The sequence below is a fragment of the Streptosporangium sp. DT93 genome, from assembly GCF_049844535.1.
Classification (GTDB): Bacteria; Actinomycetota; Actinomycetes; order Streptosporangiales; family Streptosporangiaceae; genus Streptosporangium.
In genome coordinates this window covers 55,343-113,013 of the sequence record NZ_JBNCLF010000002.1, presented here as the reverse complement: position 1 = coordinate 113,013, position 57,671 = coordinate 55,343, and the positions used below count along the sequence as shown (strand labels likewise).

Below are 57,671 nucleotides of genomic sequence, written 5' to 3'. Positions count from 1 at the left end.
CGGTGACGACCAGCGCGCCCTGATCTGGCTGGTCCGCGCGATGCGGTCGTTCCGGCCGCACATCGTGCACACCCGCACGGCCAAGGCGGGCGCCCTGGGCCGGGTGGCCGCCCGGCTGTCGGGCGTCGGCGCGGCCCGGGCGCACGTCTTCCACGGCCACCTGCTGCACGGGTACTTCTCCCCGGTCAGGCGCGGGCTCTACGTGCGCTCGGAGCGGCTGCTGGCCCGGCTGTCGGACCGGCTGGTGACGGTCGGGACCCGGGTCAGGGACGAGTTACTGGAGGCGGGGATCGGCCGGCCCGAGCAGTACGTCGTCATCCCCCCCGGGGTGCGGCTGGGCCCGCTGCCCGGCCGCGAGGAGGCCCGCGCCGCGCTGGGCCTGCCGCAGGACGCGCCCGTGGTGGCGTACGTGGGGCGGCTGACCCGGGTGAAGCGGCCCGACCGCTTCGTCACGGTGGCCCGTACCGTGCTGGGCCGCGTCCCGAACTGTCACTTCGTGGTGTGCGGCGGCGGCGAGCTCGCCGCGCGGCTGAAGCGGGAGACGGAGGCCGCGCGCGGCTCGTTCCACCTGCTGGGCTGGCGCGCGGACACCGGGACGGTCTACGCCGCGGCCGACGTGGTCCTGCTGACCTCCGACAACGAGGGCACGCCGGTGACGCTCGTCGAGGCGGGGATGGCGGGCGTCCCGGTCGTCTCCACCCGGGTGGGAAGTGTCGCCGAGGTCGTCAGGGACGGCCACACCGGTCTGCTGTCGGGTCCGGGCCCGGACGAGCTGGCGGCGCACGTCGTCCGGCTGCTGAACGATCCCGGCCTGGCGCGCAGGATGGGCGAGGCGGCCCGCGACTGGACGGCGTACGCCTTCGCGGTGGACCGCCTGGTCGCCGACACCGAGAACCTCTACCGGTCGCTGTGCCCGGTGCCCGGTCGCGACTCCCTGCCCGAGGGGAGCAGCCGATGAGGGTCCTGGTGACGGGCGGCGCGGGTTTCATCGGCGCGCACCTGTGCCGGACGCTGGCGGCCAGGGGCGACGTGGACCGCGTCACGGTGCTGGACGACCTGAGCAGCGGCGATCCGGCCAACCTCGACGGGGTCGAGGCCGAGGTGGTGACGGGCAGCATCCTGGACCGGGAGCTGCTGGGCGACCTGGCGGCCGATGTCACGCACGTGATCCACCTGGCCGCGCGGCCGTCGGTGCCCCGGTCGCTGGCCGACCCGATGGCCTCGCACGCCGTCAACGCGACCGGCACCCTGAACGTGCTGGAGGCGTGCAGGGCGGGCGGGCCGCACGTGATCGTCGCGTCCTCGTCCTCGGTCTACGGCGACCGTCCCGAGCCGCGCAAGCACGAGGACCTGCCGACCAGGCCGCTCAGCCCGTACGGGGCCGGAAAGCTCGCCGCGGAGGCCTACACGCTGGCCTACGCGGCCAGTTACGGCCTGCCGGTCCTGCCGTTCCGCTTCTTCAACGTCTACGGCCCGCTGCAGAGCGCCGGGCACGCGTACGCGGCGGTGATCCCGGCGTTCGTGTCGGCGGCGCTGCGCGGCGAGCCGGTGCCGCTGCACGGCGACGGCGGGCAGGCCAGGGACTTCACCTACGTGGAGTCGGTGACCGACGTCCTCGCCGACGCCGCCGCCCGCGGGGTGACGAGCTCCAGGCCGGTGAACCTGGCCTTCGGCACCCGCGTCTCGCTGCGGCAGCTCACGGACGTCCTGGGCGAGGTTCTCGGCCGCACGGTCGAGACGGTCTCGCTGCCGCCGCGCCGGGGCGACATCCGCGAGTCCCAGGCCTCCAGCCGCCTGCTGCGCGAGCTGTTCCCCGGCGCGTGCCCGATCTCGCTCGAGGACGGGCTGCGCAGGACGGTGGCCTGGTTCGAGGGGACGCGGGCTCCGGGCGCGGACGCCAGGCTCGGCGCGCCCGCGTGAACGACCGTCTCCCGCCGCCAACCCAGTTCTCTCCAAGCACGCGATGAGGAGCAGCACGTGAGCAAGGCATCAAGAACCCGCTATCTGATAACGGGGGGCAGCGGATTCATCGGATCGCATCTGGCCGACGCGCTGCTCGCCCGCGACGACTCCGTCGTCGTCCTGGACAACCTCTCGACGGGGCGGCTGGAGAACCTGCGACCCCACCCCGACCTGCACTTCGTGCACGGTTCGGTGCTGGACGAGCTCATGGTGGACGAGCTGGTCCACCGGTGCGACGTGGTCGTCCACCTGGCGGCGGCGGTGGGCGTCAAGCTGATCGTCGAGCAGCCGCTGCGGTCCCTGACGACCAACATCCGGGGCTCGGAGATCGTCATCGAGGCCGCGCACCGGTACCGCAAGAAGATCCTGATCACCAGCACCAGCGAGATCTACGGCAAGAACTCCTCGGGCGCGCTGCGCGAGGACTCCGACCGCATCCTGGGCAGTCCCGCCGTGGTGCGGTGGGCCTACAGCACGGCCAAGGCCGTCGACGAGATCCTGGCCAACGCCTACCACAAGGAGCGCGGCCTGCCGACGATCGTCGTCCGGCTCTTCAACACCGTGGGCCCGAGGCAGAGCCCGACGTACGGCATGGTCATCCCGAGCCTGGTCCGCCAGGCCCTGTCGGCGGCGCCGCTGACGGTCTTCGGCGACGGCACCCAGACCCGGTGCTTCGCGCACGTCGCCGACGTGGTGGACGCGCTGCTCGGGCTGCTGGACGAGGACGCGGCGATCGGCGAGACCTTCAACATCGGCTCCTCGCAGGAGGTCAGCATCCTGGAACTGGCGAAGATGATCATCGGGTTCACCGGTTCCACGTCCGGGATCGAGCTGGTGCCCTACTCCGAGGCCTACGAGCGGGGGTTCGAGGACATGACCCGCAGGGTCCCGGACACGGCGAAGCTCCGTGCCCTCACCGGCTGGGTGCCGCGGCGCGCTCTCGACGAGATCCTCATGGAGATCATCGACGCGTCCTCCGGGGCTCCGGCGACGTTCCCGCGGTGAGCGGGACGATCGCCCTCACCGCGGGGACGGCCTGCCTGATCAGCGCGGCGGCCGTGGTGCCGCTGCGGCGCCTGGCGCTGCGCTGGGAGCTCACCGACCAGCCGGGCGGGCACAAGGCGCACACCCGCCCGACCCCCTACCTCGGCGGCGTCGCGATCGCGGTCGGCACCACGGTACCCACCGCGGTCGCCCTCGGCCTGGCCGACCTGCAGATCACCGCGATCCTGCTGGCCGCCGCGGCGGTGTCGCTGCTGGGCCTGATCGACGACTTCTCCCCGCTGCCCGCCCTGACCAGGCTGACCGTGGAGACCGTGGTGGCCGTGGGGGTGGTGCTCTCCGGCGTCCAGGCGACCGTGACCGGGACGTGGCTGGACTCGGTGCTCACGACGGCGTGGATCGTGGTGATGACGAACTCCTTCAACCTGCTGGACAACATGGACGGCGCGCTGGGCGTCGTCACGGCCGTCGCCGCCGTCCTGCTCGCGGTGACGGCGGTGCTGCAGGGCCATGTCGCGCTCGCGGTGCTGCTGACCGCGCTCACCTTCGCGTGCCTGGGCTTCCTGCCCTACAACTGGGCGCCCGCCCGGGTGTTCATGGGCGACTCGGGGTCGTTGTTCATCGGGTTCACGCTGGCCTGCTCGGCGACCGTGCTGGTCGCGGGACGCACCCCGGACGCGACGATCGCCGGGCTGTTCCTGCCGACCTTCGTCGCGACCGTCGACACCTGCGTGGTCTTCCTCTCGCGCCTGCTGACCGGCCGGTCGCCGTTGCAGGGCGGCACCGACCACGTCTCGCACCGGATGCGGCGCGCCGGTCTGGGGACCCGTTCGGTCGCCGTCACGCTGGGCGTGATCACGGCGTTCACCGGTCTCCTGTGCCTGGCGACGGCGCTGGGCCGGATGCTTCCGCTCGTCGCGACGGTCGTGGGCGGGGCGATCGCCGGTGGCCTCGTCGGCCTGCTGCGGGACATGGGCGTCCGCGTGTCCGTCCGAACCCCCCAGCCCCTCCAGAGAATCCGCGAAAGGCGACGTTGACATGGAACTTCTCTACTACCTACGGCTCGCGCGCCGTAACTGGCCGCTCATCCTGCTGTCGCTGGTCGTCGCGGTGGGCGCGGCGGTGGCCGTCACGGCCAACACGCCGCCGAAGTACGTCGCGACGATCTCCATGCTGGTCTCCGGCCACGACAAGGAGGGCAGCCTGTCCACGGCCTACCAGGCGGGGATCCTGTCGGCGCAGCGGGTGCAGTCCTACGCCACCCTGCTGTCCACCCGGCGGGTGCTCAGCCGCGTCACCGACGACGCCGACGTGGAGCGGCTGCAGGGCAACATCACGGCCGAGGCGGTGCCCGGGACCGTGCTGCTGCGCGCCACGGTCGCCGACCCGGTGCCCAAGCGGGCCGCGGAGCTGGCCAACGACCTGGGGGCGAGCTTCGCCGACCTCATCGACCAGATCGAGCGGCCCACCTCCTCCAGCCGTCCCACGGTGAAGGTCACGGTGGTCGACCACGCCGAGGTGCCCCAGGAGCCGGTCAGCCCGAAACCCCTGGTCAACCTGGTGCTGGCGGTGCTGCTGGCCCTGCTGGCGGTGATGGCCGTCATCATCGTCCGCGACCACCTGGACACGACCATCAAGACGCCGGAGGCGCTGCAGGAGGCGTCGGGCAGCTCGACCCTGGGGATCATCGGCTACGAGCGGGACGCGAAGCACCAGCCGCTGATCCTGCGCAAGAACGGCCGCTCGTCCAGGTCGGAGGCGTTCCGCACGCTCCGCACCAACCTGCAGTTCATCGGCGTCGACCGCCAGCCCAGGTCGCTGGTGGTCACGAGCTGCCTGCCGAGCGAGGGCAAGTCCTCGACCTCGGTCAACCTGGCCATCACGCTGGCCCAGGCCGGGTGGCGGATCGTGCTGGTGGACGGCGACCTGCGCCGTCCCACGATCCCCCGCTACCTCGGCATCGAGGGGACCACGGGCCTGACGGACGTGCTGATCGACAGGGCGCGCCTGAAGGAGGTCATCCAGGTCTGGGGCGAGCCGGGCATGTCGGTGCTGCCCAGCGGGCAGATCCCGCCGAACCCGAGCGAGCTGCTCGGCTCGGGCGGGATGCGCGAGGTGCTGGCCCAGCTCACCGAGACCTACGACATGGTCATCATCGACGCGCCGCCGCTGCTGCCGGTGACCGACGCCGCGACGCTCAGCGCCCTGTGCGACGGCACGCTGCTGGTCAGCCGGCACGGCAAGACGCGCCGCGAGCACATGGTCCGCGCCGCCGCGCTGCTGGCGTCGATCAACGCCAGGGTGGTGGGCACGGTCCTGAACTTCGTCCCGCCCCGGCACGAGACCTACTTCGGCTACGGGTACGGCTACGGGTACGGGTACGAGTCCGAGGTCAAGCATCCGGTGGGGGTGTGAGCAACCGGAGCGGGGCGGCCAGGGACCGGGTGATGGTCCGCCCCGCCCTCCGGTAGGCCAGCCAGGACCCGCCGTAGGGATCGGCGATGTCGGGCTCGCCGACCCGCACCAGCCCGCGCAGGGCCCGCGCCTCCTCGACCAGGACGCGGGCCCTTCGCACGGGGTCGGCGTGGCACAGGATCCGCTCGGGTGTCACGGCCCGGGCCAGCGCGCCGAACTCGGCGATGGTGAAGGTCCGGGTGGCCGCGGCCAGGTGCAGGGCCACCGCCTGGGCGCGGTGCCTGCCGGTGGCGGTCAGCACCAGGTCCGCCCCGGCCACCAGGGCGGGGGTGAGCAGGCAGGAGGCGAACCCGGCCGGGTCGCCGCCGAGCCGGGTCAGGGTGCCTCCGGCGCGCCGGTCCATCTCCATCCCGGGCCGGGCGTGCGTGCCCGCGCTGCTCACCCGGACGGCCGGGCAGGGGCCCAGCGCCGAACGGGTCAGCCGCTCGGCCAGCGGGGAGCGGCAGATGTTGGCGGTGCACACGAACAGGACGTGGAAGCGGGCGCCCTCCCGCGACGCCCGCGCGTCCAGGGGGTCCCGCGCGTCCTGGAGGTCCCGCCAGCAGCGCGGCCCGCAGTCCTCGTGCCCGGCCGGGGCCCTCCCGGCGCTCCCGGCGGGCGCGGGCGGGCGCGGGACGGGGGCCGGCGGCGTCAGGGGGCGCATCCCCGCGCGTCCTGGGTGACGCGGGTCCGCTGGGGCCTGACCAGCGGCTGTACCGGGACCAGCGGCGGCTCGTTCGAGACGGGCTCGGTGAGGTCGAACTCCAGCGACCTGGACTGGCCGGGGGCGAACTCCACCATGGTCGAGTAGACCGGGTGGGAGCGCTCGGTCTCCCGGATGATCGGCGCCCGGTCGCCGTCGAGCCGGGCCGCGGTCGCCTCCGCCCCGACGCCCGCGTACAGCGACACCCACAGCAGGTTGGAGCCGGGACGGTGCCGTCCCATGCCGGCGTTGTCGAGCCGGCCGGTCACGTAGGAGGGCAGGGTCTTGCCGGGGACGTCGTTGGTGAGGCGGACGCGCACGGTCGAGACGCGCCTGCCGTCCCGGCAGTGGCCGAGCCGGTAGTGCAGCGAGCGCTCCAGGTAGTAGTCGAGCTTCCCGCCGGCGGAGTTGTTGACGACCAGGGCGGCGAACGGCCCGGGCCGGGACGGCAGCACGCCCCCGAGGGGGGTGCGCGCCAGCAGCCGCTGCTCGGCCCGGTGACGGCTCCAGACCTGCAGCCGCCGGTCCCCCACCATCCCGGTCAGCACGGGCAGCAGCCTGGCGGGGGCGGCGAAGGCGGCGGGCAGGGCCTCGCCGACGGCGCGGGCGATCCCCATGAGGAACACCTTGCGCGCCAGGGGGTCGGTGAAGCGGGCGTAGGCCACCCGCTCGGTGAGGTCGACGACGTTGCCGGCCGTCACGACCTGCCCGCCGGGCGCGGTGACCGGGCCGATGACCCGGAGCAGGTGGGCCAGGCCGACCGGGTCGGTGGCGATGGCGCCGTCGAGCCGGGTGCGGGCCTGCCGCTCCCACAGGCCGGTCCAGATGGCCGCGGCGTACGGGAAGTGCGGGGAGAGGTTGGAGACCGAGAGCATCCTGGTGGCGTTCGGCCCGTAGCGCCCGCGGAACCCCGGGCCGGGGTCGGTGACGGGGACGGGACTGGTGTCGAGGTCGTTGTTGGAGGAGAGCCGCTCGATGACGACCTTGCCCCGGTCGAGCCGCAGGATGCCGAAGGCCCCCACCAGTCCCCCGGTGCCGCGCGCCTCGGCGTTGGTCTGGAAGGCCAGGAAGTAGCGGCGCGGTTCGTCGCCCCCCAGCATCGGGGGGAGCAGCGTGGCCGCGGTCACCGCGTCGCCCAGCATGCCGCGCAATCGGTCGATCTCCCGCAGCGCGGTGCCGCGGGCCTCGTCCAGCGCCTCCACCCCGGTGCGCGCCGGCGTGGACGTCAGCAGCGAGCTCACCCGGGCGAGCCGGGTGACGGCGTCGTCCAGGACCGGTGCCGCCGCCTCGACGGCGGCCAGCAGCCGTCTCGGACCGTTCGGACCGCTCGGGGCGAGGGTGACGCCCGGCAAGGAAGTGCCGCCGGGAGAGAGGGTGCCGCCCGGCGAGGGGGCGGCGCCGCGGGAGAGGGTGCCGCCCGGCGAGGGGGTGGCGCCGGGAGTGGGAGTGCCGCCCGGCGAGGGGGTGCCCGCCGTGATGAACGCCGCGCCGACGTGCTGGAGGTCGTCCAGCACGTCGGTCAGCTCCGCCACCCCCTCGGACAGTCCCCGTACGGTGCTCGCGGCCTCTCCCGTCACCGGGAGACGGGTGAGCAGCGACCAGCCGGCGCCCCCGGTCAGCCGCCGCGCCTCGGCGGCGTGGTGGCGGGCGTCGGCGAGCGGCGCGGCCAGCAGCGACGGCTGTCCCGCGCTCACCGCGGCGCGCAGCCTGAGCAGCGCGCCCCTGGTCTCCTGCAGGTGGTCTCGTACGCTCAGACCGAGGTACGCCGACCAGCCCCCGGCCGGCACGAGGACGGCGACGAGGGCCAGCAGGCAGATGACGGCGGTCCGGCGGTGTCGTCTAGAGGGCACTGGACGATCGACGACGCCGCATGGTGATCAGGGTGCCGACGATCCCGGCGGCCAGCAGGCCACCGCCGACCGTGGCCACGGTCGACACCGGCGTACCGGTGAAGGGCAGCTCCTCGTCCGAGCCCCAGGAGGCGTCGCGGAAGCAGCCGCCACCGCCGCCGCAACCGCCGCCGCAGTGGTCGCCGTCGCACTCGTCACGTGCCTCCAGGGCGACCAGGGCGACGTTCCTGGCCTTCAGCGCCAGGTTCTCCGCCGCGGTGGCCAGGTCGTCCGCCGCGGAGGCGAAGTCCTCGGCCTCGGACGCGACCCGCGCGGCGTTGGTCGCCACCACGGCCGCGGCCGCGTTGGTCGGTCCCGCGAGCGCCGCGATCGCCGTGGCGTCGGCGGCGATGTCCGACGCCCGGTCCGCGATCGCCTTGGCCCTGTTCGCGATGTCCCTCGCCCTGGCGGCGATCCTGCCCGCCTCGGCGGCGATCCACGCCAGGTCACCCGGGCGGGCGACCGTGACGCCGGAGACGATCGGCCGGGAGGCCGAGACGAGCTCCACGGTGGCCGGCGCCAGCCTCGCGGCGGTGGTCTCGGCGTTCTCCGCGTCCCTGAGGGCCTCCCTCGCCTCCTCGACGGCGGACCGTGCGGGGGGAATGTTGCCCGCCCCGGTCTCGCCCGCGTTGTTCTGCGCCGCGGTGGCGATGTCCTCGGCGTCCCTGGAGACCTCCTCGGCCTCCTCGACGATGTCCTCGGCCTCGTCCAGGACGTCCTGGGCTTGGAGGGCGACCCGGTTGGCCGAGGCGGCGTAGTCGATGACGGGTGGATACGGCTGCGCGTGGAAACCGGCGACCGAGGCCGGCGCACCGGTTCCGGCGATCGCGGTTCCGGCGATTCCAACGCCCAGCCCGCTCCCGGCCATCACCGTAAGAAGGATGGACATTGTGTATTTTTTGACCATTTCGAACTCCTCATGGCAAGTATTCAGGCCAGGAACACAGCGCTTGGAACACAAGCGACATGCCTCCGGAACCCGTTATATTTGACTATCGAAAAAGGCGGCTTATCCGGCTCACCGCCCTTACTGAATGATCACTCGCTGTTCTCCGATCTTTGATGTTCCCGGGCGAGGCGGACGCGCCAGGAGAAGACCCCGGTCCTTCGTGCTCCGCCCCGTCCCTAGACTTCGGATATGCCAACCGCATTGATCACTGGGGCGACGGCCGGCATCGGTGCCGCCTTCGCCGACCGCCTGGCCGCCGACGGTTTCTCGCTCGTCCTGGTCGCCCGCGACGGCGAACGCCTGGCCGGCGTCGCCGAGCGGCTCCGCCTGCGTCACGGGGTGAGCAGTGAGGTGCTCGTCGCCGACCTCGTGACCGACGAGGGCCTGCGCGCGGTGGAGCGGCGGCTCGGCGAGGGCGTCGACCTGCTGGTCAACAACGCCGGGTTCGGTCATCAGGGCCACTTCCTCGACGTTCCCGCCGAGCAGGAGGTGCGGATGCTCAGGCTGCACTGCGAGGCCGTGCTGCGGCTGACGCTGGCCGCGCTCCCCGGGATGAGGGACCGCGACCGGGGAGCGGTGATCAACGTCGCCTCGGTGGCGGCCTTCTTCACCCGCGGCTCCTACAGCGCGTCCAAGGCGTGGGTGGTCAACTTCAGCGAGTCCGTGGCCCTGGAGACGGCCGGCGGCCGGGTACGGGTCATGGCCCTGTGCCCGGGGTTCGTGCGCACCGAGTTCCACGACCGCGCCTCGATGGACGTCTCGAACATCCCCGGATTCCTCTGGCTGTCGGCGGACGACGTGGTCCGCGAGGCCATGCGCGACCTGGCCCGCGGCGCGCGGGTGAGCATCCCCGACCTGCGCTACAAGGTGCTCGTCAGGGTCGGCCGGCTGGTCCCCCTCGGCCTGGCCGGCCAGATCACCCGCCGCTTCGGCCGCCCCTAGGACGACGGCCGGGGTGGCGGCCACCACCCCGGCCGGGAACGCCCGTGCGCCGGGATCCCGCGGACCGGGGCATCGGCGGATCGAGCCCCGGTGGACCTGAACGCCGACGGGGCGGGGGTCCGACGGCGCGTGGCGTCAGCCGGTCACGGGGAGGTTCCGGTCCACCGGACGGGGAACGGGCGCCGAGCCGGGCGACCGGTCCTGGTGCCCGCGCGGGCCACGCCAGTGGCCACCGAACCGGTCCGGGCCGAACCCTCGATCGCCGAACTCGTCGTCATCGCCGAACTTCTCGGTATCGCCGGACTCCTCCGTGTCGTCGTCACCGCCGCCTCGCCGCCCGCTTCGGCCCCGCTCGTCGTCATCGTCGTCAGGCGGGAAGATGATCAGCCGCCTCTGCGGGGGGCGCGGCGTTCTGGTCGGGCTCACCGTGGGCGTGGGCGTGACCGTGGGAGTCACCGTCGGGGTCACGGTGGGTGTGACGGTGGGTGTCACCGTGGGCGTGACCGTCGGGGTGACGGTAGGAGTAACCGTGGGCGTGACGGTGGGAGTCACCGTCGGGGTCACGGTCGGTGTGACGGTGGGTGTCACCGTCGGGGTCACCGTGGGCGTGACGGTCGGTGTCACCGTGGGCGTGACCGTCGGCGTGACGGTAGGGGTCACCGTCGGGGTGACGGTGGGCGTCACCGTGGGAGTCACCGTCGGCGTGACCGTGGGTGTCACCGTCGGCGTCACGGTCGGGGTGGGGGTCACGTCGCAGACGGCCCGGGTGATGGTGTTCGTGTCGAGGCTGACCTGTCCGTTGCGGGCCAGCGCCCGGCCGTCGACGGTGGCGCCGGTCGTCACCGTGATCGACGTCAGGGCGAGGATGTTGCCGACGAAGGTGGAGTTGGTCCCCAGCGTCGCCGAGCTTCCCACCTGCCAGAAGACGTTGCACGCCTGGGCGCCGTTGATGAGCCGGACCCGGCTGGCCGAGCCGGTGATGAGCGTGGAGGCGATCTGGAAGATGAAGATGGCGTCGGGGTCGCCCTGCGCGTCGAGGGTGAGGGTGCCGGTCAGCCCGAGCGAGGAGGTGGAGGTGTAGACGCCGGACACCAGCGTCCGCCCTACCAGGTCCCCGGCGACGAGGGCGGTCGAGGCCTGTCCCGCCGCGTTGTTGTAGGCGATGGTCAGGTCGTTCTGCGCCTGGAGCGCGACACCGTTGGCGACGTTCTGGGTGCCGAACAGGGTTCCCGGGGGGAAGCCGGTCACCGCGGTGCCCGGGCTCAGGCCCAGGTCACCGGTGATCACACTGGGGCCGGTGTTGGTGACGGTGGTCCCGGCCAGTACGGCGAAGGCGTTCGCGGTGCCGAGGTTCACCGGCTCCTGCACGACCTTCGCGCCGGACTGGGTGGCGACGAGCACGGCGATGACGGGGAGGGCCAGGATCCCGGCGAGCACCCCGAACACTCCGGGCGACCTCCGGGCAAGGCGGACGATAAAAACTATCATTTGCCGGATTTCTCCTTAAAGGGGCGGTGAACGCGCCTGGACTTATAGGAGCGGTGAAGACATCCGGCCGTCATGAGTCCCCCGCAGATCGAAAGCGCCTTTCGGCACGATCAACGGCCCGGGAGGTCCGAGAGCCCTACCCCGCGATTCCGCACGCTACTCGGGGATATCGGAAAGCACCGGCGTGAACCACTGCAACGAGAAACAAAGATCACCTAATCCTTCATTTAACGATCACGGGACGTCCCGCCGGACGCGTTCTCCGTCGCGCTCCGGAACACCCGTCCGTGAACGCGGGCGAGGGCGGGAGACCACCGGCGCAAGAACACGCGAGGACACGCGAGGACACGGACACGAAAAGGCCCGCGCCACGGGAGGGGGTCGTGGCGCGGGCCCTGTCGGCCTGCTGAAGGTGGTCCGGGACGGGCCGTGCGGCCCGTCGGGTGGGGTCAGACGCGGGCGTTGGCCTCGTGACCGATGGCGAGACCCGAGACCGGGTCGAAGAAGTGCAGGTTGTGGGTGTCGACGACCAGCTCGATGTTCTGGCCGGGACGGACGTGGCTGCGGGAGTTCACGCGGGCGGTCCACAGCGACTTGTCGCCCACCAGCGGCAGCGTGGCGTCCTCCTCGCCGTCGTCGGCGGCGGCGGCCACGGTGTCCTGGTGCTGGACCGGCGGGGCGTCGATCAGGAACAGCACGTTGATCTCGGAGCCGAGCTCCTCGGTGACCTCGGCGCGGACCTGCAGGCGGGTCCAGCCACCCGGGGTGCCGTTGGCGGCCACCGAGTCGTCGAAGTCGGAGGGGCGGATGCCCAGGATGATCTTCTTGCCGATGTAGTCCTCGAGGCCGCGCTTCTCGGCGAAGGTCTCGTTCGGCACCGGCAGGTTGAAGCCCGCGAAGGACACGGCGGCGCCGCCGTCGCCGCGCACCAGCTCGGCGTTGACGAAGTTCATCGAGGGGGAGCCCATGAACCCGGCGACGAAGAGGTTGACCGGCTTGTCGAAGAGGTTCTGCGGGGTGTCGACCTGCTGGAGCAGGCCGTCGCGGAGCACGCAGACCCGGTCTCCGAGGGTCATGGCCTCGACCTGGTCGTGGGTGACGTACACGGTCGTCACGCCCAGGCGCTCGTGCAGGGTGTTCAGGGAGGCGCGCATGGAGACGCGGAGCTTGGCGTCCAGGTTGGACAGCGGCTCGTCCATGAGGAAGGCCTGGGGCTCGCGGACGATGGCGCGGCCCATCGCGACACGCTGGCGCTGGCCACCGGACAGGGCGGCGGGCTTGCGCTTGAGGTACTGGTCGAGGCCGAGCATCTTGGCGGCCTCGCCGACCCGCTTGGAGATCTCCGCCTTGGGCATCTTGCGGAGCTTCAGGCCGAAGGCGAGGTTCTCCTCGACGGTCATGTGCGGGTAGAGCGCGTAGTTCTGGAAGACCATGGCGATGTCACGGTCCTTCGGAGGCAGGTGGTTGACCACCCGGTCGCCGATCGCGATCTCTCCGCCGCTGATGTCCTCAAGCCCCGCGATCATGCGCAGGGCGGTGGACTTGCCACAGCCGGAGGGGCCGACCAGGACCATGAACTCGCCGTCCCTGATCTCAAGGTCGAGGCCGTTCACGGCTTTGACGCCGCCCGCATAGATCTTGTCGACTTTGCTGAGAACGATGGATGCCATGGATGTCCTTACCGCCCCGGGCCAACCCCGTGTTCACCCGATATTGGATACGTTTTCATGCATCTCATCGGAAACGGACATCGGTGTCAAGAGGTTGCCCGGTTCTGGCCTGTCAGCAGGGCGGTCGTTATGCCTCCGTAGTGGATCGTTCGCGGAAAACATGATGGAATCGTTTCCATGAACATGCGTCGCGCGACGATCAGGGATGTCGCCGGGGCGGCCGGGGTCGGGGTCGCCACCGTGTCACGGGTCCTGTCGGGGGGGTCGGCGAGCCCCGAGACCAGGGAGCGGGTGCTGACGGTCGCGGCCCAGCTCGACTACCGGCCCAGCGCGCTCGGCCGCAACCTGCGCCAGCGCCGTTCGGGCGGGATCGGGTTGCTGCTGCCCGACATCACCGACACCTTCTACGGGCGGGTGGCCGACGGGGTGCTCGCCTGCGCGCGCTCGGCGGGCGAGCCGGTGATCGTGGGCACCACCGGCGACGACCCCGAGCGCGAGGCCGAGCTGATCGGCATGCTCATGGAGCAGGGGGTGGACCGGCTGGTCGCCATCCCCTCGGGGGACGGCGAGAGCTGGGCGCCGACCCTGCGGGCCGGGCTGACCATCGTGTTCGCGCACCGGACCTCGGCCGGGTACGACGACGTCCCGGCCGTGCTGGCCGACGACCGCGCCGGGGTCAGGACCGCGGTGGACTACCTGACCGGTCTTGGACACCGGCGCATCGCCTACCTGGGCGGCCCGGGGCAGGCCCAGCGGCTGACGACCTTCCGGCAGGCGCTGGGCCCGCTGGTGGACGAGGAGCTCATCGTGGTGGCCCGGGGCAGCCGCGACTCCGCCTACGCGGCCGCGGCCGGGCTCTTCCAGCACCGGCCCGACCTGACCGCGGTGCTGGCGGGCGGCAACCTGCTGGGCGAGGCGGCCGTGCTGGCCGCGCGGGAGCTGGACCTGCGCCTGCCCAGGGACATGTCCCTGATCATGTTCGACGACGTGCCGTGGGCCGAGCTCTGCTCGCCGTCGCTGACGGTGATCGCCCAGCCGGCCCAGGACATCGGCTACCGCGCCGCGGAGCTGGTGCTCCGCGGCGGCGGTGGCAGGCGCCCGCGCGGCGTGCTGCTGCCGACCGAGCTGATCGTCAGGGGCAGTTGCGCGGCTAGAGGGACTTCTCGATCGCCGCGATGACGGCGGGGTCGGCCGGCTCGACGGCCGGCCTGAACCTGGCCACCACCTCGCCGTCCGCGGAGACGAGGAACTTCTCGAAGTTCCACTGGACGTCCCCGGCGTTGCCCTCGGCGTCGGGGACCTCGGTGAGCTCGGCGTAGAGGGGGTGCCTGCCCTCGCCGTTGACCTCGGTCTTGGCCAGCAGCGGGAAGTCGACGCCGTAGGTGGTGGAGCAGAAGTCCTGGATCTCCTCGGCGCTGCCCGGCTCCTGGCCCATGAACTGGTTGCACGGCACGCCGACCACGGTGAGGCCCCGCTCGCCGTAGGTCCGCTGGAGCTCGACGAGCCCGGCGTACTGCGGCGTCAGCCCGCACTTGGAGGCGACGTTCACGACGAGGGCGGCCCCGTCGCCGGCCAGCTCGGCCAGGGTGGTGGGGGTGCCGGAAAGAGTCTGTACGTCGATATCACGAATTCCCATGCCGAGCACCCTAATCCACCAGTCACATTTAAGAGTTATGTGGTCCATAAAGTGAAATGTGACTGACGCCACAGGCGGGACGCCGCCCGCCTCACCATTGCTCTGATCATTCTCTTACCGATCTCTGACATGGCTCCTGACACGACGATGTCGGCTGGCCCGCCGCCGGATCCCGGGGCATCGTGACGCCGGTCCCCCGACCTCAAGGCACAAGGGAGTCCCATGTCGACGCTTCGCCGTACCGGTGTGCTGGTGATCACTTCGGTGCTCGCCCTCGGCACCACCACGGTCGCCCAGGCGTCCTCGGCGCGTATGGACAACCGGGCGGTCGCCAGGCCGATGGTGTCCGCGCACGGCTGGAACAGCACTCAGTTCGACTGCCTCAGCAGGCTCTGGACCAAGGAGAGCAACTGGAACCACCGCGCCCACAACCGCTCCTCGGGCGCGTACGGCATCCCGCAGGCGCTTCCCGGCGGGAAGATGGCCAGCGCGGGCCGCGACTGGCGCACCAACCCCAGGACACAGATCACATGGGGCCTGGGGTACGTCAAGCAGCGCTACGGCTCGCCGTGCCGGGCGTGGTCGCACTTCCTCACGCGGGGCTGGTACTGACCGGGAACGAGTGCGCCGAAACCCCATGGTGGGCTGATTTTCATATCGCCTTCCGGCATGGGTGATTCGCCCGTCGTAATCGACCAACCCTCGAATCACCCGTAAATCCCGAAGATCGGGCAAACACCTTCCCTTCGCGTGTCCCAACCGCCCTCCGGCGCTCTCCGGCGTACTAGAAAGCCGCCTAGAGAGACCGCCGCGGCGTCTCATGCCGGAAACAGGCCGGCGAGACCGCGCGGGCGTCCCCGTCCGGGCCACGGACGCCGGATCGTCAGGCGGGCGAGCGCATCCGTGCCCTCGCCCGCCCCCGCACGCGGCCCGAGGACAAGGAACCATGTGAACAGCAGCAACCGTGTTCTACGCGGTACCGTCGTGACCGTTCTCGCCGCCTCGGCGATGGTCGGCCCGTCGACGGCGGGAAGAGCGGAGAGCAGCGCCGAGTCGTCCAGGAAAGGGACGGCCCGGATGGTGCACCGCTTCACCTGGGTGACCCAGGTGAAGCCCACGATGAAGGCGGTCGCCAGGACCGCCAAGAGCAGGAACAAGACGATCGCCTACCGCCTGGTCTCCCGGCGAGCCTGGCCGCACAGGCAGTTCCGCTGCCTGGACAGCCTGTGGACCCGGGAGAGCAACTGGAACCACCGCGCGTACAACCGCTCCTCGGGGGCCTACGGCATCCCGCAGGCGCTGCCCGGCTCGAAGATGGGCGGCAGCGGCGGCGACTGGCGGTACAACCCGATCACGCAGATCCACTGGGGTCTGCGCTACATCAAGAGCCGCTACGGGTCACCGTGCGGCGCGTGGGGTCACTTCCGGTCGAGCAACTGGTACTGACCCGCCCGGAGAGTGTCCAGGGGAAGGGAACACTCTCCCGGCGCCCGGGGCCTTCGGGTCCCGGGCGCCACCCCCGCGGCCGGCCGGTTCCGTTGACGCACGTACAACGTACGTGTCACCCTCGGAAAGGTACGTACGGTGTACGTCTCCGGGAGGCCCCCATGTCGACGCACGATCTCTACGCCATCCCCGCCGAGCTCTCCACCTGGGACGTCGAGGCGGCCGGGGCCGCCCGGTTCACCTGGGAGTACGACGAGGGCAGGGACCGCATGCTCGCCCTGTACCAGAAGGGCAAGGACAGGCAGTGGGACTCGGTCAGGCGCATCGACTGGGACCTGGAGGTCGACCCCTACGACGTGCTCGGCGTCCCCGACCAGACCCTGGCGATCCACGGCAGCCCGCTGTGGGAGCGGATGGACGAGCGGCAGCGCGCCGACGTGCGGCTGCACAACGCCTCCTGGCAGTTCTCCCAGTTCCTGCACGGCGAGCAGGGCGCGATGATCTGCTCGGCCAGGATCGTGGAGTCGGTGCCCGACCTGGACTCCAAGTTCTACGCCGCCACCCAGACCATGGACGAGGCCCGGCACGCCGAGACCTACGCCCGCTTCCTGCAGGAGAAGGTGGGCCTGGCCTACCCGATCAACCCCCACCTCAAGGCCCTGCTCGACAGCACGCTCGGCGACTCCCGCTGGGACATGCCCTACCTGGGCATGCAGGTGCTCATCGAGGGCCTCGCGCTGGCCGCCTTCGGCGTCATGCGCGACATCACCACCAAGCCGCTGCCCAAGCAGATCCTCGCCTACGTCATGCAGGACGAGGCCCGGCACGTGGCCTTCGGCCGGATGGCGCTGCGCGACCACTACGCCCAGCTGAGCGCGTCCGAGCTGCGCGAGCGCGAGGACTTCGTCATCGAGGGCTGTTACCTGATGCGCGACCGGCTGCGCGGCCGGGAGATCTGGGAGACCCTGGGCCTGAACAAGGCCGAGGAGGCCGAGGCCATGGAGTGCGTCGACCGGTCGGAGTACCTGAGGATCTTCCGCTCGCTGCTCTTCAGCCGGATCGTGCCCTGCGTCAGGGACATCGGGCTGTGGAGCCCCCGCCTGCAGCAGGCCTACGCCGACATGGGCGTGCTGGAGATGGCGGGCCAGGACCTGGAGCGGCTGATGCGCCAGGACGAGGAGATCGCCGAGCGGATCGACGCCGAACGGTTCGCCGCCGAGGAGGCCGAACGCCACGCCGAGGTCGTCGAGACCGTCACCCTGGGCGGCACCTGACGCCTCCCCCGGCCCGGACGAAAGCGCTCCCCACGCCCGTCCTCGGCCCGTCCCACCCCCGGCCGCGCGATCGCCTCACGGGCGCCGCCTCACGGCAGGTCGAGGGCGCTCAGGCCGAGCAGGAACGCCTGCCGGTCGCGGGTCGTCAGGGTCTCGTACGGCCGCGCGGCGCGGTCGTTGGTCCCGGCCTCGATCCGTTCCCGGACCGGTCCCGGAGGCAGGGAGATCATCTGGGCGGCGGTCAGCCCCGCCCTCCCCCAGGCGCCGGCGTGCGCGTCGGCGCGGTGGTAGCGCAGCACCGCCAGCCGGTTGAACAGCAGCACGCCCGGCGGGGTCCCCGGGGGCTCGTACGGCGGCGCGACCTGGGCGAAGGCGGCCCCGCCGGTCGCCGCGCCCGCCTCCACGAGCCGCCCGGCGACACCCGCCAGCTCGGGCAGCCTGTCGGCCTGGGCGGCCCACAACCGGCCGGTCACCGCCGCGTGCACCTCGTACAGGGAGGCGATGAAGGCGCGGGTGACCGGGGTCGCGCGCAGCGCGCCGGTCCCGGCGGCACCCGGCGCGATGCCGGAGGCGGCGCCGGGGGCGGCGTCAGGGGCCGTGTGGGGGGCGGTGCGAGGGGCGGCCCCGGGGGCCGCTGGAGGGGCCGTGCGGGGGGTGGCCTCGGGGGCGTCGTCCTCGGCAAGGGTGCCCTGGGCGAGGTGGACGTCGATCTCGGCCCGCCGCAGCGGGTTGTAGCGGTACACGGCGGCCAGCCCCGCGGGGGTGAGCGGCCTGACCGGGAGCACGAACCGGAGATCGACCAGCAGGTCGGCCTGCAGACCCGAGCGCTCGGCGAGTTCCCGGCTGAGCGGCCTGCTCGCGATGTGGACCCCGAGGTTGACCGCGTCGATCAGCGGGCCGAGCGACGCCGCGTAGCCGGGGAGATCATCGAAGCGGGACATGCTGCGTTATCTTGCCGCATTTTTTACCGTCCGATCCCGGCGAGCACGACGGCGGCGGCCCCGGCGACGACGGTGAGGGTGCCGATCCAGGCGACGAGGGCGTCGGCCCGGTCGTCGAGGGGCCCGCCCCGGCGGAGGGCCTCCTGGGCGCGCCGGTAGCGGATGCCGGTCTGGGTCAGCAGCAGGACCGCGCAGAACACGGCGGGGACGAACAGCAGGGCGACCCCGGCCGGGGCACCGGCGCGCAGGGCCACCCCGGCGCCGCCCAGGCCCCCGGCCGCCAGCACGGTGGCGGTACGGACCCAGGCGAACCGGGTCCGCTCACCCTGCAGGCCCGAGTCGCCGGCCCCCCGGAAGCCTTCGGCGTCCCCGGCACCCCCGGCACCCCCGGTGCTCTCGGTGCTCTCGGCGTCCCCGGTGCTCTCGGCGTCCCCGGTGCCGCCCGGGGTGTTCATCGGGACAGCAGGATGAGGATCAGGGCGAGCACCGCGACCGCCGCCACGCCGTACCCGAACAGCGGGGCCAGGGCGGGGGGCGGGAGCGGCGCGGAGGCGCGCAGGGCGCGCTGGACGCTGCGCCAGCGCGGGTAGGCCATCGCGGCGGCCAGGGCGGACAGCGAGATCAGGACCACCGCGAGCAGGGTCCGCATCCACGGGATGAAGACGTCGGCCGAGACCGCGGCCATGGCGACGCCGCCCGCGCTGAGCGCGAGCGACGTACTCAACCAGGTCAGATAGGTGCGTTCGTTGGCGAGGGTGAACCGGGGATCCGGTTCGTTGTCCGGGGAGTCCATGGGACCGACGCTATTTCAGCGGTATTCCCCCGGGGAAAAGCGGGTTCGGCGCGGGCCGCCGGCGACCGTGCGGGCCACCGGTGACCGTGGGCGCCGGCGGACCGCCTGGCCCGTCACCCGCCGGGTCCGTCACCCGCAGGCGCTGGTCAGCTCCTGGACCCATCCCACCGAGTCGGTCGCCACCTTCTGCGCGGCGTCGACGGCGCTGTTGGCGTCGGTGACGTTGAAGCCCTGCAGGCTGTTGGAGACGCCGTCGGCCGCCTCCTTCAGGGAGGTGTTTGCGGCCTTGTCGGCGAGGTCACCGAGCTTGGCGCCCCCGTCGTTCAGCGCCTTCTCCATCGCGGCGGGGTCGTTGAGCAGGCCGGAGACCTTGGCGGCGGTCTCGGTGACGATGCCCGCCGCCTGAACGCACTGCTGTGCCTTGTCGATGCCCTGGCTCACCTGCTGGACTTCGGAGCAGCCCGTGAGCAGCAGGGCGGCGGCCACCGCCGAGGCGGCGAGGACGGGGATTCGTCGCGGAAGGGGTCGCATGTCCCGACCCTACCCAACGTGCCGGCGCCACAGGCGCCGCCGTACCGGCTCGTTACCCGCGGGGCGCCGATCCGGAACGGGGGGCGGTGAGCGGGAGCGTCACGGCCGGGGCCGTACGATTCTGGGTAGTTCACACGAGGGGGAAACATGGAACTCTGCCAGCATCTCACCGCGGCACGGACCCAGGACCCGCCGGCGCGCACACCCCAGGGGTGCGAGGAGTGCCTGGCCATGGGCTCCCGCTGGGTCCACCTGCGCAGGTGCATGTCCTGCGGCCACATCGGCTGCTGCGACTCCTCGCCCCACCGGCACGCCACCGCCCACGCCACGCAGGACGACCACCCGGTCGTCGCCTCGTTCGAACCGGGCGAGAACTGGCGCTGGTGCTACGTGGACAACGCCATGGGGTAGGCGCTCAGTCGCGCTCCAGCGTGGCCTCCTCGAAGTCGATCTCGTGGAGGATCCTGCTGAGCACCTCGTCGTCGACGCGCCGCTCGTCGCGGAGGTCGATGAGGACCTCGCGCTCGACCGCCAGCATCTCCCTGCGGAGCCTGCGGTAGACGGTGCTGGGCGTCTCCTCGCCCGCCGGGCCGGTCCCGCCCCCCAGCCGCTCCCAGGCGGCGAGCGCGCGGCGCTCGGTGCGCGACCTGAGCTGGTCGACCACCTCCCGGTGCACCTCGTCGATCCCGTCGGCCACCAGTTCGTCCAGGCGGGCCAGCGACGCCGAGGCCGCGGCCTGCTGGGCGGCGGCCTCGGACAGGTTGTCGGCGTAGATCTCCTGGTCGTTGGAGATCCTCAGCCTGCGGATCAGCGCCGGGAACGTCAGGCCCTGAAGGAGCAGGGTGCCGATCACCACCGCGAAGGTGAGGAAGAGCAGCATGTCGCGGCCCTCGAAGCTCTGCGGGATGGCGAAGGCCGCCGCCAGGGACACCACGCCGCGCATGCCGGCCCAGCTCACGATGGTCGCGTACCGCCAGGACGGGGGGTGGGTCTCGCGCTCGCGGACCTTCCTCGACAGGATCCTGGGCAGGTAGAGGCTGGGCACCACCCAGACCGCCCTGGAGACCACCACCGCCGCGAAGACGGCCAGGGCCATCCCGGCGAGCTCCCACCGGTCGCCCCACTCCAGCCCCCTGACGATCGGCCACAGCTGCAGGCCGATCAGCGCGAAGACGATCGTCTCCAGGAAGAAGCCGAGGACCCGCCAGATCGCGTCGGACAGCAGGCGGGTGCCGAAGCCGGCCCTGGGCATCCGGTGCCCGATGTAGAGGCCGACGATCACGACGACGATCACCCCGGAGACGTGCACGCTCTCGGCCGCCAGGTAGACGGCGAACGGGGCCAGCAGCATCACGGTGTTCTCGACGAGCGCCTCGCGCACCCGCAGCAGCACCCAGGTCAGCATCCAGGCGAGCGCCAGGCCCATGATCACACCGCCTGCCGCGGCCTGGACGAAGTCGACGGTGACGTCCAGCCAGGTGAGGCCCTGCCCCAGCGCGGCGGCGATGGCCACCCGGTAGGCGGTGAGCGCGGTGGCGTCGTTGAAGAGGCTCTCCCCCACCAGGATGGTGACCACCTTGCGGGGCAGCCCGAGCCTGCGGGCCACGGCGACGGCGGCGACCGCGTCGGGCGGGGCCACGATGGCGCCCAGCGCGAACGCGGCGGCCAGCGGCAGGTCGGGCAGGAGCAGGTGGGTGACCCCGCCGACGACCAGCGTGGTGAACAGCACCAGGCCGATCGACAACAGGGCGACCGGCCTGCGGAAGTCCTTGAGCCTCAGGTAGGAGCTGTCGATCGCCGCCGCGTACAGCAGCGGCGGCAGGAAGACCAGCAGGACGAGCTCGGGGTCGAGCTCGTAGGTGGGGAACAGCGGGGACAGCACGAGCCCCGCCAGCACCAGCAGCAGCGGCGCCGGCCATCCCCTGCGCCTGGACACCGCGGCCACGGCGAGCCCGACGACCGACACGGCCAGCATCTGCAGCACCGTCGACTGGTCCACGCCACACCGCCCGATCGGGATTCGATCAACCCGCCCGCCCGGGGCCTCCGGGGAGCCGCCCGCGAGGGCGGGACGCCGACAGGCGCCGGGGGTCCGCATCCGGCGGACGGGTCACCGTATCCCCTCGGGGGCCGGACTGGCGAACGGACGCGACGGGAACCGGCCCGCCCGGTCCGGTCACGCGGTCGCCGGTACGGCACCGGCGACGATCACCAGTCGCGCCGGTCGCCCCGGTCGCCCCGGTCAGCCCGGCGCCTGCCCTCGTGGCGCCCGTCCTCGTAGCGGGGCTCCTCGTAGCGGGGCTCCTCGTACCGGGGCTCCTCGTAGCGCTGGTCGGGGTGCTGCTCGTCGTGGCGCTGTTCGGGACGGAGCCGGTCGCCGGTGGAGTGCGGCGTCTCCGGCACATACGGGCGCGGCAGCCGCTGGTCCGGCGCGGAGCGGCCGAACAGGCCCAGCGGGTCGGACGGGTCGACGTCCTGCTGCGGGTAGGAGGGGGGCGAGCTGTACAGGTCCCGCAGGTCGGCGGGGTGCCCGGCCTGGTGGGGCTGCTGGGCGCCGGGCGCGTAGGGATCGGGCACGTAGGGATCGGGCTGCGCGGAGGAGGGGTAGCCGTAGGGCGCCTGCGCGGCTCCCTGCGCGGCCTGCTGGGCGGCGAACCCGAAGGGGTCGGTCGAGTTCTGGTGCGCCTGCGCGTAGGGGTCGGGCTCCACCGGGCGGGCGGAGCCGGGAAGCCGGTCGGCCGGCGGCGCGAAGGGGTCGACCGGCTGGGCCGCCCCGGCCGGTCCGGCCGGTCCGGCCGGTCCGGCCGGTCCGGCCGGCCTCTGCCGGTCGGCCGGGACCGCGAAGGGGTCCGCCTGGCGCGGCTGCGACGACACGTCGTACTGCTCGGGCCGCGGGGCGCCGTACGGGCCCTGCGGGGCGGGCGCGCCGTAGAAGTCGGCCTGCGGGACCGGACCGGGGTAGGCGTCCGGGCGCGGCGTGCCGTACGGCTCCGGCCGCCGGCCGCCGCCGGGGTAGGCCTCCGGCTGCGGGGCGCCGTACGGGCCGGGTCGCCGGTCGTTCTGGTAGGGGTCGCCGGGCAGCTGGTAGCCGGCCTCGCCGGGCACCGGGTCCGCGCCGGGCGGCTCGACGGGCTGGGGCTGCCCGTAGGGCAGCGCGTCGTTCACGATGAGGTTCTCGCGCGGCACGGCGTCGGCCTGGCCGTACCCGGTGGGCGGCGTGCGGTCGGAGGGCCGGTCGGGGGCGGGCGTGACGCCTCGCGCGACGAGCACGTCGTTCGGCCCGAGCGCCGGGGCCTGGCGGGGCTCGCCCGGGTCGGTGTGACCACCGGCCGGGTCGGCGTACTGCTGCGGCTGGGCGTAGTCCTCGGGCCGCGGCCGGGCGTACTGGCCGGTGCCGGGGTACTCACCGTAGGCCTGCGGCTCGGCGTGGGGGGGCTGCTCGGCCCGGACGGGCTCGTCCACCTCGTCGGGATACTGCCCGCCGGCCTCGACGAAGCCCTCGTCGAGGGTGTCGACCAGGCGCCCCACGTCGTTCATGGGCATGCGGAAACTCGCCGTGCACATCTCACCGCGCCACAGGCTCAGCACCAGGGTGCCCTCGTGCCAGGTGACCCTGAGCACCCGCTCCTGGCCACGCTCGTCAAAGAACACCTCACCGAACGACGGCAACGGCACAACTTCCGACATGGAAGACATGTTCCTTTAACCAGCCCTTATTCGTCCACTCAACCTCAGGAAACCCTACCGAACCGGCCTTTCCCTCCCTATCTTCCGCCCCAGGACACCAGAACGATAGATCTTCCGTGACCTTGCGGGGCTCGACGAGCAGGGTGATCCAGCCAGTTTGCCATGCGAGGTGAACTCCGGGTCCCGGAATACCGCCATGCGTCCGTGCGGCAGGGCGCCCGCGCCCCGGCCGGAACCGGCCGGGGCCCGCCGCGGACGCCGCGACCGTCGGGGTGAACGGGTACGGTTGGCTGTCGTGCCGACCGACTCCATCGCCCCGTCAGAAGACGTCCCCTCGACGGCGGATCTTCCCCCCGTCGAGGACATGCTGAGCACCGCCGTCGAGGCGGTGGGCGGGGTCGAGCGCCCCGGGCAGATCGCGATGGTGAGGGCGGTGCAGCACTCCATCGAGTCGGGCGACCACCTGGCCGTCCAGGCGGGCACCGGCACCGGCAAGTCGCTGGCCTACCTGATCCCCTCGATCAGGCACGCGATGACCTCCAAGGGCGCCGTGGTCGTCTCCACCGCCACCATCGCGCTCCAGCGCCAGCTCGTCGACCGCGACCTGCCCCGCCTCGCCACGGCCCTGGCCCCGCACCTGCCACACGAGCCGGCGTTCGCGATCCTCAAGGGCCGCCGCAACTACCTGTGCCGGTACAAGGCGAGCGCGGGCTGGCCCGACGACGAGCAGGACCAGCTCTTCGACCCGCGCGAGGTGAACGCGACGGGCCGGATGGTCCAGCGCATCCAGGAGTGGGCGAACGAGACCGAGACCGGCGACCGCGACGAGCTCGTCCCCGGCGTCAACGAGCAGGCCTGGCGACAGTTCTCGGTCAGCGCCCGGGAGTGCCTGGGCGCGATGCGCTGCCCGAACGGCGCCGAGTGCTTCGCCGAGCTGGCCCGCGCCCGCGCCGGTGAGTCCGACATCGTGGTGACCAACCACGCGCTGCTCGCGATCGACGCGATGGAGGACTTCCCGCTGCTGCCCGAGCACGAGGTGGTCGTGGTCGACGAGGCCCACGAGCTGGTCGACCGCGTCACCTCGGTGGTCAGCGGCGAGCTGTCGGAGGCCATGGTCGCGGTGGCCGTGCGGCGCGTCGGCAAGCTCATCGAGCAGCATCTCGCCGACCGGCTGATGGAGGCCGGCGAGGACCTCAAGGCGCTGCTGGCCGCCGCGCCCGCAGGGCGCCTCGACGACCTTCCCGAGGTGCTCGGCATGACGCTCGCGCTGATCCGCGACGCGGCGTGGGCGTGCGTCACCGCGCTGGGGCCGCGCGGCGGCGACAAGGACGACCCGGAGGGGGCGGGGCTGCGCAAGGCGGCCTTCACGTCCCTGGACGAGGTGCACGACACCGCCCAGCGCATGCTCGACGCCTTCGGGCACGCCACGGAGGTCGACCGGGCCGAGGTGGTCTGGCTGGAGGAGGGCAACGACCGGCGCCCTCCCCTGCTGCGGGTGGCGCCGCTCACCGTGGCGGGCATGCTCCGCGACAAGCTCTTCGGCGACCGTACGGTGATCCTGACCTCCGCCACGCTCGCCCTGGGCGGCGCCTTCGAGGGCCTGGCCCGCCAGTGGGGCCTGGGAGCGGGCGGGAACGGCGGGGGCGCCGGCGGAGGCGGGCAGAAGGACGGCAGGGACGCCGGGGAGAGGGGCGGCGGCAAGGACGGCGCGGAGGGCTCGGGGAAGCGGGCGGGCTGGACCGGCCTCGACGTCGGCTCCCCCTTCGACCATCCCCGCAGCGGGATCCTCTACGTCGCCAAGCACCTGCCCCAGCCGGGGCGTGACGGGCTGCCCGAGGCCTACCTCGAGGAGATCACCGAGCTGATCGAGGCCGCGGGGGGGCGCACCCTCGGGCTGTTCTCCTCGATGCGGGCCGCCAAGGCCGCCACCGAGGCATTGCGCGACCGGCTGAGCGTGCCGCTGCTGTGCCAGGGCGACGACTCCACGATGCTGCTGGTCAAGCAGTTCGCCGAGGACGAGCCGACCTGCCTGTTCGGCACGCTCTCCCTCTGGCAGGGCGTCGACGTCCCGGGCCCGTCGCTGCGCCTGGTCATCATCGACCGCATCCCGTTCCCGCGCCCCGACGACCCGCTCAGCTCCGCCCGCCAGCGCCACGTCGCCGCCAAGGGCGGCAACGGGTTCATGTCGGTCGCCGCCACCCACGCCGCGCTCCTGCTGGCCCAGGGCGCGGGCCGCCTGCTGCGCAGCCAGCACGACAAGGGGGTGGTCGCGGTCCTGGACCCGCGCCTCTCCACGGCCCGCTACGCCGGGTTCCTGCGGGACTCGCTGCCGCCCTTCTGGCCCACCGAGGACCCGGCGAAGGTACGCAGCGCCCTCAAGCGCCTCGGCTCCTCCTGACCGGGGGCGGCCCGCGCCCGCGAACCGGCCGGCCGACCACACCGGCCGCGGTGTCCTCCGGCGCGCCGCGCAAGGGTGCGGGCGCGGCCGGGGCGGTACGCTCCCGGCCGGGACGCGCTCAGCCGGTGCCGTCGGCGATGGCGCGCGGGACCTGCACGTAGACCTCAGCCGGTGCCGTCGGCGATGGCCTGCAGCGCCAGCACGTAGGACCTCAGGCCGAAGCCCGCGATGGTGCCGGTGGCCACCGCGGCCACCACCGAGGTGTGCCGGAACTCCTCCCGCGCGGCCGGGTTGGAGATGTGCACCTCCACCAGCGGGGCGGTGCGCTGGGCGATGGCGTCGCGCAGCGCGTAGGAGTAGTGGGTGAACGCGGCCGGGTTCAGCACCACCGGGATCCGCCCGTCGGCCGCCTCGTACAGCCAGCCGAGCATCTCGGCCTCGTCGTTCGTCTGGCGCACGTCGACCGAGAGGCCGAGCGCCCTGCCGGTCTCCCGGCAGAGCTCCGCCAGGTCGGCGAAGGTCTCCGCGCCGTAGACGTCCGGCTCCCGGGTGCCGAGCCTGCCCAGGTTGGGGCCGTTGAGCACGTAGACGGGTCTCATCGGATCACTCACCGCTCCTCGATGACCGCGCGCCTGCCGCGCGGCCGACGTTCCTCACCGGGCCGTTCCCGGCCCCCCGCCGGGCACCCCCGGCGCCGCCGGACCTGCCGTGCCCGCCCGCCTGACGCGCCAGGTGCGTTCCGTACGTCCGGCGCGCCGGGCTCACAGGGCTCACAGGGCTCGTCGAGCTCACAGGGCTCATCGGGCGACCTCGTGGTAGGCGGCCTCGAGAAGCTCCTCCGGCGGGTCGACCAGCGGGGAGACCCTGGCCAGGTCGTCGAGCAGGACGAAGCGCAGCGTGGCGCCGCGGCTCTTCTTGTCGAGGCGCATGTGGTCGCGCAGCTCGGGCCAGGCCTCGCGGCGGTAGGCGGTGGGCAGGCCCACCGAGGTCAGCACGGACCGGGTGCGTTCCACCAGGTCGTCGCCGATCCTGCCGTCCAGGCGCGACAGCTCGGCCGCGTAGACCATGCCGATCGCGACGGCCTCGCCGTGCCGCATCCGGTAGCCCTCGACGCGCTCGATGGCATGGGCCAGGGTGTGGCCGTAGTTCAGGATCTCCCGCAGGCCGCTCTCGCGCAGGTCGGCGCCGACGACGTCGGCCTTGACCTGGATCTTCCGCTCGATCAGCTCCCGGGTGTGCCGCCCCTCGGGGAGCCGGGCGCCCTCGGGGTCGTCCTCGATGAGCCTGAGGATCTCCGGGTCGGCGATGAACCCGCCCTTGATGATCTCCGCGAGGCCGCCCACGTAGTCGTCGCGGGGCACCGAGACCAGCGTGGCCAGGTCGCACAGGACCCCGGCCGGCGGGTGGAAGGACCCGACCAGGTTCTTGCCCTCGGGGGTGTTGATGCCGGTCTTGCCGCCCACCGCCGCGTCGACCATGCCCAGCAGGGTCGTCGGCACCTGCACGACCTTGACGCCGCGCAGCCAGGTGGCGGCGGCGAACCCGGCCAGGTCGGTGGTGGCGCCGCCGCCGACGCCGACCACGGCGTCGGAGCGGGTCATGCCGGCGCGGCCGAAGGCGGACCAGAGCGCGGCGGCCACCTCGGCCGTCTTGGCGCGCTCGGCGTCGGGCACCGGCAGCGGGACGACCTCGTACCCGGCCGCCTCGACCGCGCCGCAGACCGGGCGGGCGATCTCCGGCAGGCCCTCCGGGTGGACCACGGCGACCGTGCGGACCCCGGCGCCCAGCAGGCCGGGCAGCTCACCGAGCACCCCGGCGCCGACCACCACGTCGTACGGGCTCTCGCCCTTCACGGAGATGCGGGTGACGGTCATCTGTCACCGGCCATGGGCGCGCGGGCTGCGTTCTGGAACACGTGGGGACTCCGTGGTGAGGTGTGCCGGTGACCGCGTGCGCGGGCGCGTCGGCGCCCGGTCGCGGTCACTCCTTCAGAAGCGAGACGATCTCGTCCACGACCTCCGCCGGGGAACGGTCGTCGGTCGCCACGGTGATCGTGGCCAGGCCACTGTAGACGGGGCGGCGGGCGTCCATCAGCTTCTTGAGCTGGCTGCGCGGGTTCAGCACGAGCAGCGGGCGCGCCGACGCCAGGCCCACCCGCTGCACCGCGTTGGAGAGACCGACCTCCAGGTAGACGACCGGGTGGGGGGCCAGCAGCTCGCGGGTGGCCTCGGCGAGGATCGCGCCGCCGCCGAGGGCCAGCACGCCGTCGTGCTCGGCCAGCGCCCGCCGCACGGCGTCGGCCTCCATCGCGCGGAAGGCCTCCTCACCGTCCTCGATGAAGACGTCGCTCACCGGCTTGCCCGCCGCGAGCTCCACGTCGGCGTCGGTGTCGCGGAAGGCCACGCCGAGCCGGTCGGCCAGAAGCCGTCCTGCGGTCGACTTGCCCGACCCGGGAGGGCCGATCAGCACTGCTCGGGGACTCACGTGTTCTCCTCGGACCGCGGGCCGCCCGCCGGGAGGCCGGAGGCTCCCCGGGCCTGGCGCCCGCTCACTTGATCACCAATGACGAGAGGTAGCCGGACAGGTTGCGGGCGACCTCGTCGACGGAGTCTCCGCCGAACTTCTCGATCACGGCGTCGGCCAGGATCAGCGCGACCATCGCCTCGGCGACGATCGCGGCGGCCGGGACCGCGCACACGTCGGAACGCTCGTGGTGGGCCTTGGCCGCCTCGCCGGTCAGCACGTCGATGGTGGCCAGCGCCCTGGGGACGGTGGAGATCGGCTTCATCGCGGCGCTGACGCGCAGCGGCTCGCCGTTGGTCATGCCGCCCTCGACGCCGCCGGCCCGGTTGGTGATCCGGCGGACGCCGCTCTCGGTGTTCTCGATCTCGTCGTGGGCCCGGGAGCCCGGACGGCGGGCCGTCTCGAAGCCGTCCCCGACCGCGACGCCCTTGATCGCCTGGATGCCCATCAGCCCGGCCGCGAGGCGGGCGTCGAGGCGGCGGTCCCAGTGGGTGTAGCTTCCCAGGCCCGGCGGCAGGCCGTAGGCGACGACCTCGACGACGCCGCCGAGGGTGTCGCCGTCCTTGTGGGCCCTGTCGATCTCGGCGACCATCGCGGCGCTGCCCTCGGGGTCGGCGCAGCGCACCGGGTCGGCGTCGATCGCCTCCAGGTCGCCGGGCCCCGGCAGGACGCCCCGGGTGGCCGCGGCCCCGCCGATCGAGACGACGTGGCTGACGATGTCGACGTCGAGGGCCTGCTTGAGGAAGCTCCGCGCCACCTGGCCGAGCGCGACGCGGGCGGCGGTCTCGCGGGCGCTGGCCCGGTCGAGCACCGGGCGCGCGTCGTCGAAGCCGTACTTCTGCATGCCGGCGAGGTCGGCGTGGCCCGGGCGGGGGCGGGAACGCGGCGCGTTGCGCGCCTGGCCCTCCAGCACCTCCGGATCGACCGGGTCGGCCGCCATGACCGTCTCCCACTTGGGCCATTCGGTGTTGCCGACGCGGATGGCGACGGGGCTGCCGAGGGTGCGGCCGTGGCGGACCCCGCCCGCGATCGTGACGAGGTCCTGCTCGAACTTCATCCGCGCCCCGCGGCCGTAGCCGAGGCGGCGGCGGCGCAGCGCCTCGCCCAGCTGGGCCGTGGTCACCTCCACCCCGGCGGGCAACCCTTCCAGGATCGCGACGAGCTCGGGGCCGTGGGACTCTCCGGCGGTCAACCAGCGCAACATGGTGCCAAGTCTTCCACGTGCCGCCCACTGGAATGGTCCGGGTTCACAGGTTGAGACACGCCGGGGCCCACCGGGCCGTACGGGAGGGGACGGAGCGCGGTGGGAACGGCGGCGGGTTCAGAGTGCGGTGAGGACTGCGGCGAGGGTGCCCGCCGCCATGAACGGGCCGAAGGGGATCTCGCTCTCGCGGCCCGCGCGGCGCAGGAGCAGCAGGGCGGCCCCGTAGAGGCCACCGGCCGCCAGGCCGAGGAAGGCGCCGGTCACCAGGGTGTCCCAGCCCAGCCAGCCCAGGGCGGTGCCCAGGCTCCCGGCGAACTTGACGTCGCCCAGCCCCATGCCCGCCGGGTTGATCAGGAAGAGCACCAGGTAGAACCCGGCCAGGGCGAGGCCGCCGAGCCCGGCTCCGAGCAGGTCGGCGAGGCGGCCGTCGGCGAGGGCCGACGCGGCCAGCGGGGCGGCGGTGCCCAGGTAGGCGGCCAGGGTGAGCCGGTCGGGCAGGCGGTGGACCGCGACGTCCACGAAGACCAGGACGACGGCCACCACCGCCAGCCAGCCGAAGGCGAGCAGCTCCCCCGCCCTCCCGGCCGTCGTCACCCCGGTCCCGGCGGGCAGGCCGGGCCACAGCGCACGCAGCGCCAGGGCCGCCAGCACGGTCGCGGTGGCCGCCTCGACGGCGCCGGCCGCCGGGCGGGAGCGGGCGGGCCGTCTCACTTCGGACGCCCTCTCGCCAGGCGCCGTCTTACCGGGCACCGTCTCCCCGGACACCGTTCCCCCGGGCACCGTCTCCCCGGACAGCCTCTCGTCGGGCAGCCTCTCGTCGGGCAGCCTCTCGTCGGGCAGCCTCTCGTCGGGCACCGCGTACAGGACCACCAGGCGTCGCGTCCGGGAGCCGATCGCCAGACCCGCCAGACCCGCCAGGACGGTGAGAAGCACGAGGGAGGCCGGGGGGCTCATGGGGCGACGATAGCCCGCACCTCCCTCACGCGCCCGCGATCCGGGCGTTCTCCCCCGGCAAGCACGAAGATCCGGCCGCGGGTGTGCGGGGTCAGGTGGCGCGTGGCGCCTCCGGTATTCGTGTCAGGACGGCGCGGAACAGGGCGGCCTTGCCGTCGAAGTGACGGCAGAGCGCGCCCTTGGTCACCCCGGCCGCCCGGACGATCTCCGACAGGCCCACCGCGCCGTGGCCCGGTGCCGCGAACAAGCGTCTGGTCTCCCCGGGAGACCCGCCTGGTCTGCTCGCGCTGCCCGGCCCCGGGCGGCGAGGTGACCTCGGAGGTCATTGACGGGCACCGCGGCGAGCACGGAGGCTGGGGGCAGACCCCCTACCCCCGGAGGGCCGGACGACGTGGACACGGACCGCTTCAGCAAACTGCCCGCGATCATCGCGTCCCTCGTCCTCCTGCCGGTGCTGCTCGAACTCCTCGCCTGGTACATCGAGGGCGAGGAGTACGACGTGGCCCGCGCGATCACCGTGATCTCGGTGATCGTCACGCTCGCCCTGGTCGCCACCGCGCTCGGCCGGATCCGGGCGCGGCTGCCGGTGCTGCTGGTCGTCGGGCTGACCGTCACCGCGGCGGGCGAGGCCGTGCTGGGCTTCGTGGCGGCCTTCGGTCCTGTGCTCTGGCGGGGCGGGGTGCCGGGCGAGGTGCACGGGCTGATCACCACGGGGATCAGCGTGTTCGCCGTCGTCACCGGCGTCTACCTGCTCGTCCAGTACCGGCGGGGCCTCTACCTGCCCTACCTGGAGGCCGGGATGGGCCCGCTGCCGACCTCCACCAAGCGCAAGGTGATCGGCGAGTCGGAGATCCTGATCCGCACCATGCCCGGCATCGGGCCCTCGGTGGAGAAGGCCCTGACCAGCTGTGTCGCCATGGCCGACCAGGAGGACCTGCACTTCGTCGCCTACTACGCCGACAAGCGGTGCCGCTTCTACGTGGACGTGCTCGACGACGCCGACCTGGCCCACTTCTTCCACGACACCGACCAGGAGCAGCGCAGGAAGATCTACCTCCAGGCCGGCAACCAGCTCAGCTGGCTCACCCAGCGGCTCGACCGGCAGCTCCACCGGATGGAGGGCGGTTCCCTGGTCCGCACGGTCCTCGACGTGGAGCGCGGGGCGATGTACCTCCACTGGATCGACGAGACCCGCTACCTGGTCGGGGTGACCCTGGACCAGCGCAGGGTCGACGCCGCCGACACCAAGCTGGCCGAGCTCGTGGACCTGATCCGCGGGCACTTCGGCCTCCCGCCGATCAACCAGCGCACGCGTCCCCCCACCTCGCAGGGGCACCTGCGTTCCGTCCCGAGGAGTGAACGGTGGCCCGAATCGGGCTCTTGATCGTCGTTGTCGGCCTCGGCTGGCTGTCCGCCGACCTGGGAGGCGTGCGCGAGCTGGAGCACTCGGGCGCGTACGTGCTCCTCAGCAGCCTGCTGCTGGCGATCGGCCTGTACGGCAGCACGCACGGCATCGACCGCGCCGAGGCCAGGGAGCACGTCCGGCTGATCACGCTGGCGGTCACCGTCGGGGTGCTGCTCAAGGCGGCGTTCATCGCCGGGGTGGTCCACCTCGTCTCCGGCGACCCCCGCGCGCTGATCATGGCGGTGGTGGTCGCCCAGATCGACCCGCTCTCGGTCGCCGGGGTGATGCGGGACGACCGGCTCTCCCCCCGGGCGAAGACCGTCCTCGGGGCCTGGTCCTCGTTCGACGACCCGGTGACGATCATCCTGGCCGTCTACGCGGCGGCGCTGGTGAGCGGTTCGGGCCAGGGCGGCCTGTCGGCCTCCTACTTCGCCGACCTGGGATGGAACGCGCTGTTCGCGATCGCCGCCTACCTGGTGTGGCGGCTGGTCAGGAAGGCCCCGCCGGTCCTGACCTACCTGGCGGCGGCCGGGGCGGTCGCCTCGGCCGCGTGGAGTTCCCTCATGCTCGGCGTGGCGACAGCCGGGCTGTACCTGCGCCTGCCGGACGCGCGCTGGCTCGGCCGGGCGGTGGGCGCGGCGTTCGCGCTCTCGGCGTTCCTGATGGGCCTGCTGCTCGTCGGCGGGACGAACATGGGGACGGGCGTGCTGCTCGGGCTGGCCGCGTACGCGGCGCAGATGGTCGCGGCGCTGGCGCTCACCCACGGCCTGCCCGTCATCGACCGGGTGCACCTGGGGCTGGCCCAGCAGAACGGCGTGACGGCCGTGATCCTCGCGCTGGTCTTCGAGCGTGACTTCGGCGGGTTCGTCGCCGTGATCGCCCCGGCGATCCTGACGGTCAACCTCGTCCACGCGGTGGCCAACCGAACCGCCGACGCCTGGGGGACTCGGCGGGCTCGGCGGGCTCTTCCATCCGCGCCACGGTGACCTCGGGGCCCAGCCCGTCCAGGGTGCCCGACTCGACCGCGGCCAGGACGCGCAGCAGGTCGCCCTCGACGACGAAGGGCACCGGGCCGGCGACGTCCACCACCACGGCGGCGGCGCCCTCGTGCACGGCGGCCCGGCAGACCTGAAGGGCGGTGGCCTGGATGGGCCGGGCGTCGGCGCGCCACCGGCGCAGCGGGTCCGCCCCGGTGAAGGCGAGCACCGCCTCGCGGCCGTCGGCGCCGACGAGCTTCGGGAGGGCCATCTCGCTCTCCTTCTCCTGCCGCAGGCCGTGCTCGCCGATCTCCGACTCCTTCAGCAGGGCGACCACCGGCACGAGCAGCCGGGCTCCGCCGAGGGCGGTGACCACCTCGCCCGCGTGCGCCGTCCCCGCGGCGAAGGCGGCGAGCGCGGAGGCGACCGCGGCGTCGGCGGCGCCGTCGTCGCCGGGGACCAGGGGCTGCGGAATGCTCGGCACGAACCGGGAGCCTACCGGCGGCCGGGACGGGCGGGCGACCGCCGCGCCCCGGTCACCGTTCCCCGCCTTCGGGTACGGCCCCGGTCGCGCTCCTCACCCCGGGGCGCCCGGTCCCGGGTACCCGCCCCGGCGTTCCGGGGAGGCGAGGACGCGGGAGGTTCTCAGCCGAGGTCGGCGATGGCGGCCACCGGCCCTCCCCCGCTGGGTCCCTGGTGGACCGCGGCGACCGAGACGAACACGGCCGGGTCGCCGGTGACGCTGGCCGCGACACCGCCGACGGTGGCCTTGATCTGGCGGTGCCAGTGCACGTCGGAGTCGTCGAGCATGATGTTGCGGCGGCCCCGGACGCTGCCCGACGGGTCGGCCTCGCACTTCATGAACACGTTGACCAGCCGGTCGCCCAGGTCGGAGGGGTGGGGGCGCTCGGGCAGCTCGATGCCGCTGGAGCGGATCGCCTCCCAGATGCCGTCGGCGTCCAGGGCGTCCCTCATCACCGAGTGGCCGATCCGGTAGCGGCCGCCGATGCCCCGTACGTTGCCGACGACCACGATCTGCGCGCGGTCCAGCTCGACGCCCGAGGAGCACGACGCGACCGAGGAGTACAGCGACAGGTCGCGGTGGATCTGGTCGGCGGACGGCATCTCGATCTCGCCCAGCGCCACGGCGATGCCCAGCGCCGTGGTCGAGTTGGAGATGTCCATCGACGGGCCGGTGTCCTCGATCACCACGTCCTGGCCGCGCGACTTCGCGTCGTTGATCGTGGAGAGGGTGAGCAGGGGCGTCTTGGTCTGGACGTAGTGGACGTCGGCGGGGTCGTCGATCCCGGCGAGCTTCATGGCCTCGCGGACCCCTGCGGCGACCTTCTCCACCATCGCGGGGCGGCCGATGTCCTCGGGCAGGATCACCTCGCTCATCGCGATGCCGACGCTCACCCGGGGCTCGTCGCCCGGCTCGGCGTCCGTGGTGGCGAAGATCGTGGCGTGCGGGCTGAGCACGCCGTCGGTGCCGCCCGACCAGACGAGCGGGACGCTCTCCGGGGAGGGGTGCCCCCTGTCCGCGAGCACCTCGCGGAAGGCGCGGTCGGCCAGGATGCGGGTGTAGTCGTTGACGCCGCCGTTGCCCTCGGTCTTGCCGATCACCGCCAGGACGCGGGACGCCTCGATCACCCCCTCGTCGATGAGGCGGGCCAGGCCGGAGGCGTCGGTCACGCTCTCGATGGGCACCTTGCGCACTTCAATGGGTTCCGGCATCCCTGCCACCTTTCACTGAGTCCTGTTCACTTTCGCACCACGGTGCCGGTCTTCCCGGTCAGCGACGTTCCGATCTCCTCCAGGGAGGTGATCACCGAGCGGTCGCCGCCCTGTTCGACGAAGCGCAGCGCGGCCTCGACCTTGGGGCCCATGCTGCCCCCGGCGAAGTGCCCGGCGGCGTGCAGCGTGCGCAGCTCCCTCGCGCCGACCGCGCCCAGGGGCCTGGCCGAGGGGGTGCCGAACCCGACGACCGCGGCGGGGACGTCGGTCGCGATGACCAGGACCGTGGCCCCCACCGCGCGGGCGAGCACGGCGGCGGCCAGGTCCTTGTCGACGACGGCCTCGACGCCGCCGAGCCGCCCGTCGGCGTCGCGGACCACGGGCACGCCCCCGCCGCCCGCGGCCACCACGGTGAACCCGGCGTCCGTCAGCGCCACCACGGCGGGCGCGTCGAGGATCTCCAGCGGTTCCGGGGAGGCCACCACCCGGCGCCAGCCCCGGCCGAAGCGGCGCCAGGTCTGGCCGAGTCCTTCGAGGTGGCGTACCTCGGCCTCGTCGAAGTAGCGGCCGATGGGCTTGACCGGGTCCTGGAAGGCCGGATCCGCGGGATCGACGAGCGTGCGGGTCACCACGACCGCGGCCCGGCCGCCGAGCGCGTCGAGGAGCAGCGTGCCGACGGTGGCCTGCGTCTGGGCCACGCACCAGTCCAGCGGCACGGGCGGGACGACGTGGGCGGAGAGCTGGTTCTTCAGGAGCAGGTTGCCGACCTGGGGGCCGTTGCCGTGGGTGAGCGTCACCCGGTGGCCGTCCTCGACGAGCGCCGCCACGTGGCGTACGGCACGCCCGACCGCGTGGTGCTGGTCCTGGGGGGAGGCCGCGCCGTCGGGCCCCGTCATCGCGTTGCCGCCGAGCGCGATCAGTACTCGCTCACCCACCTGGCTCCCCCATCCGACGCGATTCACCCACCCGGCTCACTCATCCGGCCCGGTTCAGCCACCCGGCTCACCCGTCCGGCCCGGTTGACCTACCCGGCTCACCCGTCCGGCCCGGTTCACTTACCTGTTCCACGTACCCGGCCCGGTTCGCCCACAGGCCGACGCTAACGGCCCGCCCGCCGCGTCTCATGGGCACTCCTTGCCCAAGGAGTGCCTGCCCTTCGGCGCAACCCGCCAACCGGCCGGGGCCCGCTTGTCACCGGAGGCCAACGCCGGCACGGCAACAGGCGCGGGCAGGGCATAGCCCCGGGACGGGACGGCGGGAAAGGCTCGGACCGGGACCTCCCCTTTCCGATGTCCGAGGAGGGATCGAGTGGAGCGGCTCCGGCTCGGCCAGGTCATCGTGATCGTCCTGTGTGTCGCGGCCGGTCTCACGGTGCTCGGCGTCACGGCCGGAAGGCTCGTCGCCGGGAGCGGCACACCCGCCGTCCCCCTCCCGTCGTCGCCGTCTCCGTCGCCGAGGGCCGACATGACCGCCGAGGCCGGGCGGATGGCGTCGGCGGGCCTGCGGGCCGCCAACGACTTCGGCTGCCGGCCCCGCGAGGACGCCCCCCACCCGGTGGTGCTCGTGCACGGGGCACGCGGCAACGGGGCGGCCACCTGGCCGGTGGCGGCCCCGTACCTGGCCAAGCAGGGCTACTGCGTCTTCGCGCTCGACTACGGGTGGAGCAACTCGATCGAGCGCTCGGCCAGGACCCTGGGCGTCTTCGTCGAGGGGGTTCTCCAGGCCACCGGCGCCCGGCAGGTGGCGGTCGTCGGGCACAGCCTCGGGGGGATCGTCCCCCGGGCGTACATGCGCTCGCCGGAGGGGGCGGGCAAGGTCGCGGAGCTGATCACGCTCGGGGCGCCGCACCACCGGCTGACCGGCGAGCTCGCCAGGACGTGCGGCCGGGAGACGGTCTGCGCCGAGCTGCGGCCGGGCTCGCCGCTGATGCGCCGCCTCTCCACCCCCTCCATGGTCGAGCCGGGCGTCGACTACACCGCCCTGGGCCTGCGGGCCGAGCAGGAGGCCGCCTCGACCTTCGTCGAGGGGCCGCCCGAGCGGGTGACCAACCGGCTGCTCCAGGACGACTGCCCGCTCAAGGGGGCCGTCGAGGGCGCGCTGGGGCACAACCTGGAGACGCTCGACCCGGTGATGCTCTCCTACGTCAACAAGGCGCTGGAGACCCCGGGGCCGATGCCCCGCGACTACCGGCCGGACTGCTTCGCGCTCATCCTCTGAACGGCCCGCCGCGAAGCCTGCGAGCGAACGACCCCGGAGCTTCCCGGCCACCCACCCCGGAGCTTCCCGACCCCCGCCCCGAGACCTCCCGGCGAACCACCCCGAAGCCCCCGGGCGAACCGCCTCAAGACCCCCGGACGGCCCGCCCGACCTCCGGGCGAACCACCTCGAGACCTCCGGGGCCGGCTCACCCCGTCAGTGACCGGACGACCTCCCCCACCACCGCCGCGCGGTGCGGCTGCAGGTAGAAGTGGTCGCCGGGAAAGACCCTCAGGGAGAACTCCGAGACGGTGCGGGCCTCCCACGCCTTGGCCTGCTCCGGGGTCACCACCGGGTCGGCGTCGCTGACGACGACGGAGATCGGGGTCCGCAGCGGCGGCCCCGGCCGGTACCGGTACGCCTCCAGCAGACGGAAGTCCGCGCGGACGTAGGGCAGCACGATCTCGCGCATCGCGTGGTGGGCGAGGATCTCCACCTCGGTGCCGCCGAGCTTGTTGAGCTCGGCCACCAGGGCGTCGTCGTCGTACGTCGACAGCGCGCGCGTGTCGCGGGGTTCGTGCGGGGCCGGCGATCCGGACACGAACAGCCGCGCCGGGGCGAGCCCGCGCGCCTCCAGGCGGCGGGTGACCTCGTAGGCGACCGTCGCCCCCATGCTGTGGCCGAACAGCGCGAAACGCCGGTCCAGCAGCGGCAGCATCGTCTCGGTCAGCACGTCGGCCAGCGCCTCGATGCTCTCCGGCGGCGGCTCGGAGAACCGGTCCGCCCTGCCGGGAAGCTGGGTGGCGTGCAGCTCGACCGTCGCGGGCAGCAGCCCGTGCCACTCGCGGTAGGCCGTGGCCGACCCGCCCGCGTGCGTGAAGCAGAACAGCCGCGTGTCCGCCGCCGGGCGGCGGACGGCACAGCGCAACCAGGTCATGCGAGCTCCCCCCGGGTGCGCCCGCTCACTGCCCCATGGCCCTGATCAGGCTGTTGGGCCGCATGTCGGTCCAGTTGGTCTCGATGTACTCCAGGCACGCCTGCCGGGTGTCCTCGCCGAAGGCGACGGTCCAGCCGGCCGGGACCTCCGACCAGGCGGGCCAGAGGGAGTACTGTCCCTCGTCGTTGACCAGCGCCAGGTAGACGCCGTCGGGGTCCTCGAAGGGGTTGGTGCTCATTCCTGGTCCTCTCTGAGAAACGCGGCGATCTCCGCGATGGGCCCGGGGTTCAACATGCTGGAATGGTCGCAGGCGACCGTGCGTTCGTCGACGGCGCCCCGGACGTACGGCTTCCAGTCCGCGGCCGTGGGGTCGCCCTCCTTCCGGCCGTGCGCCGCGGTCACGAAGAGCACGTCGCCGTCGAACGGCCGTGGCACGTACTCCCCGGAGATTTTCACACCGTTGGCGTAGTTGCGGTAGACACCTCGCAGTGTCCGCTCGTCCAGGGTCGCGTACGGGCCGCCCATGCCGCGCAGGAACGCGGCGACGTCGCCGATGTCGGCGATCTCGGCGGGACCGTCGTAGCCGACGGCGGCCAGCAGCTCGGACCGGACGTCGCGCCCGTCCGCGTCGATCCTCCGCCCGGGGTAGGCGTCGAGCAGCGCCAGCAGCGCGACCCGCTCGCCGCGCTCGCGCAGCCGCACCGCCATCGCGTGGGCGACCAGGCCTCCCATGGACCAGCCCGCCAGCCGGTACGGCCCGTGCGACCTGACCTCGCGCAGGCGCTCCAGGTAGTCCACGGCCATCGCCTCGATCGACGGGGCCGTGTAGCCGGGCTCGGTCAGCGCCCTGGCCTGCAGGGCGTACAGCGGCTGGTCCGGGCCGAGGTGGCGCAGCAGTCCCGCGTACGGCCAGCCGAGGCCGGCGCCGGGGTGCACGCAGAACAGCGGCGGGCGCGATCCCGAGGTACGCAGCGCGAGCAGCGTCTCCAGCCCCCCGGCCTCCTCCTCCCGCCCGGCGCGCTCGCCCGCGCGGGCGAGCGCCTCGGCGGTCCGGTGGGCGAACACCTCGCGCGGGCTGATCACCGCCCCCTCCCGCGCGGCCAGCGACACCAGCCGGAGCACCGCGATGCTGTCGCCGCCCAGGTCGAAGAAGCCGTCGTCGGCCCCGGCCCGCTCCAGGCCGAGCACCTGGGCGAACAGGCGGCACCAGAGCCCCTCCGCGGGCGTGCGGGGGTCACGCCCGGGGGCCGGGACGCCGGGGTCGGGCAGGGCCGTCCGGTCGACCTTCCCGTTCGCGGTGAGCGGCAGCGCGTCCAGGCCGATCACCGAGGCGGGCACCATGTACTCGGGGAGCGTGTCCCCGGCGAACCGGCGCAGCTCCCCTGGCTCGGCCGGGCCGGTCACGTAGGCGAGCAGGCGGCGCTCCCTGACGACCACGGCCACCTGCCCGGCCCCCGGGTGCCGGGCCAGCGCCGCCTCGATCTCGGCGGGCTCGATCCGGAACCCCCGGATCTTCACCTGGCGGTCGGCGCGCGCCAGGTACTCCAGCTCGCCGCCGGCCGACCACCTCACCAGGTCCCCGGTCCGGTACATCCGCCCGCCGTACGGGCAGGCGACGAACCTCTCCGCGGTCAGGCCGGGACGGCCGAGGTAGCCGCGGGCCAGTCCCGCGCCCGCCAGGTACAGCTCCCCTGGCGTCCCGGCGGGCACCGGCCGCAGGAAGCGGTCCAGCACGTACGCCCGCCTGCCGTCCATGGCCCGCCCGATGGGCGGCGCGTCCGCGCCGGCCCGGGAGACGGTGTGGCAGGTCGCGTACGTGGTGGTCTCGGTGGGGCCGTAGACGTGGCCGAGCACCGTGTCCGGGCAGGCCGCCGACACGGCGCGCACGGCCGCCGCCGAGGCCGCCTCGCCACCGGTGAGGACCTCCTCCAGCGGCGCGAACGTCTCCGGCGCCTCCTGCGCGACCACGTTGAACAGGGCGGTGGTGATGAACAGGGCGGTCGGCCGGTGCCGCGCGACGATCCCGGCGAGCCCGGCCGGGCCCAGCTCCCCGGGCGGCGCGACGACGACCGTGCCGCCGTTGAGCAGCGGCACCCAGATCTCGTAGGTGGAGGCGTCGAAGGCGTACGGCGAGTGCATCACCACCCGCCGGTGGCGTGACACCCACCTGCGGTCGGCGGCCAGGGCGACGACGTCGCGCTGGCGCACGCCGACTCCCTTGGGGATGCCCGTCGAGCCGGAGGTGTAGGCGACGTAGGCGAGATGCTCGGGGTGGGCCCGGGCGGGCGTCCCGGTTGCGGGCGTCTCCGTCGCGGGTCCGTCAGTGGCGGGTGCCGTCGTCGTGGGCTTCTCCTGGGCGGGCGTCTCCGTCGCGGGTGCCGTCGTCCCGGACGCTTCGGACGTCCCGGGCTCCTCGGATCTCTCGGATCTCTCGGGCTTCGCGGGCTCCTCGGACGTCTCGGGCTCCTCGGGCCGGTGAGGAGTCGCCCAGGGATCACCGTCCACGCCGATCACCGTGGCGGTGTGGTCGAAACCGGGCTCGCGGTCGGTGACCAGCACGGGGGCACCGGTGTCGGCCATCACCCAGCTCATCCGGGCGGGCGGATGACCGTGATGGATCGGGACGTACGCCCCCATGGCCTTGACCACGGCCAGGGTCGCCACCACCACGTCGGCGGACCGTCCGAGCAGGACCGCGACCGGCGTCTCGGACCGTACGCCCAGCTCGGCCAGCCGGCGCGCCAGCAGGTCGGCCCGGCGGTCCAGCTCGGCGTAGGTGAGGCGGACGCCGTCCCCGACGACGGCCTCGGCGTCCGGGTCCCGTTCCACCTGGCCGGCGAAGACCTCCGCGATCGTCGCCCCGGCCCGGGGGGCGACGCCCGTCGCCGTCGTGGAAGGACGGCGGGCTCCGGAACCGGAACCGGGGACGCGGCCGGGGTCGGGACCGGGGCGAAGGTCGGAGCCGGGACCGGGGGCGGCCGGATCGCTGTTCCACTCGTGCAGGATCCTGGCGCGCTCGTCGGCGGCGAGCAGGTCGAGCCGGGCGAGCGGCAGCCCGGGATCGGCGGCCAGGGCCTTGAGGAGCCGGGTGAGCCGGTTCAGGACGCGCAGGGCGCCGGCGCGGGAGACCACGTCGGGGCGGTGGTCGAGCCGCAGGGAGAGCCGTTCGCCCGGGACGACGGCCAGGGCGAGCGGGTAGTGGGTGGCGTCGGTGCCCGACACGCCCATGAGCCGTGGCCCGTCCCCCGCCCGGGTGCCCGCTCCCGTGCCGGGTCGCGTCGTCGGCTTCGTTCCGGGTTCCGTCGCAGGGTCCGTCGCCTCCCCTCTCCCCCGTTCCGTCACGGCCCCGGTTCCCACCCCGGCGCCCAGCGCGGCGATGTCCAGGGGGTAGTTCTCCAGGACCGTCATGGTGTCGAAGAGCCGTCCGATCCCGCAGGCGCGCTGGATGTCGGCCAGTCCCAGATGGTGGTGGGGGAGCAGGTCGGACTGCTCCGCCTGGAGGCGCCCGAGCAGGCCGGCCAGGGTCTCGGCGGGGTGGAGCCGTACCCGGACCGGCAGGGTGTTGACGAACAGGCCGATCATGCGTTCCACGCCGGGCAGCTCGGGCGGGCGGCCGGAGACCGTACCGCCGAAGACGACGTCGTCACGGCCGGTCAGCTCGGCGAGGACGATCGCCCAGGCGCCCTGGACGGCCGTGTTCAGGGTGAGCGAGCGGGCACGCAGGGCGGAGGTGAGACGGCCGGTGAGATCCTCCCCGAGACGCGCCCGGACGCTCCCCGGGTTCATCGGCGGACGGGAGTCGAGATCGGGGGCGACGAGGGTCGGCCCGTCGGTCCCGTCCAGGGCGCGGCACCACGCCCGCGCGGCGGCGGAACGGTCCTGACGGGCCAGCCAGGCCAGATGCTCCCGGTACGGAGGTGCCACAGCGGGCTCGCCACCCGAGTACAACGCGAACAGCTCGGCCGCCAGCAACGGCGTCGACCACCCGTCCAGCAGAATGTGATGGTTGGTCACCACCAACCGATATCGCTCCGCACCCAACCGCACCACCGCGAACCGCATCAAAGGCGGGCACGACAGATCGAACCGGCGCGACCGCTCCTCAGCCGCGACCGCGTTCGCGTCCGCGTCCGGCGCTCCCCCGCCATCGGCCTGCGCGCCGATCCGCGCACCATCCCTCGCGCCGGTCTCCACGCCGGTCCCCGCACTCGTCTTCACGCCGGTCCCCGCGCCGGTCCCCGTCACCTCCCGCCACGGGACCTCCACCCGCCGGTGCACCAGTTGCACCGGCTCCCCACCGGCTCGCTGCCGGAACGACACCCGCAGGTTGGCATGGCGGTGGATCAGCCGGGAGGCCGCGTCCCGCAGCGCGGGGACGTCGAGGGGACCCGCCAGTTCCAGGACGAGCTGTGCGGTGTAGACGTCGGGCGCCGCCTCGTCGAACAGGGCGTGGAAGAACAGGCCCTGCTGCAACGGCGACAACGGCAGGATGTCCTCGAGCTGGCTCACCGTGCACTCCACTCCGCGTCGAGTTCGGCCGCGAACGCGTCGATCTCCTCCTGGTCGAGGGGGATCAGCAGATCCGACGGGGTCAGGCCGCCACCGGTGTGCCGGGACAGGCCGGTGAGCGCGGTGAACCACGCCTCGGCCAGTTCCGTGACCTGCTCCAGGGTGTACAGCCGTCCCGCCCACGACCAGGTCGCCTGGAGACGGGGCCCGTCGGGCAGGTCCCTGGTGACGGCGTTGACCTCAAGCGCGTGCGGGAGCGCGAGGTTCGCCGCGTGACCGCCCACCGTCTCCGCCTCCGGCGCGGGGGACCAGTCGGCGCCGGTGGCGGCCTCGACCCTGCCGAGGTAGTTGAAGGCCAGTTCAGGTACGGGACATCGGGCCAGTCGTGGTCCGGCGACCGGGTCGAGGTAGCGGAGCAGCCCGTACCCGAGACCGTCGCCCGGAGTCGCGCGGAGCTGTTCCTTGACCCGCTTGACGGCCCGTGCGGCGGTCGGGCCGGAGAGGTCGGACCAGTCGGCCGGGCCGGGGTCGAGCCGGACGGGGTGGATGGAGGTGAACCAGCCCACGGTCCTGGACAGGTCCATGTCCGGGGAGAGTTCGTGGCGTCCGTGTCCCTCCAGGTCCAGGACGACCTCCCGCCGTCCGGTACAGCGGCTCACGGCCAGGGCGAGCCCGGCGAGCAGCACGTCGTTGACGCGGCCGTGGAACGCCGCCGGGAGGCGGGTCAGCAGCGGAACGGTGACGTCGGGCGGGAGCTCCATCGTGAGGTGAAGCTGACCGGCGAAGGCGTCCCTGGACGGGTCCATCCGCCTCCCACCACCACTTCTCCCCGCCTCGCCGCCCTTCCCGGCCCTGCCGCCCTGCCCGGTCTCACTGCCCTGCCCGCCCTCACCGTTCTTCCTGGCCTCGCCACCCTGCCCGGTCTCACCGCTCTTTCCTGCCTCGTCACTCTTCCTGGCCTCGCCGCTCTCGTCGGCCTCGGCGCTTTGGTCGCTCTCGTCGCCGAGGGTACGAAGCCAGTGGTCGAGCTCGCCGATCCGGGCGGGGGCCTCCTCGCGCAGGCGGTGCGCCCAGGTCCGGAACGAAGTGCGTACCGGCTCCAGCGCCGTTCGCGGATCGGCCGTCGCCGCCGCGTCCTTCTCCGGCGCCGCCCCCTCTGACGCGGCCCCCTCTGGCGCGGTCTCCTCTGGCGCGGTCTCCTCGGAGGTGGCGTTCCATGCGGTGAACAGGTCGGGCAGCAGGATGCGCCACGACACCCCGTCCACCGCCAGGTGATGCACCGTCACCACCAACCGCCCCGACACCCCCGGCCCGGCATCGACCCACACCACCCGCACCACCCGGCCCGCCCCCGGATCCAGCTCCCTTCGCGAGATCGCCGCCTCCCGCACCACCACCCCCGCCATGACCTCCTCCGACACCTCGCCCCCCCGAAGCGTGCCGGACGTTTCGGTCACCTCAGCCGGCTCGACATCCCGTGACAGCGCGGCCCCCCCGGTCTCTCCCGGCTTCCCCTGCACACCGAACGCCGTCACCTCCTCGAACGCCGTCACCCGTCGCACGCACCCGGCCGCCTCGACCGCCCCCCGCGCCACCACCTCACACCCACCCCCCGACGTCAGACGCACCCGCAACACGTCATGGTGATCCACCACCGCCTGCACCGCCGCCGTCAGCCGCCCCAACCCCAACCCCGGCGGCACCTGAAGCACCACCGTCTGGCTGAAACCCTCGGTCGGCCCGGACAGATCACGCAACCACGCCATGATCGGGGTTTCGGGGAACCACCCCGTCCCCGCACCCTCCGCCTCCCCCCCACCCGGCCCCTCCGCAACCGCCACCGCCGCCAACTCCCGAACACTCTGAAACCGAAACACATCCCGAGGCGAGAACACCAACCCCACCCCACGCGCCCGCGCCACCAACCGAATCGCCACGATGCTGTCCCCACCCAGATCGAAAAACCCCTCATCCACCCCCACCCCCGAAACCCCCAACACCTCCGCGAACAACCCACACAACACCCCCTCCCGCACCGACACCCCCTCACCCCCACCCGGCACCCCACCCGCATCCCCAGCCGACGACCCCACACCCCCATCACCCGGCACCGGCAACGCCGCCCGATCCAACTTCCCATTCCCCGTCAACGGCAACGACCCCACCACCACCACCGACGGCACCATGTACCCCGGCAACACCTCCCCCGCGAACCGCCGCAACACCCCCGCGTCCACCCCGGTCACCGGCCGCCCGTCCTCCCGGTCCGTCACGGCCGGGACGACGTAGGCGACCAGGCGCCGCTCCCCAGGCCGATCCTCCCGCACCACCACCGCCACATCCCCCACCCCCGGATGACCCGCCAACACCCCCTCCACCTCACCCAGCTCAATCCGAAACCCCCGCACCTTCACCTGCTCATCCACCCGACCCACATACTCCAGCCCACCCCCACGACACCACCGCACCACATCCCCCGACCGATACATCCGCCCACCCACCACCCCGAACGGACACGCCACAAACCGCTCCGCCGTCAACCCCGCCCGCCCCACATAACCCCGCCCCACCCCCGCACCCGCCACATACAACTCCCCCGCCACCCCCACCGGAACAGGCCGCAAAAAACCATCCAGCACGAACAACCGCACCCCCGGAATCCCCACCCCGATGAATCCCGGCGGGCTTTTCTCATCGAGCTCCGCGTACGTCACGTGCACGGTCGTCTCGGTGATGCCGTACATGTTCACCAGGGAGATCCCGCGCCCGTACCATTCGGCGGCCCTGCTCACATCCAGCGCCTCACCACCGAACACCACGTGCCGCACCGCCAGATCCGGCCCGTCCCACTCACGTTCGGCCGCCACCAACTGATAAAAAGCCGACGGCGTCTGACTCACCACCGTCACCCCCTCCCGCGCCAACACCCCCACAAACTCCCCCGGAGACCGACTCACCTCGAACGACACCACCACCACCCGCCCCCCCGACAACAACGCCCCCCACAACTCCCACACCGAAAAATCAAACCCACACGAATGAAACAACGACCACACATCCACCTCGTCAAAACCGAACCATCCCCGCGCCCACCCCACCAACCACGTCACACTCCCCTGCGCCACCACCACACCCTTCGGACGCCCCGTCGACCCCGACGTGAACACCACATACGCCGGATGCTCCGCCAACACCCGCCCACGGCCCACCGATGAGCCGGAACGCGCCACCGCCGTCCCCGACCCCCTCACAGCATCACCGGGAACAGCATCACCGAGACCGGTGACCACCGAACGGGCACGGTCGACCCTCACCCTGGGCAGACCGGGGGGCAGCAGATGCTCCAGCTCCTCGCACGTCACCGCCAGCAGCGGGGCGGCGTCCGCCACGATGCGCCCCACCCGCTCCACCGGAGTCGACGGATCCACCGGCACATACGCACCCCCCGCCTTCACCACCCCCACGATCGCCACCACCAACTCCACCGACCGCGACACCACCACCGCAACGAAACACTCCGGACCCACCCCCGCCCCCACCAACACCCCCGCCAACTCCCCCGCCCGCGCATCCAACTCCCCATACGACACCTCCACCCCCCCACACACCACCGCCACCGCATGCGGCGACCGCGCCACCTGCGCCTCGAACTCCTCGACGAGGGTCGCGGGGACACCCGGAGGCGCGGCCGTGCCCGACCATTCCTCCAGGATCGTGCGGCGCTCCTCGGCGCCGAGCAGGTCGATCTCGCTCAACCGCACCCCCGGATCGGCCGCCACCGCCTCCAGCAACCGCACCAGACGAGCCACGACGCTCTCCGCCGTCACCCGGTCGAACAGGTCGGCGGCGTATTCGAGGGTGCCGGTCAGGCCCTCGTCGGACTCGGTCAGGGAGAGCAGCAGGTCGAACTTGGCGACGCCCGTCTCCAGCGGTTCGCGCGTGATGGTCAGGCCGTCGACCCGGAGGACCGGGGCGGGGTTGTTCTGGAAGACGAGCATCACCTGGAACAGGGGGTGACGGGCCATCGAACGCGCCGGAGCCAACACCTCCACCAACCGCTCGAACGGCAGATCCTGATGCGCATACGCCGCCAGATCCACCTCCCGCACCCGCCCCACCAACTCCGAAAACCCCGGATCACCACCCGTCCACGTCCGCAACACCACCGTGTTCACGAACACCCCCACCAGATCCTCCAACGTGGTGTCCGTACGGCCCGCCACGGGAGTACCGATCGGGACGTCCTCGCCCGCACCCAACCGCGTCAGCAACGCCGCCAACCCCGCCTGCACCACCATGAACAACGTCGCACCACTCTGCCGCGCCAACGCCACCAAGCGCCGATGCGTCCCGGCCGCGACGACCACCGGAACCGACCCACCCCGGTGGGAGGCGACCGCCGGACGGGGACGATCAACCGGCAACGACACCTGCTCGGGCAACCCCGCCAACCGCTCCCGCCAGAACGCCACCTGCTCACCCGCCACACTCCCCCCATCCGACTCCCGCCCCAGCACCTCCCGCTGCCACAACGCGTAATCGGCGTACTGCACCGGCAACGCCACGAACGACGGCACCCCACCCCCCACCCGCGCCGCGTACGCCACCACCACATCCCGCGCCAACGGCGCCATCGACCACCCATCACCCGCGATGTGATGCAACACCAGGACGAGCAGGTGCTCGCCGGGTCCCGTGTCGAACAGCCCGACGCGCAACGGCGGCTCCGTGGCCAGGTCGAACCCGCGCCCGGCGAAGACCCGCAGCGCCTCGTCCGGTCCGGCGTCCCCGGCGCGAACCCGCTCGAACGGCACCTCGACGGTGTCGAGGACGTGCTGGCGCGCCTCCCCGTCCCGCTCGGGGAACACCGTCCGCAGGCTCTCGTGCCGCCCGACGACATCCGCGAGCGCCGCCCGCAACGCCCCCACGTCCACCGGGCCGGACAGCCGCAGCGCCACCGGCATGTTGTACGCGGCCGATCCGGGCTCCAGCCGGTTCAGGAACCACAGCCTCCGCTGCCCCGACGACAACGGCACCGTCTCCGGACGCGGCCCCGCCACCAACGGGGGACGTTCACGCCCGGTCCTGCTCTCCCGGATCCGCGCCGCCAGCCATCCCGGGGTCGGCGCCTCGAACACGTCACGGACCGAGATCTCGGCCCCCAGCACCGACCGGACCCGGCTCACCAGCCGCATCGCCAGCAGCGAGTCCCCGCCGACGTCGAAGAACCCGTCGTTCACCCCCAGGTCGCCGGTGCCGAGGACCTGCGCGAACACCCCGCACAGGATCTCCTCCACCGGTGACCGGGCCTCCTGCCCCGGGGTCGCTCCCGAGGCGTCGGGAGCCGGGAGAGCCGCCCGGTCCAGCTTCCCGTTCCGCGTCACCGGCAACGACTCGACCACCACCACCACCGACGGCACCATGTACCCCGGCAACACCTCACCCACCCGACGCCGAACCTCACCCCCATCCACCACCACCCCAGAAACCGCCACCACATACGCCACCAACCGCCGATCCCCCACCCGATCCTCACGCACCACCACCACACACCGCGACACCCCCACACACCCCCCCACCACCACCTCCACCTCACCCAACTCCACCCGAAAACCCCGCACCTTCACCTGCTCATCCACCCGACCCACAAACTCCAACACCCCACCCCCACCACCCAAAACACCCCCAGAACGCCACCGCACCACATCCCCCGACCGATACATCCGCCCACCCACCCCACCGAACGGACACGCCACAAAACGCTCCCCCGTCAACCCCGCCCGCCCCAGATACCCCCGGGCGAGCTGGTCGCCCGCCAGGTAGAGCTCCCCCTCGGCCCCGTCCGGCACCGGACGCAGCCACCGGTCCAGCACGTACAGCCGGGTGTTCCAGACCGGCCGGCCGATCGGCACGGTCGTCGCGTCCGGGTCGGGGCGGTGCTCCCAGAAGGTGACGTCCACCGCGGCCTCGGTGGGCCCGTAGAGGTTGTACACCGGCACGCCCAGCCGGGTCACCGCCTCGTCGGCGAGGGCCGGGGGCAGGGCCTCCCCGCTGCAGACGACGAACCGGAGCGCCCCCGCCACACCCCCCGCGCCGAGGGTCCTACGCCCGCCCGCGGACGGCTCCGGTACACCACCAGACCGGGTCGCGACCCCCTCCCCCGGAAGCGCCTCCAGGAACGCGGCCAGCATGGACGGGACGAAGTGCAGGACCGTGATCCGCTCGGACGCGACGATCCCGGCGAGGTAGGACGGGTCCCGGTGCCCGTCGGGCCTGGCCACGACCAGGGTGGCGCCGGTCTGCAACGGCCAGAAGAGCTCCCAGACCGAGACGTCGAACCCGGCCGGGGTCTTCTGCAGGACACGGTCGCCGGGACCCAGCCGATACTCCGACTGCGCCCAGAGCAGCCGGTTGACGATCGCGCCATGGGTGACGACGACGCCCTTGGGCCGCCCGGTCGACCCCGACGTGTAGATCACATACGCCGGATGACCCGCGGCCACCCGAAGCACCGGATCCGCGTCCGCGTACCCCGACACGTCCACCCCGGACAACCAGCCGGAGTCCACCACCAGCACCGGACGGGCGTCGGCGAGCATCGAGGTGACGCGCGCCGCCGGGAGGTCGGGATCCACCGGCAGGTACGCGCCCCCCGCCTTGACGACCGCGTACACGGCGACCAGCAGGTCCGCCGACCTGGGCAGCAGCAGCGCGACGACCGTCTCCGGCCCGACCCCGTGCTCGGCCGCCATCAGCCGGGCCAGCCGGTTGGCCCGCGCGTTGAGCTCGGCGTAGCTCAGCTCCTCCCCCTCGTACACCAGCGCGGTGGTGTCCGGTGTCCGGGCCACCTGCGCCTCGAACAGGGCGGCGAGCGTGGTGGCGGGGACGGCCACCGTCGCGCCGTTCCCGTGGCGCGGCACGGGGTCGCGCTCGCCGGGCGGGAGTCCCGTGAGGCGGCCGACGGCGGTGCCGGGGGCGGCGGCCAGTTCGGCGAGCAGGTAGCGGAAGCGCTCCAGCAGGGCCGCGGCCTCGGTCTCGGTGATCACGTCGGGCCGGTACTGGAGCCGCAGGCGGAGCACGTCCCCGGGCACCACCAGCACGGTGATCGGGTAGTGCGTCGCGTCGGCGACGTCGGCCCCGGTCAGCACGAGATCGCCGACGGCCGTACGGGAGTCCAGGGGGTAGTTCTCCATCACCAGCAGCGCGTCGAACAGCGGACCGCGCCGGATCTCGGTCAGCCCGACGTGGTGGTACGGCAGCAGTTCCGCCTGCTCGTCGTGGATCCTGCGCAGCAGGTCACCCACGGTCTCGGCGGGGTGGAGCCGTACCCGGACCGGCAGGGTGTTGACGAACAGGCCGATCATGCGTTCCACGCCGGGCAGTTCGGGCGGGCGGCCGGAGACCGTACCGCCGAAGACGACGTCGTCACGGCCGGTCATCCGGCCGAGCAGCAGGGCGAAGGCGGCCTGCGCGACGGTGTTGAGCGTGGTGGAGTGCGCGCGGGCCAGGGCGTGCAGCGCGCGGGTGCCGGAGGCGTCGAGCTCGGCGGTCACCCGGGCGGGCGCGACCGGCGTGGCCGGGGCGTGCGGCGCGACGAACGCGGGCTCGTCGAAGCCGTCCAGCGCGTGGTCCCAGGCCCGGCGCGCGGCCTCGCCGTCCTGGCGTGCCAGCCAGGCCAGATGCTCCCGGTACGGAGGTGCCACAGCGGGCTCGCCACCCGAGTACAACGCGAACAGCTCGGCCGCCAGCAACGGCGTCGACCACCCGTCCAGCAGAATGTGATGGTTGGTCACCACCAACCGATATCGCTCCGCACCCAACCGCACCACCGCGAACCGCACCAACGGCGGGCACGACAGATCGAACCGGCGCGACCGCTCCTCGGCGGCGACCGCCTCCGCGTCCGCTGCCGCCACCCCCTCACCACCGGACGCCCCGCCGATCCCCGAACCACCCCTCGCACCGACCTCCACACCGGTCCCCGCACCCGTCTTCACGCCGGTCCCCGCACCGGTCCCCGTCACCTCCCGCCACGGGACCTCCACCCGCCGGTGCACCACCTGAACCGGCTCCCCACCGGCCCCCTGCCGGAACGACACCCGCAGGTTGGGGTGCCTGCGGATCAGGCGTTCGGCTGCGGCCCGCAGGCGTGCCGTGTCGAGGGGGCCGGTGAGATCGAGGACGAGCTGGGAGGTGTAGACGTCCGTTTCCAGCAGGGAGTGGAAGAACAGGCCGCGCTGGAGCGGGGTGAGCGGCCAGACGTCCTCGGCTCCGGGGCCGAGCTCGTCGAGGTCGTCGAGGTCGTCGAGGTCGTCCTGGGTGAGCGGGGCCATGACGTCGCAGGGGGTGAGCCCGCCCCCGGTGTGCCGGGAGATGCCGGTCAGCGCCTCGGCCCAGGACGCGGCCAGCTCGTCGACCGCCTCGTCGGCGTGGCGCGCGGGGTCCCAGGTCCAGGTGACGCGCAGGACGTCACCGACGGCGATCGCGTCGATCTGGATGCCGTGCCTCAGCGGGGCGCCGGTGTCCCACCCGCCGGACAGCCCTTCGGCGACCGGCTCCCAGTCCCCGCCCGAGGAGGTGATCCGGCCGAGGTAGTTGAAGCCGATCTCCGGCCGGGGCAGGGCGGCGAGCACCGGGGCGGTGTCCGGGTTGAGGTGGCGCAGCAGGCCGTGGCCCAGCGGGTCGGGAAGGGCCCGGAGCTGTTCCTTCACCCGTTTGACGGCCTGCCCCGCGGCCTGCCCGCCGCGCGCCAGGTCGGCCCAGTCGAGGGGACCGGCGTCGATCCTGACCGGGTACACGGTGGTGAACCAGCCCACGGTCCTCGACAGGTCCACACCGGGGAGGAACTCGTGGCGGCCGTGTCCCTCCAGGTCGAGCAGGACGGACCGCCGCCCGCTCCACCTGGCGACCGCCGCCCCGAGCCCGGCGAGCAGCACCTCGTCGGGCCGCGCGTGGAAGGCCGCGGCCACCCTGCCCAGCAGCGCACCCGTCACCTCGGCGGGGATCTCCACGACCGTCTCCCGGCGCCCGCCCCACGTCCCCCGCCCGGGCCGGTCCGCCTCCCGGTGCTTCCCGTGCTCCAGGTGCTTCCCGTGTTCGCGGTGCTCCCGGCGCCGTTCCGGTGACGGGGACAGCAGCGCGGTCCAGGCGGGCAGGTCGGCCACCCGCTCCGGGTTCAGGGCCTCCTCCCCGAGCAGGCGCGCCCAGGTACGGAAGGGGGTGGTGGGCGCGGGAAGCCGTACGGGCGCGTTCTTCCCGGCGGCGCTCCAGGCCGTGAGAAGGTCGGGCAGCAGGATGCGCCAGGAGACGCCGTCGACCGCCAGGTGGTGGACGGTCAGCAGGAGCCGTCCGGACCGCTCGGGCCCGGCGTCGAACCAGACGACCCGCACCATGCGCCCGGCCCCGGGGTCCAGTTCCCCCCTGACGCGCTCCCTCTCCCGCACGACCACCGCGTCAAGCCCGTCGGAGACCGTCACCCGGCGCACGCAGTCCGCGGCCCGGACCGTCCCGGGCGCGGTGATCTCCAGTTCCGGCGTCCCGCGTTCCCGCGTGGGCGCGGACGTCCTGAGCCTCAGCGCGTCGTGGTGGTCCAGTACGGCCTGGAGCGCGGTCGTCAGGCGGGCGAGACCGAGACCCGGGGGCACCCGGAGCAGCACGCTCTGCCCGAACCCGCCGATCGGCCCGCCGTCCTCGGCGAGCCAGGCGACGATCGGTGTCGGAACGACGGCTCCGCTGCGCTCCCCGACCTGCCCACCCGGACCACCCGGACCACCCGGCCCCCCCGGGCCGCCTGCACCCCCCGGACCGCCTGCGCCCCCCAAAGCGCCCACACCACCGAAACCGCTCAGACCCCCCACACCGCTCGGAGCACCGGGACCGCCCACACCGCTGGGACCACGTACGCCACCGCGACCGCCCACGCCGTCCGCGCCGTCCACGTCCGCAAGTTCCGCTCCGGCGGCCGTCTCCTCCGCGACGAGCGCGAGGGCCTCCGGGGTCTGGTGCCGGAAGACCTGCCGGGGGGTGAGGACGAGCCCGGCCTCGCGGGCCCGGGAGACGAGGCCGATGGCCAGGATGCTGTCGCCGCCCAGGTCGAAGAAGCCGTCGTCGGCACCGGCCCGGGACAGGCCGAGCACCTCCGCGAACAGCCCGGTCAGCAGGCGCTCCCGATCGTTCAGCGGCTCCCGGCCGGAGACCGCCGCCCCGCGGGCCTCCTGGCCGGGGGCGGGCAGGGCGTGCCGGTCGACCTTGCCGTTGACGGTCAGCGGCATCGCGTCCAGCGCCACGATCGCGGCGGGCACCATGTACTCGGGCAGGGACCGCCTCAGGTGAACGCGAAGGTCGTCGGCCTCCGCGTCGCCTGTCACGTACGCGACCAGCCGCAGGCCCGCCCCGGTCCCGCTCTCCGAGCCCGGCTCAGGGTCCGAGTCCGAGTGCGAGTCCGGCTCAGGGTCCGGCCCGGGGCGGGCCCGGCCGTCCGGGTCGCTGCGGGCCAGCACCACCGCCTGGCCGACACCGGGATGGGCGGCGAGGACAGCCTCGATCTCGCCCGGTTCGATGCGGAAACCACGGATCTTCACCTGCCGGTCGGCACGGCCGGCGTACCGCAACTGCCCGTCGGCGTCCCAGGCGACCAGGTCGCCGGTACGGTACATCCGCTCGCCCGGCTCGTAGGGGTCGGCGACGAACCGCTCGGCGGTCAGTCCTGGCCGGTTCAGGTATCCGCGGGCCAGGCTCGGCCCCGACACGTACAGTTCCCCGACCCGGCCGGGCGGGACGGGACGCAGCCCGGCGTCGAGCACCCGCAGGCGGGCGTCGTGGACCGGACGGCCGATCGGGGTGTCGCCGGGGAAGGCGAGGGGGTCGCCGAGGGTGACGGCGACGGTGGTCTCGGTCGGACCGTAGACGTTGATCATCCGGCGTCCGGCCGACCAGCGGCGGACCAGTTCGGGACGGCACGCCTCACCGCCGACCAGCAGCACCCGCAGATCCGGCAGAACTCCGGTTCCCGCGTCCGGCCCGGCCCCGTTCCCAGCCCCTCCCCCGGCCGCGGCTCCGGCACCCCCTCCGACTCCTCTTCCGGCTTCGGCCTCTGCTCCGGTCCCGTCCCCGGCGCTGGTCACCCCTTCGGCTCCGGTCCCGTCCCCGGCGCTGGTCACCCCTTCGGCTCCGGCACCCCCTCCGGCTTCGACCTCTGCTCCGGTATCGGCAGCCCCGGCCGGTACGGTCGCCAGCGCCGCCGGGGTGACGAACGCGTGCGTGACGCGCGCCTCCGCGAGGAACCGGCCGAGCGGCTCGCCGCCATACACGCCGGCGGGCGCCGGCAGCAGCGCAGCGCCCGACGACAGTGCCATCAGCCACTCCAGCACCGCCCCGTCGAACCCCGTCGAGGCGAACTGCAGGACGCGGCTGTCCGGCGTCACCGCGCACCGGTCGATCTCGGTGCGCGCGAACGCGGGCAGGCCCGCGTGGGTGACCACCACGCCCTTGGGACGGCCGGTGGAGCCGGAGGTGTAGACGACGTAGGCCGGGTGGTGCGGCAGCAGGCCGGTCACCGGGTCGGTGCCGGGCAGGCCGTCTCCGGTCCAGGTGTCCATCATGACGACCTCGGTCCCCGGCGGCGGGCGCAGCCCGGCGTCGGTACGGGTGACCACGACGGCCGGGGCGGCGTCGGCGAGCATCGTCCCCAGGCGCTCCGGCGGGTTGTCCGGGTCCAGCGGCAGGTAGGCGGAGCCGGACTTGAGGATGCCGACGAGCGCGACGACCGCGTCCGGCGAGCGGGGCACCGACAGGCCGACGTATCGCTCGGGCCCGGCGCCCAGGGCGAGGAGGCGGTGGGCCAGCCGGTTGGCCCGCGCGTTCAGCTCGGCGTAGGTGATCTCGACGTCCCCCGCGGCGACGGCGACGGCTCCGGGGTCGCGCCGTACCCGCTCCTCGAACAGGGAGACGGCGGTGCCGGGCGGTACGTGGCGGGGTGCGGCGCCCCAGTCGGCCAGGAGCGCGTGCTCGGGCTCGTCGAGGAGGTCCACCGCGCCGACACGTGCGCCGGGACCGGCCTTGACGGCGCGCGCCAGGAAGCGCAGGAAGCGGTCGTGGTGGTCGGCGAGCACGGCCTCGGCGTACAGGTCGGGGTGGCCGTCGAAGTCGACGCGGACGCCGCGCCCGGCCGGGCCGTCGTACACGTTGATCGACAGGTCCTCGACCGGGCCGGTGCGCAGCGGGTGCGCGAACGCGGGGTGGCCGGCGAAGCTCAGCTCGTGGTCGGAGCGCATGATGTTGACGACCGGCCCGAACAGCCGCCCGCCCAGGGTGGCGCGCAGTTCCCGCCTCAGGTCCTCGTACCGGTAGCGCTGGTGCATCAGCAGGCGTCCGACCTCCCGGTTGACCCGGGCGGCCAGGTCCCCGAAGGTCGTCCGGGCCGGGACGTCCAGGCGGAGCGGGAGCACGTTGGAGAGCATGGCGGGGGTGTGCCGGGCGGCGGGCGTGGTCCTGGCCGGGACGGCCAGCCCGAGAACCGCCTCCGGGGAGCCGCTCAGGCGCCCCACGAAGGCCGCGACCGCGGCGATCAGGAGACCGGGGACGGACGTGCCGTGCGCGAGCGCGGCCTCGGCGAGGGCGGCGGCGTCCGGCTCGGCCGGTGTGCCGGTACGCCGGTGGAACCGCGCCGTGACACCCGCGCCACCCCCGTTCCCCGCGATGTCCGCACCGCCCGTGGCACCGGCGCCGCCCGCGCGGAGGGTGGGCACCGAGGTCAGCCCCGCGAGCCTGCCGTGCCAGTGGCGGCGGTCGGCCTCGAAGCGGGCCGAGGCGCGGTAGGCCGCGTCCTCCTCCAGCAGGGCGGACAGCGGCCCGAAGGTCCCGGGGCCGGGGTCGCGGGCCTCCGACAGCGCGGTGTAGACCTCGGCGAGGCGGGCGGCGATCATCGGCCCGCTGTAGCCGTCCATGACGACGTGGTGACAGCGCAGGTACCACAGGTGGCGGTCGGGGGCGATCCTGAACAGGGCGGTGGCCACGAGGTCGTCCTCGCGGAACGGCGAGCGCAGGTCCGCCCGCATCCAGTCCAGCGCGGCCCGCTCGTCCCCGGTGTCGAGGAACGGGCAGGGCACCTCCCGCATCTCGACGACCTGCCCGGCCGCCTGCCCGCCGCCGGCGATCCTCAGGTGCAGGGCGTCGGCCTCGGCGGCGGCGAACCGCACGGCCGAGGCGAAGAGCGCGGGGTCGACGGGGCCGTGGATCTCGATGTACTGGGCGATGTGGAGCGGTTCACCGGGGATGAGCCGCTGGGCGTCCCATATTCCACTCTGCGCCGCGGACAATGGCAGGGGGGAATTCGTACCGAACACCATCGCCACGCTTTCCATCTCGGCGGAAAAATGCCTGATGGGTGCGTATCAGCACCTTAGAAATCAGAAACGCATTGTGTGCGCATATCTGCATACTTTGTTATCGGAAAGTAAATCACACGTGCGATCCACCTAGCAATGAAGCCTTTTATCAATTACCGCTAAAATCACCTCCTACTTTTTCGCGCTTCATCAGGACGACCCTGCCGGGACCGAGCGTCACCCGCGGCCGCACCAGCCGTCGCGGCCGCAGCATCACCCGCGGCCGGACGGACGCCCCCGGCCCCGGACGCGGGTAAGGGCCGGGCCCGCCGTGCCACCAGCGCGTCCCCCTGGCCAGGCGGCCCGGCCACCAGACCGCGTCGCCCACGTCCAGGGTGAGCGCGGTGACCAGGACCGACCGGACGACCATCGTGTCCAGCAGCACGCCCACGGCCACCGCGAAGGCGAGCTGGACGGTCTGCGTCAGCGGGAGCACCGCCAGCACCGCGAAGGTCCCGGCGAGCACCGCCCCGGCGGAGGTGATCACGCCGCCGGTGGCGCCCAGGCCCAGGACCGCGCTGCGCGCCGTGCTGTGGCGGTGGGCCTCCTCCCGTACGCGGTGCATGAGGAAGATGTTGTAGTCGACGCCGAGCGCCACCAGCAGGACGAAGACCAGCAGCGCGAACCCCTGGTCCACCCCGGCGAAGCCGAACAGGTGGGTGAAGACCAGCGCGCTGACACCGAGCGTGGCCAGGAACGACAGCACCACCGTGGCCAGCAGCAGCAGCGGCGCGACGAGCGCGCGCAGCAGCAGCGCCAGCACCGCGAGGACGACCAGCAGCACCAGCGGAATGATCACCGCCCGGTCCCGCCGCGCCCCCCGCTCCAGGTCGGCGACGAGCGCCACGTTGCCCCCCACGTTGACGTCGGGGGCGGCGATCGCCCGCAGCCGGTCGCGCAGGGCGAGCACCGCGCGCTGCCCGGCCTCCTCGTCGGCGGACGCGCGCAGGCTCACGTTGAGCAGTACGTCGCCGCGGCCCGCCGAGCCCAGCGTGATCGCGGTGACCTCGGGCCGCCGGGCGACGTCCACGACCACGTCCCTGACGTGGCGCTCGGTGACGACCACCTGGACCGGGTCGGCCGCGCCCGAGGGGAAGTGCCGCTCCGCCGCCTCCTGGCCGAGGACCGAGCCGGGCCGGGAGAGGAAGACGTCGGCGTTGCCCAGCCCGCCCGCGCGGTAGGAGACCAGCCCGCACGCGCACAGGCACAGGCCGAGGACGGTGACGATCCACACCCGCCTGGGGTTCGCCCGGATCCTGCCTCCCAGGGCGCCCCACCGGCCGCGGTCCGCGGGTGGCCGTACGGCGTCCGGGTCGTGGCGCGGGACCAGCGGCCAGAAGATCCAGCGCCCGCACACCACCATGACGGCGGGCAGCAGGGTCATCATGGCCAGCATCGCGCTCGCCACGCCGACGGCGGAGACCGGGCCGAGCCCCCGGGTGGAGGTGAGCTCGGCCACCACCAGGCAGAGCAGCGCGGCGATCACCGTCGCGGCGCTCGCCAGCACCGCGGGCCCGGCCCGGCGCAGCGCCGTCGCCATGGCCTCGTGCCGGTCGGCGTGCCCGCGCAGCTCCTCGCGGTAGCGGGCGACGACGAGCAGCGCGTAGTCGGTGCCGGCGCCGATCACCAGGACCATGAGCAGCGAGACCGCCACGCTGCTGACCGTGATCGCGCCAGCGGAGGCGAGCACCTGGTTGCCGGCCATCGCGACGACCAGCCCGGCCAGTACGGCGCCCAGCGGGAAGAGCCACAGGACGACGCTGCGGTAGGTCACCAGCAGCACCACCACGGCCACGCCCAGCGCGGCCAGCAGCAGGTCGGTGTCCACGGTCGAGAACACCGCCAGCGCGTCGGCCTGGAAGCCGACCATGCCGGTGACGTACCCGGACAGCCCGGCCGGGCGGCCCTCGTCGACGACCCGGCGGATCCGGTCGACGGTCCCGGCCGTCTCCCTGCCGCCGTGGTCCTTGACGATCACCACGACCTGGACGGCCTCGCCGTCCGCGGACCGCTGCGTGGCGATCAGCCTGACCGTCCGGGTGAGCCGGGGCGGGTGGAACTTCCGCTCGACCGCCCGCAGCG

The 57,671-nt window shown here is 73.2% G+C and carries 41 protein-coding genes (2 of these 41 running past the window's edge); 15 read left to right on the top strand and 26 right to left on the bottom strand.

The window, feature by feature from the left end; genetic code table 11:
* The 5 genes in view from ACLQ2R_RS05815 to ACLQ2R_RS05795 are tightly spaced (at most 57 nt apart) and all read left to right on the top strand, a layout consistent with a single transcriptional unit that may run on beyond the window.
* On the top strand, window positions 1-958 hold the 3' portion of the coding sequence (locus ACLQ2R_RS05815) for a glycosyltransferase (RefSeq protein WP_425958265.1). The gene continues 224 nt to the left of window position 1, outside the view; the window shows 958 of its 1,182 coding nt (coding positions 225-1,182); its start codon lies beyond the left edge, outside the window; its stop codon occupies window positions 956-958.
* On the top strand, window positions 955-1,920 hold the full coding sequence (locus ACLQ2R_RS05810) for an NAD-dependent epimerase/dehydratase family protein (protein ID WP_425958264.1): 966 nt from the start codon (window positions 955-957) through the stop codon (window positions 1,918-1,920). Before ACLQ2R_RS05815 ends, ACLQ2R_RS05810 begins: the two co-directional genes overlap by 4 nt.
* A 57-nt stretch (window positions 1,921-1,977) precedes the next feature.
* Window positions 1,978-2,967, top strand: a complete 990-nt coding sequence (locus tag ACLQ2R_RS05805) for an NAD-dependent epimerase/dehydratase family protein (RefSeq protein ID WP_425958263.1) — start codon at window positions 1,978-1,980, stop codon at window positions 2,965-2,967.
* Window positions 2,964-4,001 (top strand): glycosyltransferase family 4 protein, encoded by a 1,038-nt coding sequence (locus ACLQ2R_RS05800; protein WP_425958262.1) that lies wholly within the window; start codon window positions 2,964-2,966, stop codon window positions 3,999-4,001. The genes ACLQ2R_RS05805 and ACLQ2R_RS05800 overlap by 4 nt, the downstream gene beginning before the upstream one ends.
* A 1-nt stretch (window position 4,002) precedes the next feature.
* A complete protein-coding gene (locus ACLQ2R_RS05795; RefSeq protein WP_425958261.1) occupies window positions 4,003-5,379 on the top strand; it encodes a polysaccharide biosynthesis tyrosine autokinase in 1,377 nt (458 codons plus the stop codon).
* Here the strand turns inward: ACLQ2R_RS05795 and ACLQ2R_RS05790 are convergent.
* The 3 genes from ACLQ2R_RS05790 to ACLQ2R_RS05780 are packed head-to-tail and all read right to left on the bottom strand — an operon-like array spanning window position 5,357 to window position 8,899.
* A complete protein-coding gene (locus ACLQ2R_RS05790; protein WP_425958260.1) occupies window positions 5,357-6,082 on the bottom strand; it encodes a hypothetical protein in 726 nt (241 codons plus the stop codon). The genes ACLQ2R_RS05795 and ACLQ2R_RS05790 overlap by 23 nt on opposite strands.
* On the bottom strand, window positions 6,070-7,971 hold the full coding sequence (locus ACLQ2R_RS05785) for a DUF4012 domain-containing protein (RefSeq protein WP_425958259.1): 1,902 nt from the start codon (window positions 7,969-7,971) through the stop codon (window positions 6,070-6,072). The genes ACLQ2R_RS05790 and ACLQ2R_RS05785 overlap by 13 nt, the downstream gene beginning before the upstream one ends.
* Complete coding sequence (locus ACLQ2R_RS05780) at window positions 7,961-8,899, bottom strand: hypothetical protein (protein WP_425958258.1); 939 nt, start codon at window positions 8,897-8,899, stop codon at window positions 7,961-7,963. Before ACLQ2R_RS05780 ends, ACLQ2R_RS05785 begins: the two co-directional genes overlap by 11 nt.
* Before the next feature lie 249 nt (window positions 8,900-9,148).
* Here ACLQ2R_RS05780 and ACLQ2R_RS05775 point away from each other — a divergent pair, with 249 nt between their 5' ends.
* The gene (locus ACLQ2R_RS05775) at window positions 9,149-9,901 is read left to right on the top strand and encodes an SDR family NAD(P)-dependent oxidoreductase (protein WP_425958257.1); all 753 of its coding nucleotides are present in this window, start codon (window positions 9,149-9,151) and stop codon (window positions 9,899-9,901) included.
* 135 nt (window positions 9,902-10,036) lie between these two features.
* Here the strand turns inward: ACLQ2R_RS05775 and ACLQ2R_RS05770 are convergent, their stop codons facing one another.
* On the bottom strand, window positions 10,037-11,389 hold the full coding sequence (locus ACLQ2R_RS05770) for an ice-binding family protein (protein ID WP_425958256.1): 1,353 nt from the start codon (window positions 11,387-11,389) through the stop codon (window positions 10,037-10,039).
* 449 nt (window positions 11,390-11,838) lie between these two features.
* Window positions 11,839-13,059, bottom strand: coding sequence for an ABC transporter ATP-binding protein (locus tag ACLQ2R_RS05765; protein WP_425958255.1), 1,221 nt, complete (start codon window positions 13,057-13,059; stop codon window positions 11,839-11,841).
* A gap of 177 nt (window positions 13,060-13,236) precedes the next feature.
* Here ACLQ2R_RS05765 and ACLQ2R_RS05760 point away from each other — a divergent pair, with 177 nt between their 5' ends.
* On the top strand, window positions 13,237-14,238 hold the full coding sequence (locus tag ACLQ2R_RS05760; protein WP_425958254.1) for a LacI family DNA-binding transcriptional regulator: 1,002 nt from the start codon (window positions 13,237-13,239) through the stop codon (window positions 14,236-14,238).
* On the opposite strand, the gene ACLQ2R_RS05755 is transcribed toward ACLQ2R_RS05760, so the two are convergent.
* Window positions 14,210-14,695 carry a glutathione peroxidase gene (locus ACLQ2R_RS05755; RefSeq protein ID WP_386234385.1) on the bottom strand — a complete coding sequence of 162 codons (486 nt, stop codon included), beginning with the start codon at window positions 14,693-14,695 and terminating at the stop codon, window positions 14,210-14,212. The genes ACLQ2R_RS05760 and ACLQ2R_RS05755 overlap by 29 nt on opposite strands.
* A 222-nt stretch (window positions 14,696-14,917) precedes the next feature.
* On the opposite strand from ACLQ2R_RS05755, the gene ACLQ2R_RS05750 reads away from it, so the two are divergent.
* From ACLQ2R_RS05750 to ACLQ2R_RS05740, 3 genes are all read left to right on the top strand, one after another.
* Entirely contained in the window at window positions 14,918-15,307 is a 390-nt protein-coding gene (locus ACLQ2R_RS05750; RefSeq protein WP_425958253.1) for a lytic transglycosylase domain-containing protein, read from the top strand.
* Between the two features lie 336 nt (window positions 15,308-15,643).
* The gene (locus ACLQ2R_RS05745; protein WP_425958252.1) at window positions 15,644-16,141 is read left to right on the top strand and encodes a transglycosylase SLT domain-containing protein; all 498 of its coding nucleotides are present in this window, start codon (window positions 15,644-15,646) and stop codon (window positions 16,139-16,141) included.
* Window positions 16,142-16,302: 161 nt separating this feature from the next.
* The gene (locus tag ACLQ2R_RS05740; RefSeq protein ID WP_425958251.1) at window positions 16,303-17,415 is read left to right on the top strand and encodes a ferritin-like domain-containing protein; all 1,113 of its coding nucleotides are present in this window, start codon (window positions 16,303-16,305) and stop codon (window positions 17,413-17,415) included.
* An 89-nt stretch (window positions 17,416-17,504) separates the two neighbouring features.
* Here ACLQ2R_RS05740 and ACLQ2R_RS05735 read toward each other — a convergent pair whose 3' ends face one another.
* The 4 genes from ACLQ2R_RS05735 to ACLQ2R_RS05720 all read right to left on the bottom strand — a co-directional run bounded on the left by ACLQ2R_RS05735 (window position 17,505) and on the right by ACLQ2R_RS05720 (window position 19,680).
* Complete coding sequence (locus tag ACLQ2R_RS05735; RefSeq protein WP_425958250.1) at window positions 17,505-18,356, bottom strand: hypothetical protein; 852 nt, start codon at window positions 18,354-18,356, stop codon at window positions 17,505-17,507.
* A gap of 23 nt (window positions 18,357-18,379) precedes the next feature.
* The gene (locus ACLQ2R_RS05730) at window positions 18,380-18,811 is read right to left on the bottom strand and encodes a DUF202 domain-containing protein (RefSeq protein WP_425958249.1); all 432 of its coding nucleotides are present in this window, start codon (window positions 18,809-18,811) and stop codon (window positions 18,380-18,382) included.
* Complete coding sequence (locus ACLQ2R_RS05725) at window positions 18,808-19,149, bottom strand: YidH family protein (protein ID WP_386234403.1); 342 nt, start codon at window positions 19,147-19,149, stop codon at window positions 18,808-18,810. The genes ACLQ2R_RS05730 and ACLQ2R_RS05725 overlap by 4 nt, the downstream gene beginning before the upstream one ends.
* 129 nt (window positions 19,150-19,278) lie before the next feature.
* Window positions 19,279-19,680: a hypothetical protein gene (locus ACLQ2R_RS05720; protein WP_425958248.1), complete on the bottom strand. Its 402-nt coding sequence runs from the start codon at window positions 19,678-19,680 to the stop codon at window positions 19,279-19,281.
* Window positions 19,681-19,827: 147 nt separating this feature from the next.
* On the opposite strand from ACLQ2R_RS05720, the gene ACLQ2R_RS05715 reads away from it, so the two are divergent.
* Entirely contained in the window at window positions 19,828-20,091 is a 264-nt protein-coding gene (locus tag ACLQ2R_RS05715) for a UBP-type zinc finger domain-containing protein (protein WP_425958247.1), read from the top strand.
* A 4-nt stretch (window positions 20,092-20,095) separates the two neighbouring features.
* On the opposite strand, the gene ACLQ2R_RS05710 is transcribed toward ACLQ2R_RS05715, so the two are convergent.
* On the bottom strand, window positions 20,096-21,679 hold the full coding sequence (locus tag ACLQ2R_RS05710) for a Na+/H+ antiporter (RefSeq protein ID WP_425958246.1): 1,584 nt from the start codon (window positions 21,677-21,679) through the stop codon (window positions 20,096-20,098).
* Window positions 21,680-21,888: 209 nt separating this feature from the next.
* Window positions 21,889-23,367, bottom strand: coding sequence for a hypothetical protein (locus ACLQ2R_RS05705; RefSeq protein ID WP_425958245.1), 1,479 nt, complete (start codon window positions 23,365-23,367; stop codon window positions 21,889-21,891).
* 364 nt (window positions 23,368-23,731) lie between these two features.
* On the opposite strand from ACLQ2R_RS05705, the gene ACLQ2R_RS05700 reads away from it, so the two are divergent.
* Complete coding sequence (locus ACLQ2R_RS05700) at window positions 23,732-25,765, top strand: ATP-dependent DNA helicase (protein ID WP_425958661.1); 2,034 nt, start codon at window positions 23,732-23,734, stop codon at window positions 25,763-25,765.
* A 164-nt stretch (window positions 25,766-25,929) separates the two neighbouring features.
* Here the strand turns inward: ACLQ2R_RS05700 and aroQ are convergent, their stop codons facing one another.
* The 6 genes from aroQ to ACLQ2R_RS05670 all read right to left on the bottom strand — a co-directional run bounded on the left by aroQ (window position 25,930) and on the right by ACLQ2R_RS05670 (window position 30,693).
* Complete coding sequence (gene aroQ, locus ACLQ2R_RS05695) at window positions 25,930-26,364, bottom strand: type II 3-dehydroquinate dehydratase (protein WP_425958244.1); 435 nt, start codon at window positions 26,362-26,364, stop codon at window positions 25,930-25,932.
* A 198-nt stretch (window positions 26,365-26,562) separates the two neighbouring features.
* Window positions 26,563-27,639, bottom strand: coding sequence for a 3-dehydroquinate synthase (aroB, locus tag ACLQ2R_RS05690; RefSeq protein WP_425958243.1), 1,077 nt, complete (start codon window positions 27,637-27,639; stop codon window positions 26,563-26,565).
* Window positions 27,640-27,745: 106 nt separating this feature from the next.
* Window positions 27,746-28,249, bottom strand: a complete 504-nt coding sequence (locus tag ACLQ2R_RS05685) for a shikimate kinase (RefSeq protein ID WP_386234450.1) — start codon at window positions 28,247-28,249, stop codon at window positions 27,746-27,748.
* Window positions 28,250-28,313: 64 nt separating this feature from the next.
* Window positions 28,314-29,492, bottom strand: a complete 1,179-nt coding sequence (aroC, locus tag ACLQ2R_RS05680; protein WP_425958242.1) for a chorismate synthase — start codon at window positions 29,490-29,492, stop codon at window positions 28,314-28,316.
* A gap of 117 nt (window positions 29,493-29,609) precedes the next feature.
* Entirely contained in the window at window positions 29,610-30,446 is an 837-nt protein-coding gene (locus ACLQ2R_RS05675; protein ID WP_425958241.1) for a prepilin peptidase, read from the bottom strand.
* Between the two features lie 91 nt (window positions 30,447-30,537).
* The gene (locus tag ACLQ2R_RS05670; RefSeq protein WP_425958240.1) at window positions 30,538-30,693 is read right to left on the bottom strand and encodes a helix-turn-helix domain-containing protein; all 156 of its coding nucleotides are present in this window, start codon (window positions 30,691-30,693) and stop codon (window positions 30,538-30,540) included.
* A 144-nt stretch (window positions 30,694-30,837) separates the two neighbouring features.
* Here ACLQ2R_RS05670 and ACLQ2R_RS05665 point away from each other — a divergent pair, with 144 nt between their 5' ends.
* Together ACLQ2R_RS05665 and ACLQ2R_RS05660 are read left to right on the top strand one after the other, a co-directional pair.
* Entirely contained in the window at window positions 30,838-31,830 is a 993-nt protein-coding gene (locus tag ACLQ2R_RS05665) for a hypothetical protein (protein ID WP_425958239.1), read from the top strand.
* Window positions 31,827-32,837: a hypothetical protein gene (locus tag ACLQ2R_RS05660; protein WP_425958238.1), complete on the top strand. Its 1,011-nt coding sequence runs from the start codon at window positions 31,827-31,829 to the stop codon at window positions 32,835-32,837. The genes ACLQ2R_RS05665 and ACLQ2R_RS05660 overlap by 4 nt, the downstream gene beginning before the upstream one ends.
* Here ACLQ2R_RS05660 and ACLQ2R_RS05655 read toward each other — a convergent pair.
* From ACLQ2R_RS05655 to ACLQ2R_RS05645, 3 genes are all read right to left on the bottom strand, one after another.
* Window positions 32,749-33,312 (bottom strand): SseB family protein, encoded by a 564-nt coding sequence (locus tag ACLQ2R_RS05655; RefSeq protein WP_425958237.1) that lies wholly within the window; start codon window positions 33,310-33,312, stop codon window positions 32,749-32,751. The two genes, ACLQ2R_RS05660 and ACLQ2R_RS05655, sit on opposite strands and share 89 nt — an antisense overlap.
* A 161-nt stretch (window positions 33,313-33,473) precedes the next feature.
* On the bottom strand, window positions 33,474-34,562 hold the full coding sequence (locus ACLQ2R_RS05650) for a ring-opening amidohydrolase (protein ID WP_425958236.1): 1,089 nt from the start codon (window positions 34,560-34,562) through the stop codon (window positions 33,474-33,476).
* 26 nt (window positions 34,563-34,588) lie between these two features.
* Window positions 34,589-35,497 carry a carbamate kinase gene (locus tag ACLQ2R_RS05645; protein WP_425958235.1) on the bottom strand — a complete coding sequence of 303 codons (909 nt, stop codon included), beginning with the start codon at window positions 35,495-35,497 and terminating at the stop codon, window positions 34,589-34,591.
* A 373-nt stretch (window positions 35,498-35,870) separates the two neighbouring features.
* Here ACLQ2R_RS05645 and ACLQ2R_RS05640 point away from each other — a divergent pair, with 373 nt between their 5' ends.
* Window positions 35,871-36,779, top strand: a complete 909-nt coding sequence (locus ACLQ2R_RS05640; RefSeq protein ID WP_425958234.1) for an esterase/lipase family protein — start codon at window positions 35,871-35,873, stop codon at window positions 36,777-36,779.
* A gap of 187 nt (window positions 36,780-36,966) precedes the next feature.
* On the opposite strand, the gene ACLQ2R_RS05635 is transcribed toward ACLQ2R_RS05640, so the two are convergent.
* From ACLQ2R_RS05635 to ACLQ2R_RS05615, 5 genes are all read right to left on the bottom strand, one after another.
* Complete coding sequence (locus ACLQ2R_RS05635) at window positions 36,967-37,695, bottom strand: thioesterase II family protein (protein WP_425958233.1); 729 nt, start codon at window positions 37,693-37,695, stop codon at window positions 36,967-36,969.
* A 25-nt stretch (window positions 37,696-37,720) separates the two neighbouring features.
* A complete protein-coding gene (locus ACLQ2R_RS05630) occupies window positions 37,721-37,933 on the bottom strand; it encodes an MbtH family protein (protein WP_425958232.1) in 213 nt (70 codons plus the stop codon).
* A complete protein-coding gene (locus ACLQ2R_RS05625; protein WP_425958231.1) occupies window positions 37,930-42,204 on the bottom strand; it encodes an AMP-binding protein in 4,275 nt (1,424 codons plus the stop codon). The genes ACLQ2R_RS05630 and ACLQ2R_RS05625 overlap by 4 nt, the downstream gene beginning before the upstream one ends.
* On the bottom strand, window positions 42,201-55,520 hold the full coding sequence (locus ACLQ2R_RS05620) for an amino acid adenylation domain-containing protein (RefSeq protein ID WP_425958230.1): 13,320 nt from the start codon (window positions 55,518-55,520) through the stop codon (window positions 42,201-42,203). The genes ACLQ2R_RS05625 and ACLQ2R_RS05620 overlap by 4 nt, the downstream gene beginning before the upstream one ends.
* Before the next feature lie 178 nt (window positions 55,521-55,698).
* On the bottom strand, window positions 55,699-57,671 hold the 3' portion of the coding sequence (locus tag ACLQ2R_RS05615; protein WP_425958229.1) for an MMPL family transporter. It continues 439 nt past the right edge of the window; 1,973 of the gene's 2,412 nt are visible here — the last part of the coding sequence; the start codon falls outside the window, past its right edge — the gene reads right to left on this strand; its stop codon occupies window positions 55,699-55,701.

Bases quoted from the DNA above. Each gene is read 5' to 3' on its own strand.
- ACLQ2R_RS05810 (WP_425958264.1), top strand. From the start codon at position 955: ATGAGGGTCCTGGTGACGGGCGGCGCGGGTTTCATCGGCGCGCACCTG.
- ACLQ2R_RS05795 (WP_425958261.1), top strand. From the start codon at position 4,003: ATGGAACTTCTCTACTACCTACGGCTCGCGCGCCGTAACTGGCCGCTC.
- ACLQ2R_RS05790 (WP_425958260.1), bottom strand. From the start codon at position 6,082: ATGCGCCCCCTGACGCCGCCGGCCCCCGTCCCGCGCCCGCCCGCGCCC.
- ACLQ2R_RS05780 (WP_425958258.1), bottom strand. From the start codon at position 8,899: ATGTCCATCCTTCTTACGGTGATGGCCGGGAGCGGGCTGGGCGTTGGA.
- ACLQ2R_RS05775 (WP_425958257.1), top strand. From the start codon at position 9,149: ATGCCAACCGCATTGATCACTGGGGCGACGGCCGGCATCGGTGCCGCC.
- ACLQ2R_RS05770 (WP_425958256.1), bottom strand. From the start codon at position 11,389: ATGATAGTTTTTATCGTCCGCCTTGCCCGGAGGTCGCCCGGAGTGTTC.
- ACLQ2R_RS05765 (WP_425958255.1), bottom strand. From the start codon at position 13,059: ATGGCATCCATCGTTCTCAGCAAAGTCGACAAGATCTATGCGGGCGGC.
- ACLQ2R_RS05760 (WP_425958254.1), top strand. From the start codon at position 13,237: ATGAACATGCGTCGCGCGACGATCAGGGATGTCGCCGGGGCGGCCGGG.
- ACLQ2R_RS05755 (WP_386234385.1), bottom strand. From the start codon at position 14,695: ATGGGAATTCGTGATATCGACGTACAGACTCTTTCCGGCACCCCCACC.
- ACLQ2R_RS05750 (WP_425958253.1), top strand. From the start codon at position 14,918: ATGTCGACGCTTCGCCGTACCGGTGTGCTGGTGATCACTTCGGTGCTC.
- ACLQ2R_RS05740 (WP_425958251.1), top strand. From the start codon at position 16,303: ATGTCGACGCACGATCTCTACGCCATCCCCGCCGAGCTCTCCACCTGG.
- ACLQ2R_RS05735 (WP_425958250.1), bottom strand. From the start codon at position 18,356: ATGTCCCGCTTCGATGATCTCCCCGGCTACGCGGCGTCGCTCGGCCCG.
- ACLQ2R_RS05730 (WP_425958249.1), bottom strand. From the start codon at position 18,811: ATGAACACCCCGGGCGGCACCGGGGACGCCGAGAGCACCGGGGACGCC.
- ACLQ2R_RS05725 (WP_386234403.1), bottom strand. From the start codon at position 19,149: ATGGACTCCCCGGACAACGAACCGGATCCCCGGTTCACCCTCGCCAAC.
- ACLQ2R_RS05720 (WP_425958248.1), bottom strand. From the start codon at position 19,680: ATGCGACCCCTTCCGCGACGAATCCCCGTCCTCGCCGCCTCGGCGGTG.
- ACLQ2R_RS05715 (WP_425958247.1), top strand. From the start codon at position 19,828: ATGGAACTCTGCCAGCATCTCACCGCGGCACGGACCCAGGACCCGCCG.
- ACLQ2R_RS05705 (WP_425958245.1), bottom strand. From the start codon at position 23,367: ATGTCGGAAGTTGTGCCGTTGCCGTCGTTCGGTGAGGTGTTCTTTGAC.
- ACLQ2R_RS05700 (WP_425958661.1), top strand. From the start codon at position 23,732: ATGCTGAGCACCGCCGTCGAGGCGGTGGGCGGGGTCGAGCGCCCCGGG.
- aroQ (WP_425958244.1), bottom strand. From the start codon at position 26,364: ATGAGACCCGTCTACGTGCTCAACGGCCCCAACCTGGGCAGGCTCGGC.
- aroB (WP_425958243.1), bottom strand. From the start codon at position 27,639: ATGACCGTCACCCGCATCTCCGTGAAGGGCGAGAGCCCGTACGACGTG.
- aroC (WP_425958242.1), bottom strand. From the start codon at position 29,492: ATGTTGCGCTGGTTGACCGCCGGAGAGTCCCACGGCCCCGAGCTCGTC.
- ACLQ2R_RS05675 (WP_425958241.1), bottom strand. From the start codon at position 30,446: ATGAGCCCCCCGGCCTCCCTCGTGCTTCTCACCGTCCTGGCGGGTCTG.
- ACLQ2R_RS05650 (WP_425958236.1), bottom strand. From the start codon at position 34,562: ATGCCGGAACCCATTGAAGTGCGCAAGGTGCCCATCGAGAGCGTGACC.
- ACLQ2R_RS05635 (WP_425958233.1), bottom strand. From the start codon at position 37,695: ATGACCTGGTTGCGCTGTGCCGTCCGCCGCCCGGCGGCGGACACGCGG.
- ACLQ2R_RS05630 (WP_425958232.1), bottom strand. From the start codon at position 37,933: ATGAGCACCAACCCCTTCGAGGACCCCGACGGCGTCTACCTGGCGCTG.